This is a genomic window from Microbacterium croceum (assembly GCF_023091245.1).
In the GTDB taxonomy this organism is placed as follows: Bacteria; Actinomycetota; Actinomycetes; order Actinomycetales; family Microbacteriaceae; genus Microbacterium; species Microbacterium croceum.
Window position 1 is genome coordinate 56,796 of the sequence record NZ_JAHWXN010000001.1, and the last position, 57,671, is coordinate 114,466.

General features: G+C 69.5%; 40 protein-coding genes (2 of these 40 cut by a window edge). 10 read left to right on the forward strand and 30 right to left on the reverse strand.

Translation table 11 applies throughout. The features are described from left to right. Together KZC51_RS00260 and KZC51_RS00265 are read right to left on the reverse strand one after the other, a co-directional pair. Window positions 1–414, reverse strand: partial view of an electron transfer flavoprotein subunit alpha/FixB family protein gene (locus KZC51_RS00260; RefSeq protein WP_247628017.1) — the start only. The gene continues 558 nt to the left of window position 1, outside the view; 414 of the gene's 972 nt are visible here — the first part of the coding sequence; its start codon is at window positions 412–414; its stop codon lies off the left edge, out of view. A gap of 1 nt (window position 415) precedes the next feature. Continuing rightward, a complete protein-coding gene (locus KZC51_RS00265) occupies window positions 416–1,192 on the reverse strand; it encodes an electron transfer flavoprotein subunit beta/FixA family protein (protein WP_247628018.1) in 777 nt (258 codons plus the stop codon). 140 nt (window positions 1,193–1,332) lie between these two features. On the opposite strand from KZC51_RS00265, the gene KZC51_RS00270 reads away from it, so the two are divergent. From KZC51_RS00270 to KZC51_RS00280, 3 genes are read left to right on the forward strand one after another with little or no spacing between them, the layout of a single operon-like run. Next, entirely contained in the window at window positions 1,333–1,869 is a 537-nt protein-coding gene (locus KZC51_RS00270; protein WP_247628019.1) for a MarR family winged helix-turn-helix transcriptional regulator, read from the forward strand. 1 nt (window position 1,870) lies between these two features. After that, a complete protein-coding gene (locus tag KZC51_RS00275; protein ID WP_247628020.1) occupies window positions 1,871–2,341 on the forward strand; it encodes an SRPBCC family protein in 471 nt (156 codons plus the stop codon). Continuing rightward, a complete protein-coding gene (locus KZC51_RS00280; protein ID WP_247628021.1) occupies window positions 2,338–2,781 on the forward strand; it encodes a YdeI/OmpD-associated family protein in 444 nt (147 codons plus the stop codon). The genes KZC51_RS00275 and KZC51_RS00280 overlap by 4 nt, the downstream gene beginning before the upstream one ends. 94 nt (window positions 2,782–2,875) lie before the next feature. Here the strand turns inward: KZC51_RS00280 and KZC51_RS00285 are convergent, their stop codons facing one another. The 9 genes from KZC51_RS00285 to KZC51_RS00325 form a co-directional block, all read right to left on the reverse strand. Next, a complete protein-coding gene (locus tag KZC51_RS00285; RefSeq protein ID WP_247628022.1) occupies window positions 2,876–3,652 on the reverse strand; it encodes an enoyl-CoA hydratase-related protein in 777 nt (258 codons plus the stop codon). A 61-nt stretch (window positions 3,653–3,713) separates the two neighbouring features. After that, entirely contained in the window at window positions 3,714–4,601 is an 888-nt protein-coding gene (gene mmsB / locus KZC51_RS00290) for a 3-hydroxyisobutyrate dehydrogenase (protein ID WP_247628023.1), read from the reverse strand. Next, on the reverse strand, window positions 4,598–5,782 hold the full coding sequence (locus KZC51_RS00295; RefSeq protein WP_247628024.1) for an acyl-CoA dehydrogenase family protein: 1,185 nt from the start codon (window positions 5,780–5,782) through the stop codon (window positions 4,598–4,600). Before KZC51_RS00295 ends, mmsB begins: the two co-directional genes overlap by 4 nt. A 26-nt stretch (window positions 5,783–5,808) precedes the next feature. After that, on the reverse strand, window positions 5,809–7,308 hold the full coding sequence (locus KZC51_RS00300; protein ID WP_247628025.1) for a CoA-acylating methylmalonate-semialdehyde dehydrogenase: 1,500 nt from the start codon (window positions 7,306–7,308) through the stop codon (window positions 5,809–5,811). 303 nt (window positions 7,309–7,611) lie between these two features. Next, window positions 7,612–8,796 (reverse strand): thiolase family protein, encoded by a 1,185-nt coding sequence (locus KZC51_RS00305; RefSeq protein WP_247628026.1) that lies wholly within the window; start codon window positions 8,794–8,796, stop codon window positions 7,612–7,614. Between the two features lie 38 nt (window positions 8,797–8,834). Then, window positions 8,835–9,473 (reverse strand): LuxR C-terminal-related transcriptional regulator, encoded by a 639-nt coding sequence (locus KZC51_RS00310; RefSeq protein ID WP_247628027.1) that lies wholly within the window; start codon window positions 9,471–9,473, stop codon window positions 8,835–8,837. A 269-nt stretch (window positions 9,474–9,742) separates the two neighbouring features. After that, window positions 9,743–10,630 (reverse strand): class C sortase, encoded by an 888-nt coding sequence (locus KZC51_RS00315; protein WP_247628028.1) that lies wholly within the window; start codon window positions 10,628–10,630, stop codon window positions 9,743–9,745. A 243-nt stretch (window positions 10,631–10,873) separates the two neighbouring features. After that, entirely contained in the window at window positions 10,874–12,469 is a 1,596-nt protein-coding gene (locus KZC51_RS00320) for a SpaH/EbpB family LPXTG-anchored major pilin (protein ID WP_247628029.1), read from the reverse strand. 106 nt (window positions 12,470–12,575) lie between these two features. Next, a complete protein-coding gene (locus KZC51_RS00325; protein WP_247628030.1) occupies window positions 12,576–16,943 on the reverse strand; it encodes a DUF7927 domain-containing protein in 4,368 nt (1,455 codons plus the stop codon). A gap of 230 nt (window positions 16,944–17,173) precedes the next feature. Here KZC51_RS00325 and KZC51_RS00330 point away from each other — a divergent pair, with 230 nt between their 5' ends. Beyond that, window positions 17,174–17,758 (forward strand): antibiotic biosynthesis monooxygenase, encoded by a 585-nt coding sequence (locus KZC51_RS00330; RefSeq protein WP_247628031.1) that lies wholly within the window; start codon window positions 17,174–17,176, stop codon window positions 17,756–17,758. A 6-nt stretch (window positions 17,759–17,764) separates the two neighbouring features. Here KZC51_RS00330 and KZC51_RS00335 read toward each other — a convergent pair whose 3' ends face one another. Then, a complete protein-coding gene (locus tag KZC51_RS00335; RefSeq protein ID WP_247628032.1) occupies window positions 17,765–18,928 on the reverse strand; it encodes an ROK family protein in 1,164 nt (387 codons plus the stop codon). Between the two features lie 123 nt (window positions 18,929–19,051). Between KZC51_RS00335 and xylA the strand changes: the two genes are divergently transcribed. Together xylA and xylB are read left to right on the forward strand one after the other, a co-directional pair. Further along, complete coding sequence (gene xylA, locus KZC51_RS00340) at window positions 19,052–20,242, forward strand: xylose isomerase (protein ID WP_247628033.1); 1,191 nt, start codon at window positions 19,052–19,054, stop codon at window positions 20,240–20,242. A gap of 7 nt (window positions 20,243–20,249) precedes the next feature. After that, a complete protein-coding gene (gene xylB / locus KZC51_RS00345; protein WP_247628034.1) occupies window positions 20,250–21,557 on the forward strand; it encodes a xylulokinase in 1,308 nt (435 codons plus the stop codon). 162 nt (window positions 21,558–21,719) lie between these two features. Here xylB and KZC51_RS00350 read toward each other — a convergent pair whose 3' ends face one another. The 5 genes from KZC51_RS00350 to KZC51_RS00370 form a co-directional block, all read right to left on the reverse strand. Beyond that, window positions 21,720–22,634, reverse strand: coding sequence for an aldose 1-epimerase family protein (locus KZC51_RS00350; protein ID WP_247628035.1), 915 nt, complete (start codon window positions 22,632–22,634; stop codon window positions 21,720–21,722). 52 nt (window positions 22,635–22,686) lie between these two features. Beyond that, window positions 22,687–24,201, reverse strand: a complete 1,515-nt coding sequence (gene araA, locus KZC51_RS00355) for an L-arabinose isomerase (protein ID WP_247628036.1) — start codon at window positions 24,199–24,201, stop codon at window positions 22,687–22,689. Window positions 24,202–24,230: 29 nt separating this feature from the next. Beyond that, window positions 24,231–25,814 (reverse strand): xylulokinase, encoded by a 1,584-nt coding sequence (locus KZC51_RS00360; RefSeq protein ID WP_247628037.1) that lies wholly within the window; start codon window positions 25,812–25,814, stop codon window positions 24,231–24,233. Then, window positions 25,811–26,530 carry an L-ribulose-5-phosphate 4-epimerase gene (locus tag KZC51_RS00365; protein WP_247628038.1) on the reverse strand — a complete coding sequence of 240 codons (720 nt, stop codon included), beginning with the start codon at window positions 26,528–26,530 and terminating at the stop codon, window positions 25,811–25,813. Before KZC51_RS00365 ends, KZC51_RS00360 begins: the two co-directional genes overlap by 4 nt. A 228-nt stretch (window positions 26,531–26,758) precedes the next feature. Continuing rightward, window positions 26,759–27,763: a LacI family DNA-binding transcriptional regulator gene (locus KZC51_RS00370; RefSeq protein ID WP_247628039.1), complete on the reverse strand. Its 1,005-nt coding sequence runs from the start codon at window positions 27,761–27,763 to the stop codon at window positions 26,759–26,761. A 57-nt stretch (window positions 27,764–27,820) separates the two neighbouring features. On the opposite strand from KZC51_RS00370, the gene KZC51_RS00375 reads away from it, so the two are divergent. Beyond that, entirely contained in the window at window positions 27,821–28,666 is an 846-nt protein-coding gene (locus KZC51_RS00375; RefSeq protein WP_247628040.1) for an NAD-dependent epimerase/dehydratase family protein, read from the forward strand. A gap of 85 nt (window positions 28,667–28,751) precedes the next feature. After that, window positions 28,752–29,183: a hypothetical protein gene (locus KZC51_RS00380; RefSeq protein WP_247628041.1), complete on the forward strand. Its 432-nt coding sequence runs from the start codon at window positions 28,752–28,754 to the stop codon at window positions 29,181–29,183. A 96-nt stretch (window positions 29,184–29,279) separates the two neighbouring features. Here the strand turns inward: KZC51_RS00380 and KZC51_RS00385 are convergent, their stop codons facing one another. From KZC51_RS00385 to KZC51_RS00440, 12 genes are all read right to left on the reverse strand, one after another. After that, window positions 29,280–30,317, reverse strand: a complete 1,038-nt coding sequence (locus KZC51_RS00385) for an ABC transporter permease subunit (protein WP_247628042.1) — start codon at window positions 30,315–30,317, stop codon at window positions 29,280–29,282. Next, window positions 30,314–31,390, reverse strand: a complete 1,077-nt coding sequence (locus KZC51_RS00390; protein ID WP_247628043.1) for an ABC transporter permease — start codon at window positions 31,388–31,390, stop codon at window positions 30,314–30,316. The genes KZC51_RS00385 and KZC51_RS00390 overlap by 4 nt, the downstream gene beginning before the upstream one ends. Next, on the reverse strand, window positions 31,387–33,021 hold the full coding sequence (locus KZC51_RS00395) for a sugar ABC transporter ATP-binding protein (protein WP_247628044.1): 1,635 nt from the start codon (window positions 33,019–33,021) through the stop codon (window positions 31,387–31,389). Before KZC51_RS00395 ends, KZC51_RS00390 begins: the two co-directional genes overlap by 4 nt. Window positions 33,022–33,092: 71 nt before the next feature. Beyond that, window positions 33,093–34,094 (reverse strand): substrate-binding domain-containing protein, encoded by a 1,002-nt coding sequence (locus KZC51_RS00400; protein WP_247628045.1) that lies wholly within the window; start codon window positions 34,092–34,094, stop codon window positions 33,093–33,095. Between the two features lie 181 nt (window positions 34,095–34,275). Next, entirely contained in the window at window positions 34,276–35,817 is a 1,542-nt protein-coding gene (locus KZC51_RS00405; protein WP_247628046.1) for a sugar ABC transporter ATP-binding protein, read from the reverse strand. Continuing rightward, window positions 35,817–36,836: a LacI family DNA-binding transcriptional regulator gene (locus tag KZC51_RS00410; RefSeq protein ID WP_247628047.1), complete on the reverse strand. Its 1,020-nt coding sequence runs from the start codon at window positions 36,834–36,836 to the stop codon at window positions 35,817–35,819. Before KZC51_RS00410 ends, KZC51_RS00405 begins: the two co-directional genes overlap by 1 nt. A 127-nt stretch (window positions 36,837–36,963) precedes the next feature. Beyond that, window positions 36,964–41,328, reverse strand: coding sequence for a family 43 glycosylhydrolase (locus tag KZC51_RS00415; protein WP_247628048.1), 4,365 nt, complete (start codon window positions 41,326–41,328; stop codon window positions 36,964–36,966). A 152-nt stretch (window positions 41,329–41,480) separates the two neighbouring features. After that, window positions 41,481–45,053 (reverse strand): glycoside hydrolase, encoded by a 3,573-nt coding sequence (locus KZC51_RS00420; protein WP_247628049.1) that lies wholly within the window; start codon window positions 45,051–45,053, stop codon window positions 41,481–41,483. A gap of 147 nt (window positions 45,054–45,200) precedes the next feature. Next, window positions 45,201–46,226 carry a LacI family DNA-binding transcriptional regulator gene (locus tag KZC51_RS00425; protein ID WP_247628050.1) on the reverse strand — a complete coding sequence of 342 codons (1,026 nt, stop codon included), beginning with the start codon at window positions 46,224–46,226 and terminating at the stop codon, window positions 45,201–45,203. Between the two features lie 117 nt (window positions 46,227–46,343). Then, on the reverse strand, window positions 46,344–46,574 hold the full coding sequence (locus tag KZC51_RS00430; RefSeq protein ID WP_247628051.1) for an LAVTG motif-containing sortase-dependent surface protein: 231 nt from the start codon (window positions 46,572–46,574) through the stop codon (window positions 46,344–46,346). After that, window positions 46,571–47,647, reverse strand: a complete 1,077-nt coding sequence (locus tag KZC51_RS00435; RefSeq protein ID WP_247628052.1) for a COG1470 family protein — start codon at window positions 47,645–47,647, stop codon at window positions 46,571–46,573. Before KZC51_RS00435 ends, KZC51_RS00430 begins: the two co-directional genes overlap by 4 nt. A 23-nt stretch (window positions 47,648–47,670) precedes the next feature. Further along, entirely contained in the window at window positions 47,671–48,297 is a 627-nt protein-coding gene (locus KZC51_RS00440; RefSeq protein ID WP_247628053.1) for a hypothetical protein, read from the reverse strand. Between the two features lie 357 nt (window positions 48,298–48,654). On the opposite strand from KZC51_RS00440, the gene KZC51_RS00445 reads away from it, so the two are divergent. Together KZC51_RS00445 and KZC51_RS00450 are read left to right on the forward strand one after the other, a co-directional pair. Continuing rightward, a complete protein-coding gene (locus KZC51_RS00445; RefSeq protein WP_247628054.1) occupies window positions 48,655–51,618 on the forward strand; it encodes an immunoglobulin-like domain-containing protein in 2,964 nt (987 codons plus the stop codon). Window positions 51,619–51,626: 8 nt separating this feature from the next. Beyond that, the gene (locus tag KZC51_RS00450) at window positions 51,627–54,536 is read left to right on the forward strand and encodes an immunoglobulin-like domain-containing protein (protein ID WP_247628055.1); all 2,910 of its coding nucleotides are present in this window, start codon (window positions 51,627–51,629) and stop codon (window positions 54,534–54,536) included. A 474-nt stretch (window positions 54,537–55,010) separates the two neighbouring features. Here the strand turns inward: KZC51_RS00450 and KZC51_RS00455 are convergent, their stop codons facing one another. Further along, on the reverse strand, window positions 55,011–57,671 hold the 3' portion of the coding sequence (locus KZC51_RS00455; RefSeq protein WP_247628056.1) for a carbohydrate binding domain-containing protein. Its footprint extends 456 nt past the window's final position; 2,661 of the gene's 3,117 nt are visible here — the last part of the coding sequence; the start codon falls outside the window, past its right edge — the gene reads right to left on this strand; the stop codon is at window positions 55,011–55,013.

Consider the following 57,671-nt stretch of genomic DNA (forward strand, 5'->3'; position numbering starts at 1 on the left):
GTAGGCGCCGCCGTACACCGAGTGATGGGCGACGATGCCCTCGTCGTCGCGCGAGAGTCCGATCGCGTCGACCGAGAGCGCGCTCTTCGTGCGCACGGCGAAGCGGCCGGCGACATCGCGACCTGCGATCGAGTTCGAGATCAGCACGGCGTCCGGTCCGACGCGGTCGAACGCCGCCTGCAGGGCATCGACGATCGGCACGGTGAGCGCCGTCTCATCGCCCTCGGCGGTGAGCACGAGTGCAGCGCCTGCGGCCGCGGCCTGATCCACGGCGGACTGCGTGCCGCCGACGATGAGCGCGACCGGGGAGCCGACCGTGGAGGCGGCACCGATCAGCGCCGCCGTGCTGCTCGCGGCATTCCCGGCGGGGTCGACGTCGACCAGCACCAGGATCGGGTTCTCGGGAGTCGTCATCTCACACCAGCCTGTTCTGCACGAGGTACTCGACCAGCTTCGTGCCGGCGTCGCCCTCATCGGTGATCTTCACGCCCGCGGCGCGCGGGGGCTTTTCCGCCACCGCGGTCATGATCGTGCGGGGCGCCGCTGCCGGGTCGGCGGAGACACCGAGGTCGGCGAGCGACAGCACCTCCAGCGGCTTCTTCTTCGCCGCCATGATGCCCTTGAAGTTCGGGAAGCGCGCGTCGGGGAGCGCCTCGGTGATCGAGATCACTGCGGGCAGCGCCGCGGAGACCGGTTGGGCACCGGCATCGGCGGCACGACTGCCGGAGACGGCATCCGCGGTGATCTCGACGGACGAGAGCGCCGTGGCCTGCGCATAGCCCAGGTGCTCGGCGAGCATCGCCGGGAGCACCCCGCCGGAGCCGTCCGTCGACAGGTTGCCGGTGATCACGAGGTCGGGCTCGGCGCGGCGGATGGCGGCGGCCAGCACCTCGGCGGTCAGTCCGAGATCGGCGCCGGCGAGTTCGGGGTCGGAGATGTGCACGGCGGATGCCGCACCGATCGCGAGCGCGCGGCGGATCGACGCGGTCGATGTCTCGGGAGCCATCGAGAGGGCGACCACCTCGACGCCCTCGTTCTTGTCGGCGTGACTCAGCGCCACCTCGAGCGCCCGCTCCGTGATCTCGTCGAGCACCACGTCTCCGGCCGCACGCTCGGCCAATCCGGTCTCGAGATTCAGCGTGCGATCGCCATAGGTGTCCGGCACCTCTTTGACCAGGACGAAGATCTTCATCGATTGCTCCTCACGACTGTTCCGATTCTAGTCCTGCGACACTGAGTGCCACTTCTGTTGCGACGCAGACCCATGCGTCTGTTGATCTGCTCCCGTCGCGCCGCCACCGCGGCGACTGCGCCCACCGGTAGCGTGGAGACGTGGTCCGATCCCGCCCGCTGCCCGTTGATCCGCTCGCCGAGGCGAAGCGTCAGTGGATCGCGCACGGATGGTCGGATGCCGCGGACGGCATGGCGGTCGTCACCTCGGTCATGCGCGCGCAGCAGCTGCTGCTGGCCCGGGTGGATTCCGCGCTCAAGCCGTTCGCACTGAGCTTCGCCCGCTACGAGGTGCTGCGGCTGCTGGCGTTCAGCCGCGCCGGTCGCCTGCCGCTGTCGAGCGTCGTGGCCCGCCTCCAGGTGCACGCGACCACGGTCACCAGCACGGCCGACCGGCTGGTGCGCGACGGACTGATCGTGCGCGAGCCGCATCCACACGACGGCCGGGCGGCGCTGCTCGCTCTGACCGACGCTGGGCGCGATCTGGTCGAGCGGGCGACGGCAGCGCTCAACGCCGATGTGTTCGCCGACCCGGGCATCGGTTCTGCGGACGCCGCCGAGCTCGTGGCGATCGTGGCGCGGCTGCGCAAGGACGCCGGCGACTTCACCGACCCGCGCCCCCTCCCCGAACCGCTCTGACATGGCGCGGTTCGTGCTCGAGACGGTCGTCGCCGCACCACCAGACGCCGTGTTCGCGGCCTCCCTCGATCCGGCCGTGCACGTGCGGTCGATGGCCCGGTACCGCGAGACGATGATCGAGGCCCCGATGGGCGGGCGGTTCACCGAGGGCTCGACGGTGACGTGGCAGGCACGCCATTTCGGCATCCGCTTTCGGCTGCGCACGATCGTGTTCGACATCGATCCGCCGCGGGCCTTCCGCGACCGCCAGCTCGCCGGTCCGTTCGGCGCGTTCCTGCACGAGCACGTGTTCGACGAGCACCCGCGCGGCACGCTGATGCGCGACACCGTCACATTCCACTCGCCGCTCGGACCGCTGGGGCGCGCCGTCGACGCGCTCTTCCTGCGTGCGTATCTGCGCCGACTCATCGCCGAACGCAACACGGCCATCGTGTCCGAGATCGAAGGCGATGGGCGTACCCTGTCGCCATGAGTGAACTGCGCGTGCATACCGTCCTCACCGGCCGCGGTCCGGCTGCGGCGATCCTGCTCAGCGACGAGCAGGTCGCATCCCTCGGCGGAGGCAAGGCCTTTCCCGTGGTCGTCACGATCGGAGGACAGACCGCGCGACTGCGGCTGGCGCGCATGGGCGGCGAGAACATGATCGGATTCAACAAGGCCGTCCGCGCCGAGCTGGGACTCGAGATCGGCCAGGAGGTCGACGCCGTGATCCGGGTGGATACCGCCGAGCGTACGGTCGAGGTGCCCGCCGCGCTGGCCGAGACCCTCGACGCCGACCCCGCGCTGCGCACCGCCTTCGACGCACTGAGCTACTCGGCGCGCAAGGAGCACTCCCGCACGGTCGCCGAGGCCAAGCAGGACGAGACGCGCGACCGGCGCATCGCCAAGATCGTCGAGTCGCTGCGCGGCTGAGCGTTCACAACTCCTCACGACCGCGGCCAGTCCGGGGATATGCCCCACCGGACGCCCTGATCCGCGCGTTTCTTGAGGAGTTGTGAACATCACGTCAGCGGTTCTCGAACCGGGGCGCGCGCTTCTCGCGGAAGGCCGACATGCCCTCCTTCTGGTCGGCGGTGTCGAACAGTGCGGCGAAGGCGCGCTTCTCGTGCGCCAGCCCCTCGGCGAGGGTGGTCTCCATCGCGGCATCCAGGGCGGCCTTCGCCGCATACAGCGATGGCAGGGACTTCGAGGCGATGGTCTCGGCGAGCGTGGTCGCCTCGGCTTGCAGGTCGGCCGCAGGCACGACCCGCGAGACGAGCCCTGCTCGCTCCGCCTCCTCCGCGCCCATGAAGCGACCGGAGAGCACGAGTTCTGCCGCCTTGTAGTAGCCGACGGCCCGGATCAGTCGCTGCGTGCCGCCCATGCCGGGGATGACTCCGAGGTTGATCTCCGGCTGCCCGAACTTCGCGGTGTCGGCCGCGAGGATGATGTCGCACATCATCGCGAGCTCGCACCCGCCGCCGAGGGCGAACCCGGAGACGGCGGCGATGACCGGGGTGCGCACGGCGGCGAACGCATGCCAGACGCCGAAGTGGTCGGTCTCGAGCATCTCGGCCCCCGACATCCCCTCCATCTCCTTGATGTCGGCACCCGCCGCGAACGCCTTCTCGGATCCGGTGACGACGATCGCGCCCACCCCGTCATCGGCGTCGAATGCGAGCGCGGCGGCGGTGATCTCGTCGGCCAGCCGGCTGTTCAGCGCGTTCAGCGCCTCCGGTCGGTTCAGGGTGATCCACCCCACGCGTCCGCGCTGCTCGACCAGGATCGTCTCGTACTCGGTCATGTTGTTCCCGCCTCCACGTCGTCGTCTCCTCAGTATCGCCGCGAGCGGCGGGGCGACGCCATCACACCCGGTCCTCGCGGATGTCGGTGATGATGCCCGAGAAGTCCCGCCCCGCACCGTCACCGGCCGCGAACGCGGCGTAGATCCGCTGGGCGAGTCGGCCCATCTGCGCATCCGTCGCGGTCTGCTCGATCGCCTGCAGCGCGAGACCGAGGTCCTTGGCCATCAGCGCTCCCGCGAATCCGGGCTGGTAGTCGCGGTTGGCAGGACTCGTGGGCACAGGACCGGGAACCGGGCAGTTCGTCGTGATCGACCAGCACTGCCCCGATGCCTGCGACACCACATCGAACAGCGCCTGGTGCTCGAGTCCGAGCCGCTCTCCGAGTACGAAGGCCTCGGCGACCGCGATCTGCGAGACCGCGAGCACCATGTTGTTGCACACCTTCGCGGCCTGGCCGAGGCCCGGTCCTCCGCAGTGCACGATGCGCTTTCCCATGGCCTCGAGAAGCGGCAGCGCCGCAGCGAAGTCCTCGTCGTCCCCGCCGACCATGAAGGCCAGCGTGCCGTTCTCGGCGCCGACCACCCCGCCGGAGACCGGGGCATCGATGTTGCGATGACCGGCCGCGATCGCGAGCTCGTGCGCGGCCCTCGCCTCGTCGACCGCGATCGTCGAGGACTCGATGAAGAGCGTGCCGGGGCGTGCGGCGGCGAGCAGTTCGCCCCGGTACGCGTCGATCACGTGCTTCCCCGCGGGGAACATCGTGATGACCACCTCCGCGTCGGCGACGGCATCCGCCCCGCTCGCCGCGATCGGGATGCCCGCGTCTCCGGCTGCCGCGATCGCCGCGGGCACGAGGTCGAAGCCGTGCACCTCGTGTCCGGCGGCGACGAGGTTCCTCGCCATCGGCAGACCCATGTGGCCGAGCCCGAGGAACGCGATGCGGGTCATGATGCGCTCCGCGCCGAGGCCGACCCGGCGGGCCGCAGCATCTCGCGTCCGACGATCAGCCGCATGATCTCGTTCGTCCCCTCCAGGATCTGGTGCACCCGCAGGTCGCGCACCACCCGCTCGATGCCGTAGTCCTGCAGGTAGCCGTAACCGCCGTGGAGCTGCAGTGCCCGGTTCGCCACGTCGAAACCGGCGTCGGTCGCGAAGCGCTTGGCCATCGCGCAGCGCATCGTGGCATCCGGCGCGTGCGCGTCCACCGCTTCGGCGCCGTCGCGGACCATGAGCCGCGCGGCCTGCAGATCGGTGCGCATGTCGGCGATGGCGAACAGGATCGACTGCTTCTCGGCGAGAGGCTCCCCGAACGCGACGCGTTCGTGCACGTATTGCACAGCCCGGTCGAGCGCCCACTGCGCGCCGCCGAGCGAGCAGGCGGCGATGTTGAGGCGACCGCCGTTGAGCGCCGACATCGCGATCGCGAAGCCTCGGCCCTCTTCGCCGAGCAGAGCGGATGCCGGCACCCGCACCCCGTCGAGCACGACCTGCCGGGTGGGCTGCGCGTGCCACCCCATCTTCTTCTCCGGGGCGCCGAAGCTGAGCCCCTCGGCATCGCCCGCCACCAGGAAGGCGCTGATACCGCGGGCACCCGGCTCGCCGGTGCGGGCCATCACGACGTAGACCGCGGCTTCACCCGCGCCGGAGATGAACTGCTTGACCCCGGTGAGCACGTAGTCGTCGCCGTCGCGGACCGCGGTCGTCGCGATGTTCGCCGCATCGGAGCCGGCCCCGGGCTCGGTGAGGCAGTAGCCGCCGAACTCCGACATCACGGTCAGATCGGGCAGCCACCGCGCGATCTGCTCATCGCTGCCGTAGGTGTCGATCATCCAGACCACCATGTTGTGGATCGAGATATAGGCCGCGACGGCGGGGTCGCCCTTGGCGAGCTCCTCGAAGATCGCGACGGTGTCGACCCGGGCGAGACCGGTGCCGCCCGACTCCTCGCGCGCATAGATGCCACCGAGCCCCAGCTCTCCGGCCCTGCCGAGCGCTTCGCGCGGGAAGATGTGCTTCTCGTCGCGCTCGGCAGCGAACGGGGCGAGCTCGGTCTCCGCGAACTCGCGGACGGCTCCGAGGATCGCCTCGCGCTCCTCGGCGGTGGTGGTGGCGGTGCTGGTCATGGTCATGTCTCAGGTCCCTGGATTCGGTGGGGTCAGTGCATGGTGGGGATGACGAAGCTGGCGCCGTCTCTGATCCCTGACGGCCAGCGGCTCGTCACCGTCTTGGTCTTGGTGTAGAAGCGGAAGGCGTCGGCGCCGTGCTGGTTCAGATCGCCGAAGCCGCTGCGCTTCCACCCGCCGAACGTGTAATACGCGATGGGCACGGGGATCGGCACGTTCACGCCGACCATGCCGACCTCCACACGGGCGGCGAAGTCCCTGGCGGCATCGCCGTCGCGGGTGAAGATCGCCACGCCGTTGCCGTACTCGTGTTCGGAGGCCATCCGCAGTGCCTCTTCGTAATCGGCGGCGCGGGCGATCACCAGCACGGGGCCGAAGATCTCCTCCCGGTAGATCGCCATGTCGGTCGTGACGTGGTCGAACAGGGTCGGGCCGAGGTAGAAACCCTCCTCGTGCCCCGGCACGGAGAAGCCGCGGCCGTCGGCGAGCAGCGTCGCCCCCTCGTCGACTCCCTGCTGGATGTACCCTTCGACCCGCTCCACGGCCGCCCGCGTCACGAGCGGTCCGTAGTCGACGTCGGCGGCGAGGGAGGGACCGATGCGCAACTGCGCGACGCGTTCGGTGAGCTTCGCCGCCAGCGCATCCGCGGTCTGCGCGCCGACGGGGACCGCGACCGAGATCGCCATGCAGCGCTCCCCCGCCGAACCGTAGCCCGCGCCGATCAGGGCGTCCACGGCCTGGTCGAGGTCGGCATCCGGCATCACGATCATGTGGTTCTTGGCTCCACCGAAGCACTGCGCCCGCTTGCCGTGCGCCGCAGCGGTGGCGTAGATGTACTCCGCGATGGGGGTCGACCCCACGAAGCCCACTGCACGGATCCGGTCGTCCGTGAGAAGGGTGTCGACGGCCTCCTTGTCACCATGCACGACGTTGAGCACGCCCGCAGGCAGTCCCGCCTCGAGGAACAGCTCGGCCAGGCGCACCGGCACCGAGGGATCCCGCTCGCTGGGCTTGAGCACGACCGCGTTGCCCGCGGCGAGCGCAGGCCCGGCCTTCCACAGCGGGATCATGGCGGGGAAGTTGAACGGAGTGATCGCGGCGACGACCCCGAGCGGCTGCCGCATCGAGTAGACGTCGATCCCGGCACCCGCGCCGGTCGAGTACTCCCCTTTGAGCAGGTGCGGGGCTCCGGCGGAGAACTCGATGACTTCGAGCCCGCGCTGGATATCGCCCTTCGCGTCGTCGACGGTCTTGCCGTGCTCGCGGGCGAGCAGTTCAGCCAGCGGCGTCATCTCGCGCTGCACGAGATCGAGGAAGCGCAGCAGCACACGCGCGCGCTTCTGCGGGTTGGTCGCCGCCCAGGCCGGTTGTGCGGTTTCGGCGTTCGCGATCACAGCGCGGACCTCGTCGACCGAGGCGAGCGGCACCTGGGCCTGCACGGCGCCCGTGCTGGGGTCGAACACGTCGGCGAAGCGCCCGGTCTCCGGCATGAGATGCGATCCGCCCACGAAGTGCGGGATAGTTCGAGTCATTTTGTGACGTCCCTCCGTGCCCTCATTGGCACTATGTCGACTTTACTCTGACATCCGGAGATTTACTAGGACGTCCATGTAATTGCCATGACGAAGGTGTTCCCCGCGCGTTCACCCAGCGTCCACGTCGATCGATTACAACTGCAGATGCGCGAAGAGACTCAGACCGGATCGGGTAGTCATAGGTTTCCGCGCCGCGGTGAGCGGGTCACGCTCCCGCAGCGGTCCCACACCGCACAGACCCCCGCCGAATCGGGTCGGCGGGGGTCTTCTCTGCGTGCGGTCAGGCGCGGATGCCGGGACTCACAGCCTCTCGATGATCGTGGCGTTCGCCATCCCACCGCCCTCGCACATGGTCTGCAGACCGAATCGGCCTCCGGTCTCCTCGAGGTGGTCGATGAGCGTGCCGAGCAGCCGCGTGCCGGAAGAGCCCAGCGCATGCCCGAGCGCGATCGCCCCTCCGCGCGGGTTGAGCTTCGCCGGATCAGCTCCCAGCTCGGCCGCCCAGGCGAGCGGCACCGAGGCGAAGGCCTCGTTGACCTCATAGGCGTCGAGATCGTCGATGGCGAGGCCGGCGTGTTCGAGGATCCGCCGCGTTGCGGGGATGGGGCCGGTGAGCATCATGAGGGGATCGTCGCCGACGACGGAGAAGGCGTGGAACCGGGCGCGCGGCCTGAGGCCGAGAGCTTCGGCGCGCTCGGCGCTCATCAGCAGCGCCGCGGATGCCCCGTCGGTCAGCGGCGAGGAGTTGCCAGGAGTGATTCGCCATTCGAGGTCGGGGAAGCGCGCGGCAAGGGCATCGGTGCGGAATGCGGGCGAGAGTGCGGCGAGGCCGTCGCCGGTCGTTCCCGCGCGTACGGTCTCGTCGGACTTCGCCTGGGGAGCCTCGGTGACCGCGACCGTCGTCCTGTCGAAGAACCCGTCTGCCCAGGCTGCCGCGGCGCGGCGGTGCGACTCGGCGGCGTAGGCATCGAGCCGCTCCCGGTCGAGCCCCCAACGCTGGGCGATCAGTTCGGCGGACACACCCTGGTTCACGAGTCCCTCGGGGTAGCGCGCCCGCAGCCGCGGGGAGAGCGGCGATCCCCCCGCGGCGGACGAGCCCAACGGCACGCGGCTCATCGACTCGACCCCACCGGCGATCACGATGTCGTAGGCGCCGGCGATGATCCCCTGGGCAGCGATGTGCACGGCCTGCTGGCTCGATCCGCACTGCCGATCGATCGTGGAGGCGGGCACGCTCTCGTCGAAGCCCGCCGCGAGCACGGCCTGCCGCCCGATGTTCATCGACTGCTCGCCGACCTGGCTCACGCATCCCAGCAGCACGTCATCGATCTGCGAGGACTCCAGCCCGCTCCGCTCGAGGATCGCGGAGAGCACCCCGGCAGCGAGGTCGACCGGGTGCACCCCGGAGAGCGCGCCTCCTGCCTTCCCTCGCCCCACCGGTGTGCGGACGACGTCGACAAGGACCGCTTCGCTGCGTGTACTCATATCCCCATTCTGCGCCCGCGTGCCGCGGGCGCAGAACGTCAGGGATCCTGCTGCACGAAGCCGTCCTCCACAGCCCGGCGGAACAGGTCGACCTTGGTGAGGGCCGGCCGGCCGACCGCGGCGTACTTCACCCGGATGCGCCGGATGTGATCGAGCACGGTCTCCCGCGACACGAACAGTGCCTGCGCCACCCGCTCGGCCGTCTCGCCCGCGGCATAGAGCGCGAGCACCTCGCCTTCCCTCGTCGAGAGGTTCACGCGCGCGGCCTCGGACTCTCCTCTGCCGATCCGCGCCGCCCAGTCCGCGCTGGCTGCGAGCTGGCCGCGCGCCGCCGCCCGCACCGTGGCGACGAGCTGCGGCGCCTCGTCCGACTTCTTGACCATCCCGACGGCTCCCGCTCTGGCCGCTTCACGGATGAGACCGATCTGCTCGTCGCCGACATACGCCAGCACCCGGGCTCCGGTCCACGCCAGCGCCGCGATGTTCTGTGCCGGCGTCGATCCGTCCGACAGCGTCAGGCCGAGCAGGATGACATCCATCCGCTGCCGGAATGCGACGAGCTCGGCCACCGTCTTGCCCACGGCGACCACGTGCAGACCCGGATGACCGTTGACGATCGCGGTCGTGCCCAGCAGCATCGCCCGGTGGTCATCGATGATCCCGACGCACACGACCATACGACTTTCGTTCCCCAAATTGCTCCTACTTCCTCCGGCATTCTTCTGCGCATGCGCCCCACGATCTCCCCCGCACACACCTCCCCTCAACGACAGAGGGCTGCGAGGAGATGCCGTCCCCCGCAGCCCTGAGGCCCCCCGGGGAGGAAGGGTCCCTCATGGCGGTCGTGACCGCCACCATCGGGTCTACCCGCTGTCAGGACGACCTTGCAAGGAACGCGGAGGCAATCCCCTGCTAGTAGGGGTGACACGCAGACATGCGTCACGTATCACGTATCGTCAACGCCCGACTGATCGCGATCCCCACGCGCCCGCGCGCTGGATGCCGAGCTCCGCCACGCGTACACGCCGATCAGCAACAGGGCGCCGGCGTACGCGAGGAGCCACCACGGGAAGCCCGCCCCCTCCGCTCCCGCCTCCGCGGCGCGCGTGGACGCCGGGGGCGTCGGTGTGACGCGCTCTCCCGTGACCAGGATGCGGTGGGAATTGATCCCGAGCGGAGTGCAGGTCACGAGGGTGACCAGGTCGCGGCCGGCTTCCTGCCGCAGGGACAGCGTGTCGGACGGCGCGACGACGGCGATGTCCACCACCTCGTAGGTGAGCACCTCGCCGAAGGTGGTGACGGTGAACCGGTCGCCGTCGCGCAGCTGATCGAGGTCGGTGAACATCACAGCGTCGGCGAGCCCCCGGTGCGCCGTGATCACGGCGTGCGTGCTCGCGCCCCCGACCGGCAGCGAGGTTCCCTCCAGGTGCCCCGCTCCGCGGAGCAGCGTCACATCGTCCGTGCCGTGGTACACCGGGAGGTCGACGGCGATGGAGGGGATCTGGATGCGCGACATCACCCCGGTGCGGGTGCGCAGGAGCTGGTCGTAGTCGAAACCGGCTGCCGCCTCCGCGTCGCTCGTGGGGACGTTCTCCCCTGCCCCGACCAGCGCACCCGCAGACAGCGCCGCGTTGTAGCGGTGCGCTTGTGCGAGTTGCTCCGCGGCACCCGGATCGGCGTCGCGCACGTCGTCCTGATACTGATCGACGATCAGGCTCTGGTTGTAGTCCGAGAGCCACGTCGCGGCGGGCGAATACACCAACACCGTCGCACCGACCACGGCCGCCACCACGATCACCATCAGCAGCGGATCAGGGCGTCGCCGAGCGGACACCCTTCCTCCCGCGACATCGGGCGGTGACGCCGCGGCGCGACCGCGTGTACTGAGTCTCCGCATCCGTTCCTCATCTCCCCCGACTCCGCTCGGGTGCCGGAGACACAGCCTTGTGTTCCGGCACCCTGGCGCGCACCACGCCCCAGAAGCGGTGACCCGACACCGCTCCGCGGTGCGCGCCGGGACCGGAGCGGTGGTTCGACACCATCCGCTCCGGTGCTCGGGGACTCCTCTCGGTCCTGATCAGGATTCGATCGACCGCCGCCGGCGAACCATCAGCACCCCACCCAGGGCGACCGCGAGGAGCGCGATACCGCCGATCGTCAGCGCGAGCTGACCGTCGGCTCCTGTGAACGGCAGCGTGGGAACGCCCTGCTGCGTGTTGGTGATGTCCAGGAGCGCGGCCGTGCCGTTGTCTCCCGCGGCGACGATGACCTCGGTCAGCGCCGCAGCGCCCACGGGGAGCACGAAACCGGCGGGGGCGGTGATCTCCTTGAGCACGTAGCAGCGCTGCGTGACGTCGTGCCCCGGCTGGTTCACATCGGTGACCGTGCCGTCGGCCGCGACCTCGAGCTCGGTGTCGCCGACCCAGAGGCCGGGGAACACCACAGAGCCGTCCGCTCCGGAGGTGACGACGAGCGGAGTCGTGGTGCCGGGGACGGTGACGGCGGGAAGAGCGTCGATGTCGGCGATGCACCCGGCTTCGTCCGTCTCACCACGGTAGATCTCGAACTCGGCGCCGGCGAGGCCGTCGTTCGCATCGGAGGCGTTCACCTTGTCGACCACCAGGTTGCCCCAGCGGGTCGTCATCTGGTTCGTGGGCGAGCCGCCGGGTCCGTTCGGCGTGCCAGGCGTGAGGGTGAGCCCGTTGAGGTTGACGTAGGCGACGTTGCTGATCTCGCCGACGGTGTTCGCGGCGGCCTCGAACGACACGACGATGTTCTGCCCCGCCTGCAGCTTCGCCAGCCCGGCAGCGGTGAACGTGACGGTCAGGGTCTGGCCCGACCACACCGCGCTGTAGTCGGCGCCCTGCACGAAGGCCGCGCCGCCAGCGACGGCGACGCTCACGGTGTCGAGTGCCGTGTTCGGAGTCAGCGCCGCGTCGAGCGTGTCGGTGAGCGAGAAGGTCTCGTAGACCTCTCCGGCGCCGAGCGCCGGGATCTTCGTGGTCACCTGGTAGTCGATCGGCGCGCCGAGGGCTGCCCCGTTCTCCTCCTGACCGACGATGTTCTTGCGCGGGCCCTCGGCGACCGTGTTCTTGGGGTACACGTGCACGTCGTACACCCACTCGCCGTCGAGCGGAGCTCCGGCGACACCCTGGTTCACCGCGGGAGTCGGGATCGTGACGAGGAAGGGCGTGGCCGGGGCCACCACGTTGTCCGGCGCGTCGATCTCGCGCACGAAGTATGCTCCGGTGGCCAGGGCGGTCGTGGTCACGGTGCCGTCGGCGCCCGTGGTCACCGTCTGACATCCGGTCAGGTCGAAGCCGGCGAGGGTGGATCCGGTCTGCGCCGCGATCTTCTGCGCCGGTGTGATCGCGTTCAGCGCATCCCAGCCGGCGTTGCCGCCGTCGAGCAGATCGATGCCGTCGACCAGGCAGTACTCGAACACCACTCCGGCGATCGGATCCGTGTTCGGCTGTGTGCCGGTGCCGTCGGGGTTCGCCGCGCCGTTGCCGGGGTTGGCGTACTTGTGGATGGTGATCGAGCCGGTCTCATCCGGATCGATCGCGGCCGCGTTCGCCGCCGCGCCGGTAGCGAGGACGCTCAGCGCCCCGAGGGAGAGCGCGGCAGTCAGTGCGGCCGCGCGCCGGCCACGCGTGTGCGTGAGTGCGGTCATGGTTCTTTCCTTTCATGCATCGCTGGTGCGATGAGGGTGGTCGGGCGATGAGATCGCGCCGAGGTGGGTCCGAGGCGGGCGGGAGTGGGAGGCACCCGCCTCGGGGTCAGGAGGTGCGGCGGCGGATGCGCCGCCAACCGGCCAGGCCTGCGGTGAGGAGCAGGAGCGCCGCGCCGATGGCCAGCAGATGCTCGGTGCCGAGTCCACCGGTGAAGGGGAGCACGGGTGCCGGCTGCTGGCGGTTCACGATGTCGTCGAGCACGGTCACCTGGGTGTCCCCGTGCACGAGCACCGTGCGCGGGGTGTCATCGCGCACGAATCCGACCGGGGCCTTGGTCTCGATCAGCTGGTAGCCGCCGGGGACCAGCCCCGGCACCAGGAACTGTCCGCCCTCGGCATCCTTGTCCGGCCCTCCGCAGGGGGCCTGCGTGCAATCGACGATGGTCAGCGTGGCGCCCGCCGGCTGCCCGTTCTCGTCCAGGCCTTGCAGCGTCCACTCGGCCCCGGCGAGCAGGCGCGCATCGGCGGAGTCGTCGACCTTGTCCCAGCGCAGGGATCCGGAGATCGGATTGACGACCGTCTTGTCCACGAACGCGTTCCGCAGCTCGCCGAAGGCGTCGTCATCGACGGTGACGGTGTACGAGACCTGCACGCTCTGCCCCGCGGCGAGCGCTCCTGTCCAGGTGAGGCGCCGGGTTCCCGCGTCGTAGGCCGCCGTCCCGACCGCGGGGCTGATGCTGATCGAATCCGGATCGAACGTGGCGTTGTCGACCACATCGGACAGGTCGTCGAAGACCGAGAAGGAGCCGCTCGCGACCGCGCCGGTGTTGGCGATCGAAAGCGTGTAGGTCACGTCGTCACCGGGGTTGACGAGCGCACCGGCCCCCTTGTCGACGACCTTGTCGACCTGCAGGATCGGATGCTCGACGGCGATGTCGGGTTCGACCAGCAGGTTCCGCAGCGTTCCGGAGGCGTCGTCGCCCACGCGCACCGTGTAGGTGATGGTCGCGGACGTGTTCGCCGCCAGCGGCCGTGCGACGCTCGACGACCACGTGAAGGAGTCGTCTCCTGCGGTGTAGTCGACCTGCCCGCACGAGTTCGCGGTCGGAGCGCAGGTCACGGTCGGCGGTGCGACGAGCGTCGCCTTGTCGAGCACGTCCGACATGTCGTCGGTGACCTTTCCTGCGGTCGATGCGGTGGCGGTGGCATTGGTCACCTTGACCGTGTACGCCACCGTGTCGCCGGGCTTCACGATCGAACCGGCCGCCGGGACCGAGGTCTTCGCGAAGGTCAGCGCCACGGACGGGACCGTCGTCGTCGCACAGGATTCCTCGTCGTCGTTCGGCGCCGGGCACGGATGCAGCGGGGTCACCGGGGTCGGACCGTCCACCCCCCAGCGGTTCACCAGCGTGGTGCCCTCCTTCGCGACCTTCGCCGTGACGGTGTAGCTGAACAGCTGACCGAGTGGCATGGTCGCCAGATTCCAGGTCACGACGCCGTTCGCGTACGTCCCTCCCCCACTGGCGGAGACGAAGGTCGCCCCCTCCGGCAATGTGTCTCGCAGTGTGATGTCGGTGAGGTCGCGGCCCCCGTCGTTGACGGCCGTGACGGTGTAGGTCAGCGTGTCGCCGACGTTGGCCGTGGTCTTGTCCACGACCTTGTCGATCGTGATGTGGCTGAAGTCCTCGCGGGCGATGCCCACCTTCGCCGACTCGACCGGCTTGATCGGTTGTCCGTTCGACAGATTCGTCTGCGCCGTCGCGACCGTGTTCCACGCGACGTCACCGGCGCTGTTCAACGCGGGCGTCGTCATCGTCAGATCGATCGCGAGGCCCTGATCGAACGCGTAGGTCGCGGTGGATACGAAGCGCAGCGCGCGCACGGTCTGCAGGAGCGCAGCCGACGGCGACGCAGGCATGGCGACCCAGTCGTCGACGCAGTCCGGGTTCTGGGCGTTCGGCAGCACCTCGGGCCGACACGGGTTCGTCGACGTCGAGTAGAACGCCGTGACCCCTGCGGGGAGCGTCGAGAGCCCGGTGAGGATCGGCCGGAACGTGCTCCCGCGCTGCTGGTTCACGGTTCCCGCGACGGTGCCGGTGTCCCCGACCCGAGGAAGCAGGTCGTACATCACGACGTTGCCGACGTTCTGCTGGCTCTTGTTCGTCCAGTTCAGCCGGTAGGTCGCGTTTCCCCCCGCCGATGCGACATAGCCGATCGCCGGGAAGCTCTTGAACGCGGTGTCGAGGCTTCCTCGTACCGTCTTCGTCAGACGGACCGCGTCCGACGTCGGGTCGGGATTGACGGTGAAGGACGTCGAGGAGGCGCACTGGTGTCCAGCCCCCGTCGTGCCCGCCACCTTCGTGCCCTGTGTGCAGATCGAGTTGTTCACCTGCGGATCGGAGAGGTTGACGGTCGCCCTGTTCACGTAGTTGCCCGGGAACTGCACCTTCGACGGGAGGTGGACCTCGAAGCGGATGCGCTCACCCTTCGAGGCCGGCAACAGGCTGTTCACGGTCGCGGCTTTGACCACCACGGTGACGATGGTCTCTCCGGTCACTGGGTCGGCCGTCACGGTCGTCGTCGTCGGGATGTTGAAGCTCCAGGCTCCGGCGCCATAGCGATATGCGTCGAGAACAGCGGGACCGGTGAACGAGACGCCGGCGGGGAAGCGATCGACGAAGGTCAGATCGCCGGTCGTCGGCCCCTTCAGCATGACCTCGCTGTTCACTCGGAACTCCGACCCTGCGGCGTACCAGTATTTGGTCACGCCGATCTGCGGCCCGTCCAGGATGAAGATCCGGCCGACGGACGAGGTCCCCGTGGCGTAGGGCGTCGTCGCGCCCACCGCGTAGGAGCTGATCGCCGCCTGGTTGCGGAGGATGTCACCCGCGGCTCGACGCGAGTCGGCATAGCCGCCGATCACCACGTTCATGCGTGTGTTGGTCATGTCGGTCGTGCGGGGCAGGATGATCTCCGCCACGCGGCCGATCGCCGAGGCGGGCACGAAGTAGCTGCGGTGGCCGGGACCATTGGCAAGCATCGCCGCACTGGAGGGAATCGGGCCGGCTGTCAGGGTGACGATCGAGCCGTCGGTGAGGCGCGCCTGCGGGGCGAACGCGGACGGGATTCCGACGTTCTGCGGATTCTCGGTCGTCCGCGCCCAGATCGTGACCATGGTCGGATGGAAGGCGGGATCCGTGCACACGGTGCCCGGAGCATTGCTGGAGTACGACGTACCGCTCACGTTCGTCGTGCACGGCACCGGGTCGACGACCTCGGATTGCAGGCCGGGGCCGGGCATCAGCACGTCGAGCGCGTAGAGCGCCTCGATGCGGAACGAAGGTGCAGCGCTGTTGTAGATCGTGGAGGTGGAGACGTTCGCGTCGCCGCGCCCGAGCCACGGCCCGGGGTACGTGGCCGAGGTGTAGCCGTTCAGATTGAGATCGTAGGTGCCACTGTCGCCCACCGTGTTGAGGAGAGGGCCATAGCCGCGCTTGGTGACGGTCGCACCGGGGAGTGTCGACACGACGGTGACGGAGACCTCACCTGACCCCGTGAGGGTGGTGCCGCTGATCGACGTGCCCGTGCCGTTGACGACGTTGCGCAGCACGGTGTTGTCGGCGACGTTGGCGTTGACGCGCGCGTTGACGGTGACGGGGACGGGCGCGTCCGCGCTGGCCGAGCAGCTGGAGCCCAGCTGAGCCGCAGTGAGATCGAAGGTCAGCGTCTGTCCGGCCACGGTGGCGGACGGGGAGCTGGACAGGTAGGTCAGGCCAGCCGGCAGCGTGTCGACCAGTCGCAGGCTCGAGAGGTTCTCATCGCCGAGCACGCCGAGATTGCTGCGGGGGCAGGTCCACCACAGGGTGTACTTCACGGTGTCGCCGGGCTTGTAGAACGTCTGCTCGACGGACTTCTGCACCTGGATCGAGGGGATCGCCGTCGCGGTCGAGGTCACCCCGGGGGCCGACACGGTCGGGGTGCCGTCGGTGAACGTCATGGTCGGCGTGAGCGTCCAGCTCGTGCCGTTCGGCGTCGTGTGGTTCGGGGGCGTGATCGTGATGCCGATGGTGCCCGCGACGCCCTCGGTGAGGTCCGCCAGCCTGATGACCAGGTTGCCCCCGGTGACCGTCCACGACGTGATGAGGGGGTTCGCTCCGACCTTGACCGTCCACGCGGGGTTCGCCGCTGCTCCGAGCGGGATCGTCACGGTCGGGCTCTCGGCGCACGGAGACGCGTTGACGTTGCTGCAGGTGTACGACACGCGGTACCCGAACGCCGTGCCCGAGGGCTGGCTGGCCGGCGTGAGCGGTGTGATCGAGATCGACGGGACCGACGTGGCATCCGCGCTGGCCATGACGGGAGTCTGCAGTCCGAGTCCGAGCGCGACGATGGCCAGCATGGCGAGCAGCATTCTCCCGACGCGACCGCCTGGCCGCGCGGCTCGCTCGAGCATCCCCTGTGTCTGTGTTCGCATCTCGGTCTTTCTCCCCTATCCGTGGCTGGCGGATATATCGCCCCCTTGAAAGGAGATGACAGAACATCGCCGCCATCACCGAATAGCCGGGGATTCCCCCAGCGTTGGGGGACATCTGGCCGCGATTTCCCCCATATTTGGGGAACGTAGAATCGATCTCGCGCCGCACCCCTGGCGCAGCTCCGTTCGGCGCCGCGATCCGGCCCGCCTCACTCCTGCGAGGACCCGCCATGTCCAGCGAACCCATCACCGTCTCCATCCGCCGCGAGGTCGATCCCGAACGCATCGCCGAGGCGACCGCGTGGGTGCAGACCGGCGTGAACATGGCGCACAAGTACCCGGGGTTCCTCGGCTCCGGATGGGTGCGCGCGGGCGAGGACTCGCAGGTGTGGCACATGCTGTACCGCTTCGCGAACGAGGACACCCTGGTCGCCTGGGAGCGGTCGGGCGAGCGCGCCTGGTGGCTGTCGATGGGCGAGGGCTTCATCCGCAGCGAGCGATCGCGGCGGCGCAGCGGCATCGAAGGGTGGTTCGACGAGCCCTCGACCGGCTCGATCACGCTGCCCGCCGCGGAGGGGACGTCGACCGTCGCCGTCGTGAACACCCCGCCGCGCTGGAAGCAGGCCGTCACCATCTGGCTGGGGTTCTTCCCGGTGAACCTCGCCTTCACCTACGCGATGAGCCCGGTGCCGGGGTGGGACGCGCTGCCGATCTGGCTCCGCGTGCTGTGCACCACGCTGGTGCTCACCCCGATCATGACCTACTGGGTGCTGCCCTGGGTCACCCGCACCCTGCGCTCCTGGCTCGCCCGCTGACCGGGTTCAAATCACGCCCACCGAGGTGAACGCGAGCTCGGCCGCGCCCAGCAGCAGCCGATCGGCGGCCAGGGATGCCGAGAGGATGCGCAGACCTTCGACGTTCTCGGCCATCGCCCCGGTCGCGACGGCGGCGGCGAAACCCTCAGGGTCGCTCTCGACCAGCATCGCCAGGAAGCCGCCGAGCACCACCACGGAGGGGTTGAGGATGTTCACGGCATCCGCGATCGCCTGGGCGAGCACCGCGCGCTGGCGGCCGCATTCGTCCTGCGCTTGGCCCGGACTTCCGGTTGCCGCGGCCAGCGCCTCGGCGAGCGTGGGGTCATCCGCCGCGGGGAGCCCGAGCACCGCGAGCAGCCGCGCGCGGCTGACGGTGTCTTCCAGCACGACGGCAGCGCCGGCATCCGCTCCCGCGGCGCGCACGCGGTTCTGCCCGAACTCGCCGGCGTAGCCCCCGACTCCTCCGACCGGCAGCCCGTGCACGATGATCCCGCCGCCGATGCCCGAGGGCCCGCCGTTCAGGTAGATGACGTCGTCCGCGCCTTCTGCGGCTCCGAACAGATGCTCGGCGAGGGCACCGAGGCTCGCGTCGTTGCCCACCGCGACCGGCAGCCCGGTGTGTGTGGCGACCAGAGCGCGCAGCGGCGCGTCGACCCAGCCGAGGTGCGGGGCATTGCGCACCAGGCCGTCAGCGGCGCGCACCAGACCCGGCACCGCGATCCCGACGCCCACGAAGCGGAAGCCGCGCAGGGCTCCCCCGCGCCAGCGCGCGATCACCTCCGCGATGAGCTCGGCGGTCGCCGACGCGCTCAGCACCGTGGCGGACTCGATCCGCTCGCGCAGCGCGATCCCCCGCGCGAGATCCACCGCAGCGATCTCGACCGCATCGACCTCGGGGTTCACCGCGATCACGACGCTCTTGGGCGATGCCTCGACCACCGGCGATGGACGACCGACCCGGCCGACGGGGTCGGGGTCGCGCTCCACGACCCACCCGTCTCCGACCAGCTCGCCGACCAGATCAGCGACCGTCGACCTGTTCAGCCCGGTCGCGGTCGTCAGCTGGGCACGTGACTGCGGGCCGCCCAGGTGCACCAGTCGCAGGATGCGGGCGAGGTTGCGGGCGCGCACGCCGTCGCCGTTGTCCTTCGGCGCAGCATCCGTGGTCACATCGTCCTCCGTGGGGTTCGGCGTCTCAGTCTAGAAGGCTGGACATCGGCACCCTCAGGCTATATGTTGTTGCTCACAACAATTTACGGGAAGCCGCCGTGCGGCACCATGCGAAGGAGCATCATGAGCCTCACCCCCACCCGCGCCGACAAGTTCTCGTTCGGACTGTGGACCGTCGGCTACAACGGCACGGATCCGTTCGGCGGCCCCACCCGCCCCGCGCTCGACGTCGTCCACGCGGTCGAGAAGCTGTCGGAGCTGGGCGCCTACGGACTCACGTTCCACGACGACGACCTGTTCGCCTTCGGATCCGCCGACGCCGAGCGGCAGACGCAGATCGATCGCCTGAAGGGCGCACTCGCCGACACCGGCCTGATCGTGCCCATGGTGACGACGAACCTCTTCTCGGCTCCCGTCTTCAAGGACGGCGGCTTCACCTCCAACGACCGCCAGGTGCGCCGATTCGCGCTGCGCAAGGTGCTGCGCAACCTCGACCTCGCCGCCGAGCTCGGTGCCAAGACCTTCGTCATGTGGGGTGGCCGCGAAGGTGCCGAGTACGACTCCGCGAAGGATGTCCGCAGCGCGCTCGAGCGCTACCGCGAGGCCGTCAACCTGCTCGGCGACTACGTGACTGACAAGGGCTATGACATCCGCTTCGCCATCGAGCCGAAGCCGAACGAGCCGCGCGGCGATATCCTGCTGCCCACGCTGGGTCACGCGATCGCGTTCATCGACTCGCTCGAGCGCCCCGAACTCGTCGGCGTGAACCCCGAGGTCGGGCACGAGCAGATGGCCGGACTCAACTTCACCGCCGGCATCGCGCAGGCGCTGTTCCACGGCAAGCTGTTCCACATCGACCTCAACGGCCAGCGCGGCATCAAGTACGACCAGGACCTGGTGTTCGGTCACGGCGACCTGCACAACGCGTTCTCGCTCGTGGACCTGCTCGAGAACGGCGGCCCGAACGGTGTCCCCGCCTACGACGGCCCCCGCCACTTCGACTACAAGCCGAGCCGCACCGAGGACGAGACCGGGGTGTGGGACTCCGCCGCCGCCAACATGCGCACCTACCTGCTGCTGAAGGAGCGCGCAGCGGCGTTCCGTGCCGACCCCGAGGTGCAGGAGGCTCTGGCTGCGGCGAAGGTCGCCGAGCTCGCGACCTCGACCCTGAACGAGGGCGAGTCCTACGACGACCTGCTCGCGGATCGCAGCGCCTACGAGGACTTCGACGCCGACGCATACCTCGGCGGCAAGGGATTCGGCTTCGTCCGGCTGCAGCAGCTTGCCACCGAGCACCTGCTCGGCGCCCGCTGAGTCCGGCATGGCACTCGCGCTCGGGGTCGACTCCTCGACCCAGTCCTGCAAGGTCGTCGTGACGGATGCCGCGACCGGCGCCGTGGTGCGCACCGGTCGTGCGGCACATCCGGACGGCACCGCGGTCGACCCCGAGGCGTGGTGGACGGCGCTCTCGTCCGCGATCGCCGAAGCCGGAGGACTCGACGGCGTCGACGCCTGGGCCATCGGTGGACAGCAGCACGGAATGGTCGCACTCGATGCCGCCGGCGCCGTCATCCGCGACGCCCTGCTGTGGAACGACACGCGCTCCGCCGACGCCGCGACCGACCTCGTGGCCGAGTTCGGCGCGCAGGAGCTGGTCACGCGCACGGGTGTCGTGCCGGTGTCATCCTTCACGATCTCGAAGCTGCGCTGGCTGCGCGACAACGAGCCCGAGAACGCGGCGCGGGTGGCGGCCGTCGCCCTGCCGCACGACTGGCTCACCTGGCGCCTGCGCGGCTACGGACCCGCCGGTGCGGAGGCGGCGCCCCTCGGGCCGGTGCTGGAGGAGCTCGTCACCGACCGCTCCGACGCCTCGGGCACCGGGTACTGGAATCCGACCACCGGCGAGTACGACCGGGAGCTGCTGGTCGCCGCGCTGGGTCACGGCGCGGTGCTGCCGCGCGTGCTCGGCGCGGAGGAGCACGTGCAGGATGCGGACGGCCGGTGCGTCGGCCCCGGCGCCGGTGACAACGCCGCCGCCGCCTTCGGGCTCGGCGCCGGTCCCGGCGATGTGGTGGTGTCGATCGGCACCAGCGGCACGGTCTTCGCCGTGAGCGAGCATCCGTCCGCCGACCCTTCCGGGATCATCGCGGGCTTCGCCTCGGCCGACGGTCACTTCCTGCCGCTCGTGTGCACGCTCAACGCGGCCCGGGTGCTCGACGTCACCGCAGCGCTGCTCGGCGTGGATCACGACGAGCTGAGCCGACTCGCGCTGGCGGCCCCGGCGGGTGCGAACGGACTCACCCTGGTCCCCTACTTCGAGGGTGAGCGGACCCCGAATCTGCCGGATGCGACCGCGACACTCAGCGGCATGACCCTCGCCTCCACCACGCGCGAGAATCTGGCGCGCGCCGCGGTGGAGGGAATGCTGTCCGGACTCGGCGCCGGTCTCGACGCACTGCGAGAGGCCGGGGTGCCACTGCGGCGCGCGCTGCTGATCGGGGGCGGGGCACAGTCCGCCGCGGTGCGGGCCATCGCACCGGAGGTGTTCGGCATCCCGGTGGAGGTCCCGTCTGCCGGCGAGTACGTCGCACTCGGCGCCGCACGGCAGGCGGCCGGGCTGCTGCACTAGTCGGTTCGCGCCGTCGGGGGCACGGGCGCGCGAGTGGGCGCGGGCGCGGATGCAGGAGCATCCGCCGGTGATTCCTCCTGCAGATCGCGAGATCTCCTGCAGATGGCGCGGATGCCGAGGCCAGGGCCGGGGCCGGGGCCGGTATCCCGGGCCCGGACAGACCTAGACGGCGAAGATGCGCCAGGACGCGGCGTGCGTCGCGTCGGGCTCCAGGGTCACCAGGTCGACACCCGAGTTGAAGGCGTCGGGCGGGCAGGTCATCGGCTCGACCGCGAGCCCGATGCGGTGCGTCGCCGGAACCGCGGGGGTGTCGGCGGTGTGCACCTGCACCCACGGGCATCCCTCGTCCCACGCCAGTCCTACTCCGGTGCCGGCAGGCGTCACCAGGTGGACCTCGGCGATGCCATCCGTGCGCGCGAGCTCGGTGAAGGCGTGGTCGATGAACACGTCTCCGATCGGCCGCGCCTCGCGGAAGTCCCACTCCGGATGCTCCGTCACCGGTTCCACCGCCACCGGGCTCAGCCGATCGGGCGTCACGGTCAGCACCTCGGATGCCGGGAGCGCGAGCGTCCAGTCGTCGACGCGTCCGGGACCGGCGACCAGGTAGGGATGCGGTCCGGTGCCCCAGGGCGCGGCATCCGCACCGATGTTGCGTGCGGTCACGGTCTGTCGCAGTCCGTCGGCCTCCAGACGGTACTCGACCTCGACTTCGACGCGGAACGGGTACCCGATCTGCGGCTCGATCACGGCGGCGAGCGCGACGCGGTCGTCGAGCACGAGGCGGTCCTCGAACTCGACCCACGCGAGGAGTCCGTGCAGCGCCTGAGCGCGCGCGGGCTCGGTGAGGGCCAGCTGGTGCTCGACCCCGGCGAAGCGATAGCGGCCGTCGACGATGCGATTGGGCCACGGCGCGAGTGTCACGCCGCGGTAGGCCGGTCGCACCTCGTCGGCGTCGAACGGCACGACCAGGTCGCGTCCGTGGAACGTGAGCGCCCGCAGTGTTGCTCCGACGCTCGCGATATCCGCCGTGTAGCCGTGACCGGTGATGCGCAGCTGGCGTCCGGAGCGCGGAGCCATCAGCGGCCCTTCGACAGGCTCAGGGACCGAGCGCTCAGTCGGGACGTTGCCATCAGAGTCCCTGCGCCAGGCGGTAGTACGCCTGGTTCCAGCGGACCTGCTTCTGGAACTCCGGCAGCGTGGTGCTGTCGTCGATCACCAGCAGCTCGACCTCGGCCATCTCGGCGAAGTCGCGGAACGCCTCGATGCCGACAGCGGTCGACATGACGGTGTGGTGCGCAGCACCGGCGGTGAGCCAGGCGGCGGCGCTGGTGGTGAAGTCCGGCTGCGGCTTCCACACCGCGCGGCCGACGGGGAGCTTGGGCAGCGATGCCCGCGGCGGGACGTTCTCGACCACATTCGCGGTGAGGCGGAACCGGTCGCGCATGTCGCTGAGCGCGACCACGACCGCGGGGCCGGGGTCGGCCGTGAAGACCAGGCGCACCGGGTCATCCTTGCCGCCGATGCCGAGCGGGTGGATCTCGAGCGTCGGCTTCGCTGTGGTCAGCGACGGCGAGACCTCGAGCATGTGCGCACCCAGGATCAGCTCGTCACCCGGGGTCATGTCGTAGGTGTAGTCCTCCATGAGGCTCGCACCGCCGGGGAGCCCTGCGCCCATGACGTTCGCGATGCGCACGAGCACGGCGGTCTTCCAGTCGCCCTCGGCGCCGAAGCCGTAGCCCTCGGCCATGAGCCGCTGCACCGCCAGACCGGGCAGCTGCTTCAGCGCGCCCAGGTCCTCGAACGAGGTCGTGAAGGCGCCGAAGCCGCCCTCCTCCAGGAACGACCGCAGCCCGACCTCGATCGCGGCGCCGTCGCGCAGCGCGGAGTGCCGGTCGCCGCCGCGGCGCAGTTCGGGCGCGACCTCGTACAGCTCCTCGTACTCGGCGACCAGGGCGTCGATCGCCGAGTCGGATGCCGCGGCCACGGCCTCCGCCAGCTCGTTCACGCCCCAGGTGTTGACCTGCACGCCGAACCGCAGCTCGGCCTCGGTCTTGTCGCCCTCGGTGACCGCGACGAAGCGCATGTTGTCGCCGAAGCGGGCGAGCTTGAGGTCGCGCGATGCCGCGAGGCCGGCCGCCGCACGCTGCCAGGTGCCGAGCTCGCGGCGCAGACGCGGGTCGGACGCGTGGCCGACGATGGTCTTGCGCGGCACACCGAGCCGGGTCTGGATGTACCCGAACTCGCGGTCGCCGTGCGCGGCCTGGTTCAGGTTCATGAAGTCGAAGTCGATGTCGGCCCAGGGCAGCTCGACGTTCGCCTGCGTGTGCAGGTGCGCGAGCGGCTTCTGCAGGGCGTCGAGCCCGGCGATCCACATCTTCGCGGGGCTGAAAGTGTGCATCCACGCCACGAGCCCGATCACACGGTCGTCGGCGTTGCCCTCCAGCGCGGTGCGCTTGATGGCGGCGGCATCCGTCAGCACGGGCTTCCAGACGATCTTCACCGGCACCTCGGCCGACTCGTCGAGCAGGCGGGCGATCTGCTGGGACTGCTCCGCCACCTGGGCGAGCGTCTCGGGGCCGTAGAGGTGCTGGCTGCCGGTCAGGAACCAGACCTCGTAGCCGTCGAGGGAGGTGGTCAGTGCCATGGTGATGCCTTTCAGGTGGTGCGGAAGCGTCAGAGCGATGCGACGGCGGCGGCCTCGACGGCCAGCCCCGCCCGGTAGCGATCGAGGTAGGAGGCGAAGCCGGCGACGTCGGCCGGATCAGGGTCGGCGACCGAGACGGATGCCGCGGCGAAGACCTGCTCGTCGAGGTACGCCCCCAGGTCGAGGTCGTCGGAGTGCGAGAGGTAGGAAGCGAGCACGGCGATGCCCCATGCCCCACCCTCCGAGGCGAGTTCGCCGACCGCGACGGGGGCGGCGAGCGCACCGGCGAGGAAGCGCTGGGCGACGCCGGCGGTACGGAACATGCCTCCGTGCGCGAACATCCGGTCCAGCGCGACCCCCTCGTCGGTCAGGGTCTGCATGCCGAGCGCGAGCGTGCCGAACACGCCGTACAGCTGCGCGCGCACGAAGTTGGCCAGGCTGAAGTCGCTGTCCGGCGTGCGCACGAACAGCGGTCGCCCTGCCGTGAGCCCGGCGATGGGTTCGCCCGCCAGATGGTTGTAGGCGAGCAGTCCGCCCGCGTCCGTCTCGCCCGCGAGGGCTTCGCGGAACAGCACGTCGAACACCGCGTCGTCGTCGAGCGGCTGCCCGGCAGCCGCGGAGAAGCGCGTGAAGAGCCCCGCCCACGCCGCGAGCTCGCTGGCCCCGTTGTTGCAGTGCACCATGGCCACGGCATCGCCCGCCGGCGTCGTGACGAGGTCGAGCTCCTCATGCGCCTCGGACAGCGGCCGCTCCAGCACCACCATCGCGAAGATGCTCGTCCCCGCGCTCACGTTGCCGGTGCGCGGTGCGACGGCGTTCGTGGCCACCATCCCGGTACCGGCATCGCCCTCGGGCGGGCAGAGCGGGATGCCGCTGCGCAGTGCACCGGTGGGATCGAGCAGTGCGGCGCCGGCGGCCGTGAGGGCACCGGCATCCGCTCCCGCGGGCTTCACGGTCGGGAACAGCGCCGTCAGCGGCGCGGGCAGCCGGTCGCCCACGAGTGCGGCGTAGGCCTCGAGCATCCGGGCGTCGTAATCGGTGGTCGCCGAGTCGATCGGGAACATGCCGGACGCATCGCCGACACCGAGCACCCGTTCGCCGGTGAGCTGCGTGTGCACGTAGCCGGCGAGGGTGGTGACGAAGTCGAGCTGGGACACGTGCGGCTCGGCATCGAGCACGGCCTGGTGCAGGTGCGCGATCGACCAGCGCAGCGGGATGTTCACGCCGAGGGTCTCGCTGAGCTCCGCCGCCGCGACGCCGGTGTTCGTGTTGCGCCACGTGCGGAAGGGCACGAGCAGTTCGCCCTCCGCGTCGAACGCGAGGTAGCCGTGCATCATCGCCGAGATGCCGATGGCCCCGAACGTGTCGGGACGGATGCCGTGCTGCGCCTCCGCGTCGGCGACGAGGGCGGCGTAGGCCGCCTGCAGTCCCGCCCACACCTCGTCGAGGGAGTAGGTCCACAGGCCGTCCTCGAGCCGGTTCTCCCAGGCGGAGGAGCCGGTCGCGAGCACCTCGGTCGCATCGGGGCCGATCAGGCAGGCCTTGATGCGGGTGGAGCCCAGCTCGATGCCGAGGCTCGTGCGACCGGCGGCGATGTCGTCGCGGGCGCTCATCGGCGGGCGTCCGCGCTCTGGCCGTACACGTTCTGGTATCGGTCGTACAGGCGGTCGATCGCCTCCTGCGGAATCGGGATCAGCGGACCGGCCTCACGGGCGATGTGCACGGTGCGGGCGACGTCCTCGACCATGACCGCGGCCTTGACGGCATCCTTGGCATCCGCACCGATCGTGAACGGGCCGTGGTTCTGCATCAGGACGGCACGCGATCGGTGACCACGGAGCGTCTCGACGATGCCGCGTCCGATCGAGTCGTCGCCGATGATCGCGAAGGGGCCGACCGGCACCGGGCCGCCGAACTCGTCGGCCATGGCCGTGATCACGCAGGGGATCTCCTCGCCGCGCGCCGCCCAGGCCACCGCGTAGGTCGAGTGCGTGTGCACGACCCCTCCGACCTCCGGCATGTTCCGATACACGTAGGCATGCGCCGCGGTGTCGCTGGAGGGCGAGCGGTCGCTGCCGGCAGTGCCGGGGATCACGGCGCCGTCGAGGTCGCACAGGATCATGTTGTCGGGCGTGAGGTCGTCATAGGAGACGCCGGACGGCTTGATCACGAAGAGGTCGGCGCCGGGCACCCGACCCGAGACGTTGCCGCCGGTCCAGACGATGAGGTCGTAGCGCACGAGCTCGCTGTGCAGCCGGGCCACATCGGCGCGGACGGTGGCGATCGCGCTCTCGACGGCGGGATCGAAAGTGGGGGCGGCGTTGCTCACAGGTACCTCTGGGGGTTCACGGCCGGTCACTGTGACCGGTCACAGAAGTGTGTCACGGGGGCCTCGGGTGCGTCAAGCACGCGCTCGGGCAGAGGCGGCGTGTTCACAACTCCGCAGATTCGCAACACACAACCCGCCTCGCTTGCGTCGTTGCGGGCCGCCGCGCGGCCGCAGTGTGGTCCTCCGCGATTAATTGAGGAGTTATGGACGAAAGCCGGGCAGCCGCCGCTAGCGGGGCGGAGCCACCGAGGCGCGCGTGATCAGCTCAGGGGCCACCGGGGCCAGAGTCTCGGTCGCGGCACCGCCGATCGCGGCGGCCACGGCCCGGCGTGCGAGCTCGTCGAAGTCCTGCCGCACTGTGGTGAGCTGAGGCCAGTAGTACGCGGCATCCGGGATGTCGTCGAACCCGACCACACTGATGTCTCCGGGCACCGAGAGCCCCGCCTCATGCAGGCCCCCGAGCAGGCCGAGCGCCATCTGGTCGTTCGCCGCGAACACCGCCGTGGCGCCGGACTCCCGCACCGCGGCGACGGCCGCGTATCCCGACCCCGCCGACCAGTCGCCCGCGATCACGGGCCCGGCGTCCAGCCCCCGGGCCGTGAGCTCGGCCGCGAAGCCCTCCGCTCGCGACTCGGCCTCGAGCCAGTCCGCAGGGCCGGCGAGGTGCGCGATGCGCGTGTGACCGGCATCGGCGAGGGCGGCGACGGCCAGGCGCGCGCCGGCGGCCTGATCGACCGAGAGCCCTGGCGCCCCCCTGCCCGCGGAGTGCAGCGTGATCACCGGCACATCGATGCGCAGATCGTCGAGCGCGGCCAGAGTCCGTGCGTGCGGTGCCACGACCACGATCCCCTCGACGCCCTGTGCGACCAGGTGGTCGACGGCAGCGACCACGGCCGCGGCATCACCGGCATCCGCGAACGCCGCGCTGACCCAGTACCCCGCATCGCGCGCCGAGGCTTCGAGCGCGGCGATGCTGCGCGACGGCCCGTACTGCAGCGCGTCCGACGCGAGCACACCGAGCGTGCGGGAGCGCCGGGTGCCCAGAGCGCGGGCCGCGTTGTTCATCCGGTAGCCGAGTTCCGCCATGGCCGCGCGGACGCGCTCCAGCGTCTCGGGGGCGACATCGGGGTGGTCGTTCAGCACCCGCGACACGGTCTGGCGCGAGACTCCGGCACGGGCGGCGACGTCACGCACGCCGACGGTTCGGCGGGGCTCGCTGCTCGTGTCACTCACGCCGACGAGTGTACGACGTGCGACGCCGCTGCCCCGCCGCCGTGCCACTCTGGTGACATGCGCATCGCTCTCACTGGTTCATCGGGCAAGCTCGGCAACGTCGTCGCACGGGAGCTCCGTGCGAACGGGTACGAGGTCATCGGCATGGATGTCACCGGCACCCGCGGCCCTGACTTCGTGCAGGTCGACCTCACTGACTACGGTCAGGTCATCGACGCTTTCACGGCCGTGGGTGACCGGCACGACGGCATCGACGCCGTCGTGCATCTGGGCGCGATCCCGGCGCCAGGCATCCGCAGCGACGTCGCGACCTTCCACAACAACATGCCCGCCACGTTCAACGTGTTCTGGGCCGCGGTACGGCTCGGCATCCGCCGCATCGTCTACGCCTCCAGCGAGACGGTGCTCGGTCTGCCGTTCGACGTGCCGCCGCCCTACGCGCCTGTCGACGAGGACTACCCCGCCCGTCCGGAGTCGGTGTACTCGCTCGTGAAGACGCTCGAGGAGCAGCTGGCGAGCGAGCTGGTGCGCTGGCATCCCGATGTGTCGATCACTGCCCTGCGGTTCTCGAACGTCATGAACCCCGAGGACTACGCCGAGTTCCCCGACTTCGATGCCGACGCCCTGCGCCGCAAGTGGAACCTCTGGGGCTACATCGACGCCCGCGACGGCGCGCAGGCCGTGCAGCGCGCGCTCGAGGTCGCCGCCCCGGGCTTCGACCGGTTCATCATCGCGGCCGCCGACACCGTGATGTCGCGTCCGAACGCGGAGCTGCTCGCCGAGGTCTTCCCCGACGTGCCGCTGACGCGCGAGGTCGGTCCGAACGAGACCCTGTTGTCCATCGACAAGGCACGCCGCGTGCTGGGCTTCGACCCGCAGCACTCCTGGCGCGACCACGTCTGACCACGCACCTTTCCCGAGCGGGACCGGGGACTTCTCACGGTCCGCCGGCCCACCGCCACGCGAACCGCAGCGCTACCGTGGTGCCATGCGCTCGACGCCGCGCCCGCCGCGCACCATCCGATTCGGCCTGATCGGCATCGCGTGGTTCAGCCTGCTCTCCGCGCTGGCCGGGATGGTGGGCCTGACGGTCGGCGGCGGGATGGGACTCCCGCCCGAGTGGATCGAGGGGAGCGTCTTCCGCTCGTACTTCTGGCCCGGGGTGATCCTCGGGGTCGTGGTCGGCGGGGTGCAAGCGCTCGCGCTCATCGCCCAGTCCCGCGGCTACCGCGTCGCCTGGGGTGTGCACGCCGCCGCGGGTCTGACGATGATGATCTGGATCTTCGTGGAGATCGCGATCATGCTCGTGTGGTCGCCTCTGCACGGCATCTACTTCGTCACCGGGCTGGTCCAGACGATCATCGCGGTGCTCGCCCTCGGCGCCTGGCCCCGACCGTTTCTGGCGCGGACCCCGCGCTAGCCCCTCCGGGTCGCAGAGAGGCACCCCTGTTCGTCGACAGGGGCACCACTCTGCCGCCGGAGTGACCGGGCGACCGGAGCACCGACCGGGCGGCGGCTACTCCTTCTTGCGCGTCACCACGCGCTGCAGCAGCACGAAGACAAGCAGGATGCCGCCGGTGATGATGGTCGTCATCTCGGGCGGGATGCCACCGTCACGCGTGATCAGCACGGTCATGAGGCCGAGCACGAGGGCTCCGATGACCGAGCCGAGCACGTAGCCGTACGCACCGGTGAGCACGGTGCCGCCGATGACCGCGGCCGCGATCGCGTCGAGCTCCCAGCCGATGCCGGTGATGTTCTGGGCGGTCCCGAGCCGCGCGGTGTAGAGCACGGCGGCGAGGCCGGCGAGCGAGCCGCTGATCACGTAGACCAGCACCTTGGTACGCGGCACGGGGAGCCCCATCAGCAGCGCGGAGTTCTCCGATCCGCCGATCGCGTAGACGGTGCGCCCCGTACGGGTGCGGTGCAGCACGAAGAAGGCGACGAGCACGACGACGATCGCGATGATCACCGCCGGGGTGATGACGAGGTCGTTCACCTTCGGCCCGTCGATGATCTTGATCTTCTCGGCGATCAGACGGATCGGGGAGTCGGCGGGAAGCTGCTCCGGCTTGGTGCTCAGCAGCGACGCGAGGCCGCGTCCGAGGAACATCATGGCGAGAGTCGCGATGAACGGCTGCACATTGAAGTACCTGATCAGCACGCCGGAGACGAGTCCGAAGAGCCCGCCGATGACGATCATGAGCACGATCACGACGAGCGGATCCCACCCGGCGTTCGAGAGCATGACGCCGGCGACGGACGAGACCGCGATGACCGAGCCGACCGACAGGTCGATACCGCCGGTGAGGATGACGAAGGTCAGCGCGACCGCGAGCACGATGAGGTGCGCGTTGTTGATGAGCAGGTTCGACAGGGTGCTCGCCTGCACGATCTTGCCGTAGGCGATCTCGCCGTACACGATCATGGCGACGAAGATGACCACCGAGGCGATGGTCGGAACCACCGACGGGTTCGCCCTCAGCTGCCGACGCATCCGGTCGACGAAGTTCGTTCCGGCACTCTGGACTGGTGCTGCTGCGATGACGCTCATGCTGCAGCCTCCTTCACGATCTCGACTCGCGGTGAGGGCGTCTGCGCCTTCTTGCGACGTTGGAACCAGCTGCGCACCCGCTCGGACTGCAGCAGGCAGATGGCGACGATCACGATCGCCTTGAAGGCCGGGGTGGCCGACGACGAGACGCCGAGGAACAGCACGGTCTTGTCGAGGGTCGCGATCAGGAGAGCACCGACGAAGGCGCCGCTGAGCGAGAACTTGCCACCCGCGAGCGAGGCGCCGCCGATGACCACGGCGAGGATCGCGTCGAGCTCGAGCTGGTAGCCGGTGCGGGAGATGTCGACGGTCATGACGCTGCCGACCGACATCACCCCGGCGATGCCCGCGAGGATGCCGCTGAGCACGTAGGTCGTCAGCAGGAGCCCCTTCGGCTTGATGCCGGCCATCCGGCTCGCCTTCGGGTTGATGCCGATGGCTTCGATCATGAGGCCGAGGGCGCTGCGCCGCACCACCCACGCGACCAGCAGCACGATGACGACCGCGAGGATGAACACCACGGGGATGCCGATCACGAAGCCGTTCGCGATCCAACGGAACGGATCGCTCGACGCCGCCGTGTTCTGCCCACCGGTGATGACCTTGGCGATGCCGCGCCCCGCGAGCATCAGCACGAGCGTCGCGATGAAGGGTTGCAGCCCGACATAGGCGACCAGGATGCCGTTCACCGCGCCGAGGATGGCGGTGACCAGCAGCGCGAGGCCCACGGCCGCGAGCGCGACGCCGACCGAGCCGGAGTCGTTCGCCGCGGCGAGGAACTCCATCGACACGGCTCCGGCGACGGCCATCAGCGAGCCGACCGAGAGATCGATGCCGCCAGTCGCGATCACGAGCGACATGCCGATCGCGATCATCATGATGGGTGCCGCCTGGCGGAGGATGTCGACCAGGTTGCCGACGAGGTTGCCGTTGTTCGGGTTGATCGAGATCGCGAGATACGTCGGATCCTTGAGAACGTTCAGCGCGAGCAGCGCGACGATCGCGACGATGCCCCAGAAGAACGGCTTGCGGATCAGATCGCGCCACACGGACGCACGAGCGGAAGCGCTCATCGGGTCTCCCCCTCGAGGGTCTCGGGCTGCACATCGGAAGCGGCGGCGGGTGCGACGTGGACGACCTCGATCGGGTCGAGCTCCTCCTCGAGGGTGGTGGCCGCGGCCTCCACGCCGTGAGCGGCGATCACATCGACGATCTCCTGCGCCGTGACGTCGGGACCGTTCTGGATCTCGCCGATCTTGCTGTGGTCCTTGAGCACGACGATCCGCTCGGACAGACGCACGACCTCTTCGAGCTCCGACGAGACGAAGACGACGGCGACGCCCTGGTCGGCGAGCTCTGCGACGGCCTCCTGGATCTCGGCCTTCGCGCCGACGTCGATGCCGCGAGTGGGCTCGTCCAGGATCAGCAGCTCCGGCTCGGTGGCGAGCCAGCGCCCGAGGAGCACCTTCTGCTGGTTGCCGCCCGAGAGGTTCTTGATCATCCGCTCCGGATCGGCCGGACGCACGTTGAGCGCGGCGATGTACTTGTCGACGATCGCGTCCTGCTCCTTGCGCGGCATCGGCCGCGCCCATCCGCGCTTGGCCTGGACGGCGAGGATCATGTTCTCGCGGATCGTGAGGTCGCCGATGATGCCCTCGTCGCGACGATTCTCGGTCGAGAACGCGATGCGCTGCGAGAGCGCGGCCGACGGCGAGGAGAGGTCGACCTTGCGCCCCTTGATGGCGATCTGGCCGGACTCGCTGCGGTCTGCGCCGTAGAGCAGACGGGCGAGCTCGGTGCGTCCTGAGCCGAGGAGCCCGGCGAAGCCGACGACCTCCCCCGGACGGATGTCGAGATCGGTGGCGTGCACGGACCCGGCGCGGGAGATGCCGGATGCCGAGAGGAACGCCTCTTCGTCGGCCTCGCGTGGAGTGGTGCGGCGGTTGCCGCCGAGAGACTTGAGCGCGTCGAGGTCCTTGCCGATCATCCGGGAGATGAGGGCGTGCCTGTCGAGGTCGCGGGTGAGGTACTCGCCCTCGTACTGTCCGTTGCGCAGGACCGTGAGTCGGTCGCTGATCGCATAGATCTGGTCGAGGAAGTGCGAGACGAAGAGGATCGCGACGCCTTGGTCGCGCAGCGTGCGCATCACGGTGAAGAGGCCCTCGACCTCCGCGGCGTCGAGGCTGGAGGTCGGCTCGTCGAGGATGAGGACCTTGGCCTTGATCGCCATGGCCCGGCTGATCGCGACGAGCTGCTGCATCGCGATCGAGAGCGTGGAGAGCGGCTGGTGGGTGTCGAGGTGGTCGAGTCCGAGCCGGGCGAGCGCCTCGGTGGCGGCGCGATGGGTAGCGCGCCAGTTGACGCCGAAGAGTCCGCGCACCTCGTGTCCGAGCATGACGTTCTCGCCGATGGTGAGGTTGGGGGCGAGGTTCACCTCTTGATAGACGGTCGAGATCCCGGCGGCCTGCGCGTCGCCGGTGCCACCGAAGCTGCGCTCCTGACCTGCGACGACGATCGATCCGGCGTCGATGCGGTAGACACCGGTGAGGGCTTTGATCAGCGTCGACTTGCCGGCGCCGTTCTCACCCATGAGCGCGTGCACCTCACCCTGGAAGAGGCGGAAGTCGACTCCGTCGAGCGCCTTCACTCCGGGGAATTCGATGGTGATCCCGCGCATCTCGACGATGGGCAGTTCTTCGTTCATCGTTGTCTCTCCGTCTGTGCGGTCTCGGGGGCGGCGCGCTCGGCGCCGCCCCCGAGATCACGGGATGATGCTCAGTACTTGCGGTCCGCGAGGACGGCCTTGGCCGCCTCCGCCGAGTCGAAGGCCTGGCTCGGAACGATGATGTAGGACTCGACCGAGTCGCCGGCGAGAGCCTTCTCGACGACCTCGAGTGCGGTCTCACCGAACAGCGGGTTGTACTCGTGCACGTAGCTGAGCTGACCGTCGGCGAGCGCCTGCATGGCGTTCTTGGTGCCGTCGATCGTGGCGATCTTCACATCGGTGCCGATGACGAGACCGGCTTCCTCTGCGGCCTGGGCGGCGCCGAGACCCATCTCGTCGTTCTGGGCGAAGACGAACTGGATGTCGTTGTTGTTGGCCTTGAGCATGGTCTCGAAGACGCTCTTGCCCTCTTCCGCCGACCAGTTCGCGGTCTGCGCGTCGACCTTGTTCAGCGACGAGTCGCCGAGGCCCTCGTCGAAGCCCTGGTTGCGCTCGTTCACGACGCCGACACCGGCAGGGCCCTCGAGGACCACGTAGTTGCCTCCGTCGGGGAACTCGGCCGCGGCCCAGGCTCCGACCTCCTTGGCGACCTCGACGTTGTCGGGGGCGATGCGGGTGACGTACAGGCTCGTGTCGTCGGGCTCGATGCCGCGGTCGAGCAGGATCACCGGGATCTCGGCCTCCTGGGCGAGCTTGAGGGAGTCTTCCCAGCCGCTGGCCTCGGTGGCGGACAGGAGGATCACGTCGACATCCTCGTCGACGAACGACGTGAACGCGTCGATCTGCGACTTCTGGTCGAGGTTCGTGGCGGGCGCGTACTTCAGGTTGTAGCCGGCCTCTTCCGTGAACGTGTCCTGGATGTTGCTCTCGTTCGCCTGGCGCCATGCACCCTCGGGACCGACGGCGACGAAGCCGACCGTGGTGAGCTCGCCCGAGTCGCCCGAATCGCCGGCGTCACCGGTGTCTCCGGTCGAGCATGCCGCCAGACCGAGCGCGAGCGCGCCGACGGCGGCAAGTCCCAGAACTGTACGAGTGCGCTTCATTGCAGACATTTGATCTCCTCCTCGAGATTCCGGGTCGTTTCCCGGGGGTGGACCGTGCCGGTCCGGATGTGATGACAGGACGCCGGGAGGGCGTCGCGTGGTTCATGTTACCGGGAACAATTTTCGGAACACAAGCGCTTCCGAAGATTCGCGGGTGGTTCGTGATGAATTCGTTGTTACCGGACACACATCAGTCGTCCAGCGGATCCAGTTCCGCGGCGATCAGCTCCACGACACTGTCGACGGTTACCGCAGGGCCGTTGCTGAGCTCGCCGATCTTGTCGCGGTCCTTGAGCACGACGATCCGGTCGCTGAGGCGCACGACCTCCTCGAGCTCCGACGAGATGAACACCACACCGACCCCGTCTCCGGCCAGCTGACTGACCCGTCGCTGGATGTCGAGCTTCGCCGCGATGTCGATGCCACGGGTGGGTTCATCGAGGATCAGCACGTGGGGTCTGGTCGCCAGTGCGCGCGCCAACAGCAGCTTCTGCTGCGTGCCTCCGGAGAGATGACCGGCCGGTCGCCCGAGATCAGCGGGGTCCAGGTGGAGCGTCTCGACATAGGTCTCGGCGAGCGCCGCGATCTCCGACGGCGACAACGGCCTCGTCCATCCGCGCAGCGCCTGCAGCGAGAGCACGATGTTCTCGCGCGCGCTGAGGTCGGCGATGATGCCGTCGGTTCTCCTGTTCTCCACCGACATGGCGATGCGGCTCTTCAGCGCGGCCGAGGGACTGCGCAGCTGTACGCGTTCGCCGTCCACTCTGAGCTGACCGCTGTCCGCACGGACCGACCCGCCCAGCAGCGACGCCAGTTCCGTGCGCCCGGAACCGCGCAGCCCTGCCAGTCCGACGATCTCTCCCCGATACACGTCGATATCGGTGGGATCCAGCTCCCCGCGGCGGCCGACGCCCGTCGCCCGCAGCGCGGGTTCTCCATCGGCCGCATAGTGATGGGCCTTGCGTTCGGAACCGAGCGCGCGCAGCGCCTCGAGGTCCTTGCCGAGCATCTGCGAGATGAGATCTGCGCGCTCGAGTTCGCGGGTGGGGGTCTCGGCGATCCGGCGCCCGCCGCGCAGCACCGTCATCCGATCGCTGATCGCGAAGGCCTGTTCGAGGAAATGCGAGACGAACAGGATCGCGACCCCGCGATCGCGGAGTCCCCTGATCACCCGCATCAGCAGATCGACCTCGGCCCGGTCCAGGCTCGACGTCGGCTCGTCGAGCACGAGGATGCGCGGGTCGTCGACCATCGATCGGGCGAGCGCGACCAGCTGCTTCTGGGCGGGCGACAGCATCGCCATCGGCGTCCGCGGATCCATGTCGTCCAGTCCGAGCCGGGCCAGCGCGTCCGCGGCGTCCGCCCTCGTGCGCTTCCAGTCGATGCCGAAGCGTCCGCGGCGCTCTCGTCCGAGCATGACGTTCTCGGCCACGCTCAGCGTCGGTCCGAGCTGGGTCTCCTGGAACACCGTCGCGATGCCGGCGGCCCTCGCGTCGGCGACGCCGGAGAACCGCCGCTCCTCCCCCGCCACCACGACCGTGCCGGCGACCGGGGTGTGGGTCCCGGTGAGCACGCCGATCAGCGTCGACTTGCCGGCGCCGTTCTCGCCCATCAGCGCGTGCACCTCACCGGGGAAGAGGCGGAAGTCGATGTCGTCGAGCGCGACGACATCGGGGAACTCGACGCGGATGCCGGTGAGTTCGACGATCGGGGTGCGAGTGCGCGGTGACATCATCGCACCGGCCGGGGAGCGGCGCTGGAGCCTCGGGCGACGAGCTCGGTCGGGATGCGGGTCAGCTTCGGCAGCTCGCGCTCATCGAGAGCCGCACGGAGCATCTCGACGACCGCCGCACCGAGGGCGGCGAAGTCCTGTCTCACGGTGGTCAGCGGCGGCAGGAAGTGGCGGGCGAGCGGCACGTCGTCGAAGCCGACGACGCTGAGGTCCTTCGGCACCTCGAATCCTCGGTCGTGGAGTCCGTGGATGAGGCCGATCGCCATGTCGTCGTTCGCGACGAAGACGGCGGTGTAGTCGGGCAGCCGGGTGAGCCCCTTCGCGAAGTCGTAGGCGAAGTCGGCGGTCCAGTCGCCCACCACGATCGGGCGTTCGCGGATGCCCCACGACTTGGCCCTGGTGTGGAACGCGCGTTCGCGAGCCCTGGCGTCGAGCCAGTCCAGCGGACCCGCGATGTGGAGGATGTCGCGATGGCCGAGCGCGACGAGATGATCGACCACGAGCGAGGTGCCGGCGTGCTGGTCGATCGAGACCGTGAGGAAGGTGGGGTCGGCATCCGCTTTGACCACGAGCATGGGCACGTTCAGCGAGATCCGCCGGAGTGCGGCGACGGATGACGAGCGGGGAGCGATCACGCACAGCGCGTCCACGCCCTGGGTGGTGAGGTTGTCGACCGCATCCTGCGGCGTCAGGGTGTCGCCCTCATGCAGGGCGACCGCGCTGACCGAGTACCCCGAGGTGCGCGCGGCCATCTCGACGGCGCGGAGGATGCTGGTCGGCCCGAACGACACGGCGCTCTCGATGATGACGCCGATGCGGTGTGTGCGCTGGGTGGCGAGCGCCCTGGCCACCATGTTCGGGCGGTAGTCGAGCTCCTCGATCGCCTCGAGCACGCGCCGACGCGTGTCGGGCTTGATGTTCGGATGACCGTTGAGCACGCGCGACACGGTCATGTGCGAGACGCCGGCGAGATCTGCCACGTGGCGGATGCCGGGCTTGTCGGAGCCGAGGCTGGCCATGAGCACCTCCGTCGGTCCCGCCTGCAGAGATGTTACCGAGAACAGCCTCGACCGTGCAATCGGAGCTCCCGACGCGCCCGGGCCCCGCCGCGCAGGTCGGCGGAGCCCGGTCGTCGGGTGCGGTCGCTCAGCGGCAGGACGCGGCGGCGACCGTCGCCGTCACGGACGCATCCACGGCTCCCTCCGCGGTTGCGGCGACCGTCACCGTGCCCGCCGGAATCGCCGCGAGCCGCGTGGCGAACGTCGCCGACGTCGACTTGCCGGCCGCGATCGTGACGTCCTTGCTCCCGTAGGCGCCGTCGATCGACGCCGTCACCGCCCGATCCGAACCGTTCGCGACCGTGACCACGAGCGTGAGCTTGCCCGCCACACAGCGGGTGGCCGCCGTGGCGGTGACGTCGAGCCGCGCACCCACGGTCTGTGCCGCGACACCGGTGAGGGTGGGCTGCACGGTCTGGAAGAGGCCGTCGGCACCGATCGTCACCCGGTCGATGGTCGTCTCGCGGTGCTGCCCGTCTCCGCCCGGCATCGCGAAGCGGTGATAGGCGATGTACCAGTCATCGGTGCCCGGCACGTTGATGATCGAGCTGTGCCCCGTGGCCAGGATCCCCAGAGAGGGGTCCTTCTGCAGGATCACACCGCGGTACGTCCACGGCCCGTTGATGCTCGTGGCCGTCGCGTAGCCGACGCGATAGTTCTCCGATCCGGTGTCGTCGATCGAGTAGGTCAGGTGGTACAGACCCTTGCGGTAGTTGAGGAAGACGCCCTCGCGGAAGTCGGTCAGCCCACTGATCCGCTGGTAGCTGCCCGCCTTGATCGAGACCATGTCGTCGTTCAGCTCGGCGATGACCGGACTGCCGTTGCCCCACGAGAGGTAGTACTTGCCGGTGACCGGATCGTGGAATGCCGCCGGGTCGATCGCCTGACCCGACGTGACGGACTCGTTGTTGACGATCATCGCCGTCGGCTGGGCGACGAAGGGACCGACCGGGCTGTCGGCGACCGCCACCCCGATGGTCTTGCGGTCATAGGTGGGGTTGTGGCCGGAGAAGTAGAAGTAGTACTTGCCGCCCCGTTCGATGATGGTCGGCGCCCAGGCGTTCCCCGTCGCCCAGGGGACGTTGCCGTTCGCTCCGTCGAGGGTCAGGAAGGGCTGCTCCGAACGGGTCCAGTCCACGAGGTCCTGGGACGACCAGACGTAGAAGTCCTTGCCACCCCACCCCGCATGTCCGTCGGTGGTCGCGTAGATGTAGTAGGTGTCGCCGAAGACGGCGATGTTCGGATCGGCGTACAGCCCGTCGAGCACCGGCGAATTCACGATCTGGGCGGTGAGCGTCCAGATCGCCTCCGATCCGTCCGGCGCGGTGAGCGTGTACTCGACCGGCGACGACAGGTCGACGACGGTCCCGGACGCCGGGGAGACCGTGACCCCCGCGGCAGCGGTGAATGTCGGGGCGAGAGCCGAGACGTCCGTGCCCTTCACCAGCGGCAGCAGCGCGGTGCGGTCAGCGCCGTCGGCGATCGGGTCGAGCTTCAGCGCCGATGCATCCGCGAGTGAGATGCCGGTGAGCTGGTCGAACGCCCCGGCCTGAGTGAGGATCTCGGATGCGGTGAGCGCCCGGTTGTAGATCTTCACGTCGTCGAAGGAGCCCTGGAAATAGCCGTCGGCACCGTACATCGACTTGCCGAGGTAGCCGAGGAGGTTCCTCCCGAGACCGTCGACGGTGGTGTTCAGCGCGGCGTTCTCGCCGAGCCGCACGCCGTCGACGTACACCGTCATCCGCGTTCCGTCGAAGACGAGGTCGTAGTGGTGCCATTGCCCGGAGGAGACCGAACCGGTCACCGCCGACTCGTTCTGGTACGACGCCTTCGTGATGGCGCTGCGCACGTCGGCGCCCCGCACCCGGAGGAAGTAGTACGCGTTCGAGTCCTTGCCGAACGCGAACGTGAAGAAGTTGCCGCTCGACTTCTCACTCTTCACGTCCATCGACACCGTCATGGTGCTGCGGCCATCGAAGAAGCCCTGCGGGAACGACGCGAAGCCGTTGGTCGATCCGTCGAGACGGAGCACCTTGCCACGCTCCGCATCCGTGACCACGGCCGCGGTGCCGGATGCGGTCAGATCCGCCGCCCCCACCGAGTCCTGGAGCGTGCCGTCGTCGAACGTGTACTCGGCGATCGCCTCCTCCGACGGCTGCTCCGGCTCGACCGGGTCATCGCCGTAGGCGGCCAGCACCCGCTCCTGCTCCTGCGCCGAGAGCCGGAGCACCGATCCGTGCCGGAACGCCTTGTCGAAGGAGTACTGGTCGGCGCCCGTACCGACGGCGAGCTGGGTGAAGTCGAGGCTCGCGAGCGAGTCGGCGACGTGGGCGTAGTAACCGTTCTGGTCGCCCATCACCGCCCAGCGCCCGTCGGGCAACCGGTACACCGTCAGTCCCTCCATCGAGGCCTTGAGCCCGTGCGCCGCGGCCTCGCCGCGATCGATCACGCGGGTCCACGGGCCATCCAGGCTCGTGGCCGTGTCGACCACGGTCTGCCAGTCGGAGGTCGAGAACCGATAGAAGATGCCATCCTCCTCGGCGATGGTGGTGTCGATGATGTTCGTGCCGCCGGCACCGTCGCCCTGCTCGTTGAGCGAGAGCCAGACCTCGGGTTCCGAGAACGTGACGAAGTCGCGCGTCTTGGTCAGGTAGACGCGCAGCGCCCAGTCATCGGTGCCGTTCTCGCTGCGATCGCGCGCCGACCAGTACACGTAGTACTCGCCGGTCGCCTCGTTGTAGGTCGCCTCCGGCGCCCACACGCATCCCGCCTGGTCGAACCCGGCGAAGACGATGCGCTGGTCGCTCCAGTTCACGAGGTCGGTCGACTCCCAGACCACGATGTTCTGGCTGGCGTTGAGCTGGTCCCAGCCGGAACCGCCGGCGCCGCCGCCCTCCGCGTGCAGGTCGGTGCCGATGATCCAGTACTTGTCGCCCTCGGGGGCGCGGACCAGGTGCGGGTCGCGCACGCCCAGGTCACCGGCCAGATTCGCGAGAACAGCGGCGTCGTCGTTGAGCTTCGACCACTGGAGGCCGTCCTGGCTGTACCCGAGGAAGATCTTCTCGTATCCCCCCTCGGTCGCGAAGTGCGTCCAGAGGTACCCGGCGGTGTAGTCGGTGTCGAGTCCCTCCGGCGCGGCGGTCACCGTCACCGGGATGCTGCGGGTCGCGGTGGTTCCCGCGACGGTCGCGGTCAGCACGACCTGCTGGTCGGCGGCACCGCGGGCGACCACGCCAGGGGCCTTGCCGTCCTGCACCTCCGTCGTGATGATGCCTGCGGGCGAGGCGCTCCAGGTGACAGCCGAGCCGTTCACCGAGCCGTCGGCCGGCAGGGTGATGTTGCCGCGGATGTCGGCGGCGCCGGGGATCACGATCGCATCGAGGTCGGCCTGCGCCCTGGCATCCGCTCCCGGCTGCGCCCGCACCGTGACGACGAACTCCTTCATGGTCGAGGATCCGCCGCGGCTCAGGGTCGCCGTGAGTGTCACCGCCGCATCGTCCTGCCCGGCAGCGGGGCGCGTGACGATACCCGCATCCGAGACGATCTCGGGATCGCTCGACGACCAGGTCACGGCCGCGCCGTTCACGCCGGCAGCGGGCAGCACGAGGTCGGCGGTCACTGCACCGGTGTCGCCGATGCTCAGTGCGGCGCGGTCTCGCTGCACCCGCACGGCGTCGTCGGCGACCAGGGCGGCGACCTCGCCGGCCGAGAGCGCGACGTCGTAGATCCGGAAGTCGCGCACGTTGCCGAGCAGGTACTTGTCGGCGGAGTAGACCGAGCGCCCGATGTAGTTGGCCGCGGTGACGCCGGAGCCGATCTGGGCGGGTGTGGTCGTGACGCCGGTGTTCTGGGCGACCTGCACCCCGTCGAGGTAGAGCCGGCTCGTGTCGGTGGCGTCATCGAGCGTGTAGGTGAGCGTCTTCCACACACCGCGGGCGAGGTTCGCCGCGCTGTTCACGCCCTGCTCGGTCGACCAGTTCCCTGCGGCGATCGCGGCCCGGTAGGCATCGCCCGTCGCGAAGAGATAGCCGTTGCCGACACCCGCGGCATCGGTGTTGCCCATCGCCCAGATCATGTACGCCGTCTTCTGGGCCGGGGCGACCAGCACCTCGGTGCTGACCGTGATCGAGGTGAGCCCGGCGAGCGCGTTCGCCGGCAGTGCCACGTGGTCGTCGACGCCGTCCAGGGAGATGCCCTCGCCGCCGGTGAGTGCCGCCCCACCCGCGATGACACCGTCGCGGCCGTTTCCGGAGCTGTCGTGCGCCGTCGTGCCGGACGTCTCGTCGAAGGCGTACCGGAGCTGCAGATGCTCGTCTTCCGCTGCGGATGCCGGGGCCACGGCAGCGAGCGAGGAGGCGACGACGGCGCTCAGCGCGAGCCCGGCGACGGCGGAACGGCGCCCACGGGTACGGCGTGTGCGCGGGGAGACGAAGGGAGCGGGAGGCAGCGTCATCGATGAGTCCTCGGTGTGTGCGAGTCGCCTCAGCGCGACTTCACGAGAATGTTAGCGGAAACATTTCTCGGCGTCGATGGTTATCTCCGCCGACCTCCGAGACGCGGGAAGGCCCCACGGACAGCGTCCGCAGGGCCTTCTTGTTCCGACGATCAGCCGCAGGAGCCGGGCAGGTACGCCACCTGCACGCGCTCGGTGAGACGGGTGCCGGCGACATCCGCGGCCAGGTCCACCTGCACGCTGCCCGCAGGGAACGACGCGAGCCGGGTGGCCTGCGCGATCGCCGCCGAGCGCGCACCCGGCTCGACCCCGACGAGCGACTTCGTGCCGTACGGCGTCGTCACGGTGATATCGGTGGCGACGTCACCCGTGTTGGTGACCGAGAGGACCAGCTGCGCCTTGCCGGCGACGCAGCGCACGGTGCTCGCGACGGTGGCGCTGAGCGAGGGCTCCGCCGCCTCCACGAAGGTGAGCGTGTAGCTGCGCGTCGCCCCCGACGGCGCCGTGACCACGATCGCCGCCTCACCGTCGGCATCCGGCTGCGCGACCTGCACCGACGCCGCACGATCCACGGCGACGGCGCGCACGACGGGACGTTCGCCCGCTGCCCACGGCACCTCGTACTCGGTGGTCGCGGATGAGAAGCCGGCCAACGGCATGCCGTCGAGCGACACCGCGGCGAGCACGGCGACCGTCGAGACGCCTGGCGCCGAGGCAGAGAGCTCGACCTCGGACACGACCAGGTGCGTCGCGGAGCGTGCGTTCATCACGACGCGCACCGCATCCGCCTGCACGCCCTTCATCGGCACCTCGACCACCGGGGCCGAGCCGTCGGCGGGCACGGGCACCTCGACCGACCCGAGCGACGTCCACGACCCGGTCCCCAGGCGGTACTCGACCGACAGGGACTGCGGCCACGTGTTCGACGAGCCGTCCTTGTAGAAGTAGACCTTCGCGTTCTGCATGGTCGAGCTCGCGGCCAGCGTGTAGGTCAGGGTGTCCTGCGCGTTCTTGGTGCCGGAGCGCCAGTTCGACCAGCCCTTGTCGGTCGTCACGCCGTTCTTGGTGCGGTCGACACTGTAGCTGGAACTCTCGGTGAACGTCGCCGATGCCGTGCTCGCCGGTGCCACGTTCGCCGCGGTCGGCTCGGTGACGATCACCGACAGCGTCGCCGTCAGCGCGGCGCCGCCGGGCGCTTGCGCGGTTCCTGGCACCGTGACCACCCCGGAGCTCGCGAACGACGCGGTCGATATGCCGTCCCAGTTCCAGGTGACCGCCCGGTCGATCCGCTGATCGGTGGCGCCGACCATGGCGGGCACGGTACCGGGAGCGGACGCCTGCACGGTGGCCAGCGGCGCGCCGGCGTAGGTCGTGACGGACACAGGCTCGGTGAAGCCGACGCTGCCGACCTCGATCTTGGCGGTCGCCTGGAAAGAGGCGCCGAACAGGTCGGTACCGGAGCCGACGACGGTGCGGGTGCCCGGCGAGGACCAGTCGACCCCCGCGGTCGCCCACGAGACCGCAGCCGTGCGCTCGACGCCGCCGCGGTACACCAGCGTGACGGCGGCGGGCAGTGTGGGGGCGATGCCGGTCGCGGTGCCCGTCGCGACATCCTTCACCGAGAGCATCTCGGTGTCGGCCAGGGTCCACCGCTGATTCGACCCGTCGTTCGACGTCCACAGTCCCACGCTCGCGCCGTCGGCGCTGCTCTGGCCGTTGACGTCGAGCACCCGCTCATTCGAGACGCTGAGGATCGAGAAGGTCTTGCCGTCGGTGGTCGACGAGATCCACTGCAGGGCCGGATCGGATGCCGCCTCCTCAGCGCTCGCGGTGACGACGGTCACCGCACCACCGGACTCGGCGAGATAGCGGCCGTCGCCCGCGCGCAGGGCGAACCGATGACGATCGGTGCCTTCGCCCGCGAGGCTCTGCACGGTCCAGGTCTGCGCGGTCGCGGCGGACGCCGTGGTGGCGGAGGTGCGGATGACCGCCGCCGCGCCGTTCGCAGCCAGAGCCTTGCCGCTCTGCACACCGAACAGCTGGTAGCTGTGCCCGTCACGCAGTGCGGTGGCGGAGTCCGCGGCACCCGAGACGTCCGTGACCAGGAGCGTGGTGACCGACTTCGCGGGCACCGTGATCGTCGCCGTGCGGTTCGCGGCATCGACAGCCACCGCGTCGCCCTGCACGAGTGCGTTGCTCTCGGGATCCTCGGTCGTGGACTGAGTCGTCACGATCGGGGTCACCGTCGCACCGGCGCCGATCGTGCCGAAGCGCGAGAGGTCGATCGTGATCCGACGCTCGGCGGGCTCGGAGTTCACATGCACGAGCGTGAGACCGTCGCCGTCGGCATCCACCGCGGCGGTGGTCTGCGTGTTGTCGGTCGGGATCAGCGCGTCACCGGGCCGGATGTAGTGCGTGAAGTTGCGCACGGTGTTGTACTTCGCGTTGGTCTGCACCTGGCAGCTCGGGTCGGCCTCGCCGTCGGCGATGCGTCGCTCGGAGTCACCATCCGCGTTGCAGTCGAAGTCGACGAACACAGAACCCCAGTTCTTGTTCTCGACCTTCTCCATGTTGTAGGTGTCCTCGACCGGCTGCCAGAAGACCCAGGCGCTCGGCTCGAGCTCGCGCAGGTCGTCGACGATCCGGCCGGCCATGCCGAGACCGTTCTCGATGTTGGTGAGGTTGTACCCGGTGCCGTCCCAGTCGCCCTCGACCTCGCTCATCCAGAGCGGCTTGTCTGCGCTCTTCGCGATGTCACGCACCACGAGTCGGCCAGAGGTGCCGTAGGTGTGCACGTTGAGCTGCGCGACCTCATCCTTGGCCTCGTCGCTCCACGCGTTCCAGTTGGTCGCGAAGATGCCCGGGTTGGTCTCGTCCATCGCGGAGATCGGGACGTCAGTGGTGGTGCCCTCCTCCGCCAGCCGCGCGGCGAGGACCTTGATCATCTGGTCCTGTGCGGCCGGCCCGATGTGGGCGCCCTCCTGACGGCTCGCCGATGTGGGCCAGCCGTTGCCGCCCAGCGTCGTGGACCAGTAGTTCGTGTTCGGCTCGTTGAACGGGTCGAGGCTCTCGAAGTCGATCCCATGCTCCTGCTCGAGGCGTTCGACCACCGTGACGAGATAGTCCGCGAACGCCTCCATATCGGCCGGCGCCAGCTGCTCGCTGTTCCCGTTGCCGATGCCCCCCGACACATACCCGCTCTGGGTGAGGAAATAGGGCGGGGAGTTGCTGAACGCCTCCCAGTGGGTGATCTTGTCCTTGAGTGCGTCGATCCACCAGCGCTGCGTGGCATCTGCATCGAAGTCGTAGCTCGCCGGGTCGTCGCCATCCCAGGCCGCCCGGTAGTCGGCCCGGTCGGCGTAGGTCGAGCTGGCCAGGTCAGGGTTCCACCAGCCGTCGACCGCTCCGCCGGGGCGCAGGTAGCCGGGCACGTCGGTGGCATTGCCTCCGCCGATGTTGTATCGGGCGATGTTGAGGTTGAGTCCGTCCTCGCCGAACACCTTGTCGAGGAGGTCCTGGCGGACGTCATCCGGATAGCCGCCGGTGGCGTTGGCGAACCAGACGAGGCTGGTCCCCCATCCCTCGAACGGCTCGGAGGCGTATGCCGGGTTGGGCGTGATCGTCAGCGGGACGGCGGCGGCGACGGCCGCGGGGCTCCCTGTGACGAGCATGCCGGCGGCGATGACGCCGATCCCGAGCGCGGAAATGGTTCTCTTCGACTTCATCGTCTGTCCTCAGAGTGTGTTGACGTCAACAGTGAGCGGTAACAATGAGCATAGGGATGGCGTGTGTCGACGTCAACAGTCTCGTCCGACCGCGCGCCGAGCGTCCCTTCCTGCCTCGCGTTCGCGACGCGGCGGGCGGTGGAGAGCTCAGGCCCGAGGGGCGGCGGTCGAGGCGCGCACGCGGAGCTCGGGCTGGATCAGTTCGCGCTCCTCGGTCTGCTCGCCCTCGATCGCGGCGAGCAGTTCGCCGATCACGACCTCGCCCAGCAGCGCGAAGTGCTGGCGCACCGTGGTGAGCGGGGGCTGATAGTGCCGCGCATCCGGCACGTCGTCGAACCCGACGACGCTCACGTCCTCCGGCACACGGATGCCCCGCTCCGCCAGCCCGTGCATGAGCCCGAGCGCCATCTGGTCGTTGGCGACGAAGACCGCCGTCGCATCGCCGAGCTCGAGCTCGCGGCCGAACTCGTATCCGGAGTCGGAGGACCAGTCGCCGATGAGCGGCGGCACGACCGGGAGCCCCTCCGCCTCGAGCGCCGCCTGCCAGGCCTCGGTGCGCGCCTTCGCATCGAACCAGTCGGGAGGACCCGCGATGTGCAGGATCGTGCGATGCCCGAGGTCGATCAGATGACGCACCGCTGCCGTCGCCCCCGCCCTCTGGTCGACGGATGCCGTGTGCATCTGCTCGTCCGGCTCCTCCTTGACCACCAGCGTGGGCAGCGCGATCGCCTGTTGACGCAGCAGGTCGAGCGATGAGGCGCGCGGTGCGATCACGCACAGGGCGTCGACACCCTGGGTGACGAGCTCGACGACGCCGGCGTCGACCCGGCGACCATCGGCATCGCCCACCGAGAAGCTGCTCACGGCGTAGCCGTTCTGCCTGGCGGCGACCTCGATCGCCCGCAGCACGCTGCTCGGGCCGTAGAACCCCGGGTTGTCGACGATCACGCCGATGCGCATCGCCCGGTTGGTCGCGAGGGCGCGGGCGATCGAGCTGCGCGTGAAGTGCATCTCGTCTATCGCCCTCATCACTCTGTCCCTGGTGGACGCGCGGATGTTCGGGTGGCCGTTGAGCACGCGCGACACGGTCATATGCGAGACGCCCGCACGGTCGGCGACGTCGTAGATGCTCGGCTTGCGCGACGCGCCGCCGGATGCGGAATCGGTGGTCATGGAAGCCCCCCTTCGCACGATGACCGCGAACGGTACAACGATAGTGCGCGAGGGGCGCGTTCGCCGGATGCCATCCGGGACGGCATTCGGTCGGCCCCGCAGGCCGAGAAGAAGAGGTCAGCCGGCGGATCGCCTCCGAACCCGTCGCGCGAGGAGGATCGCCCCGACGATGAGCAGTGCGACACCGGCGGCGATCAGCAGCATCGGCAGATCCGCACCGGTACCGGCGAGGCCGTCGATGGGCGGCGGAGTGCTGAGCGGCGCGATCTCGACGTGGATCTGCACGCCGCCGACGCCGCCTCCGACATCGGCATCCGCGTCGTCGATCAGGGCGAGGGGGAACGTCATCCGGCGACCTTCTCTCGTTCGTCGGCCGGGAGGGCCAGGGCTTCTTCGCGACCGCGCTCGACGGCCTGCGAGATCAGTGTCTCGACCCGGCGACGGGAGCGGATGCGGTTCCAGAGCAGCGCGAGCACGAGCAGCACGGCGCCGCCCACCACGAGCAGCTGCGGCCACGGCATCGCCCACACCGTGACCGACGTCGTCGAGGATTCCACGGCGAGCGCTTCTCCGTCGAGCGATGCGGCGACCGGCGCGACCGTCAGATCGCCCGAGACGAGGAAGAGCGGCCAGACGCCCGTGAGCGTGAGCGTGAACGAGCGCCTCTCGCCGGGGAGCAGCACCTGCGGGCGCTGACCGTCGGCCGGGAAGGCGACCTGCTGGCCGGCGATGTCGAGGCTGCCTGCGGCATCCATCCGTGCATTCCCCGTGTTCTCCACCTCGAACGTGACGGTGAGCTCTCCCGCCTCGAACGGGTTCGGGTCGACCCGGAAGTCGGTCTGCACGTTGCCGACGGCGAAGGCCGGCGCGATCTCACCGGCTACGCGCGTGATGACCTTGACCCCGACCCGACTCTCGACGCCGACACCGGTCGCCCCCGAGGCGTCGGTCTTGACCGAGATCACGGACGCCGCGACCCCCGCTGCGTGATCGCCGGGCTCCGCGTTCTCGGGCACGGTGATCGTGAACGGGATCACGGCCGAGCCGCCGGCCGGGATCTCGACCTCGTCCGGGATGGCGATCCAGCTGCCGGCATCCGTCGATTCCTGGTCGGAGGCGAGCATGTCGAACCTGCCGGCCTCCGTGTAGAAGCCGTCCGCAGCGGAGAGCGCGAAGACGACATCCCCGGCGCCGAGGTTGCGTACCACGACGTGCTCGTCGACGCTCTCGCCGGGGTCCAGCTCGTGCTCGATCGCGACACGACCGTCTTCGCCCGTGGTGTCCGCCGGAGACACCGACCACGAGACCGCGTCGCCCGGCGCCTCAGCGGCGATCGCCGCCGTGGGGAGCACCAGGCTGCCGAGCACTGCGAGCAGAGCTGCAGCGCCGAGCGCGGTCCGAGTGCGGGGGTGGGTGATCATCGTGTCTCCGGCGGAGGAGGTGCTCAGTACGAGTCCTCGAACAGCGAGAGCGTGAGCGTCGAGGTGTACGACCCAGGTGCGACGGTGACCGGGGTCTTCAGCACGAGGTTCGCGGTCGCGGTCCACTGCCCGGAAGTCGCCTGCGCATCAGCCGAATCGAGGGCGAGGGCGAGCAGCTCCTGCCCGACCAGCCCGACGCCGTTCGCGCCGCCGTCGATCGAGGTGCCGACCGTGTCGCCCTCTGCGACCTCGCCGTCGTTCGCGGTCACGATGCTCGGGGTCCAGCCGAGGTGGTCGGGGGTGATGCTCGGCTGGCCTGCGGCCCCGACGAAGTCGCTCGCCTGCCCGGTCACGTACCAGAACACCCCGGGATCGACATCCTCACGGGTGTCCGTCACGGTGACGTTCGGCAGGGCGCCGGTGAACTGACGGAACGAGGCGGTCGACCCGGTCTCGGTGAGCGAGGTCTCGGTTCCTGCGACGGTGAGGCTCAACGCGCCGGTCTCGGTGGAGGCGATGTCGACCGTGACATCGACGTCGCCGGTTCCGTTCTCGCTCGGGTCGGCGAAGGCGGCGACGCCCACACCGGCGAGCATCAGGCCGCCGACGACTCCGACGGCGCAGCGCGCGGCCAGGCTCTTCTTGCTCATGGTGGTCTCTCCAGTTCCTCGGCCGGCGGGTACCGTGCCGAATCGATGATCAGCCTGTGGCTGTCGGGTTCGCTTCAGGCATCGGGCAGGAACTGCGTGGGCGCCCTTGCCCGGCGCACTCCCCCAGTGGAGTGCAGCCGTCCCCAGATTGTTAGCGGGAACATCGATACCCTACGGTTCCGCCCGCGGCGCGTCAAGTATGGACAGGCGACCGAGAGGCTCCCGCTCCCGGTTTTTTGCGGACCCCTGTATTTCCGGGGATGTGTCCGCTAACATTCCGAGGAGCCCACCCGAAGGGCGCCCCCCGGATGACCGCATTCAGCGGAGCATCAGTCAACGACGACAGGAGATCCCGCCATGAGCGCGTCCCGCCCCTCCCCACCCACGCGCAGGCGGCTGATGGCCGCAGGAATCGTCGGGACTCTCGCCGCATCGCTGTGCGCCTTCGCCCCCTCAGCGGCGTTCGCCGCCGACGTGCCGACGCCCACCGCGCACTACGACATGTCGCACACGGGCACCAGGCTGCTCGACGTGTCGGGGAACGGACGCGACGCGACCCTCACCGGCTTCACGGACGCGTCCTTCGTCGACGCCGGCGGTGACGATGTGCTGCGCTTCAGGAAGGACGGCTACGCAGCACTCCCCCAGGGCCTCGTCACCGGCGCCGACAACGATTTCACGGTCGAGTACACCGTGGCGACCCAGACCGCGGCGAATCAGTTCGGCTGGGTGATCGGCGACGGCGTCGGCGCGTGGAACACCACCGCGCTCGGCAACCACGTCTTCGTGAACCCGCGCTCCGGCGAGGGGGGCTACAGCAACCAGGTGCTCTCCGGCATCCGGGTCAAGACCCCCACCGGCAACGGCGAGACCCGGCTGCCCGCGGGAGGCGGGCTCAATCCCGGCTTCACGACCCTCACGATGGTCGGCAGCGGAAACACCCTCACGCTGTACCGCAACGGCCAGGTCATCTCGACGACCACCCACTCCTCCACCCTCAGCTCCATCGTCCCCGCGACCGGCACCCTCGGCTACCTGGGCCGCTCGCTCTACACGGGAGACGCGCTGCTCGCCGCCGACGTCACCGACGTGCGGTTCTGGGACACCTCGCTGACCGCCGACCAGGTGACGGCGAGCATGCCGACCTCGTCGGAGAAGTCGGCGACCACGCAGGCACTGCTCCGCGGTGATCTGCTCCCCGTCATCACGGGAGCCAACGCCACCCTCGACGCGGTGCGCAGCAACCTCACCTTCCCTGCATCCTCGAACGGCGTGGCCCTCACCTGGTCGTCGTCCGACACCGCGGTGATCTCGAACACCGGCGTGGTCTCGCGCGCGATCTCGACCGACACCACGGTCACGATCACGGCCACCCCCGCGTCCGGATCGCCGATCACCTTCACGGTGACCGTGGCCGCGGCATCCGCTTCGGCCGACCTCGACGCGATCGACCTGTCAGAGCGCACCACCGAGAACCTCGCGCTGGTGACGAAGGGCGCTGTCGACGGCTCGACCATCACCTGGTCCTCGTCGGATGAAGATCTGGTCACCGCGACGGATGCCACCTACGTCGCCCCCTCCGTCGGCGCGGCCGACCCCTACCGCGGCGGCGGCATCGTGGAGCGCCCGGCGTACGGCACGGGTGACCGCGACGTCACCCTCACCGCCCGCGCCACACTGAACGGCACGACCCAGTCACGCGCGTTCACCGTGACGATCGCCGAGCACGCCCGCACCGCCCCGGATGCCGGGTACGCCAGCGCGTACTTCAAGTCGGACGGCGACGAGAAGATCTACCAGGCCGCGACCAGCGGCAACGACTTCTTCACCTTCTCCCCCGTGAACGACGGCAAGGCGGTGATCACGTCGACCGCCGACACCACCGGTCTGCGCGACCCGTACATCCTGCGCTCGCACGACGGCGACAAGTACTACATGATCGCGACCGACCTCTGCATCAGCTGCGGCACCGGCTGGGGCCCCGCCCAGTCGCAGGGCAGCCTCAAGGTCGAGGTCTGGGAGTCGACCGACATGGTCTCCTGGACGCGCACCAACGGCGAGAACACGGGCATCACGATCAACAAGCCCGAGGCGGGCATGACCTGGGCGCCCGAGGCGTACTGGGACGATGACCTGGAGTCGTACGTGGTGTTCTTCGCCTCGCGGATGTACTCCGACGCGAGTCACACGAACAGCGACAACCTATACGCGCGCATGTTCTACGTGACGACCCGCGATTTCAAGACGTTCACCTACCCGCCCACCAGCTGGCAGGACACCGGCTACGCGCGCATCGACTCCACCGTCACCAAGATCGGCGACTACTACTACCGCTTCACCAAGAACGAGGAGTCCGGCGCCGCCGGCACGCTCGAAGCCGGCAAGGACATCTTCCTCGAGCGCTCGACCGTGCTGACCGCACCGACGACATCGTCGAACTGGAACGCCGACCCGACGACGACCTGGCAGCTCACCGACACCCGGATGACGACGCTCGAGACCGGTCAGGCGGGCGAGGGCCCCGAGATCATCAAGCTCAACGAGGGCGACCCGAACAACACCTCGGGCGACGGCTACGTCTTCCTCGTCGACAACTACAGCGCGGGCGGCTACCGGGCCTTCCTCACCACGGGCGCGGAGATCGCGTCGAGCCGCCAGTCCGACCGCCTCTCGCAGCGCTCGTCCTGGAACGTCCGCCCCGCGGGCGGTCTCCCGGCCAGCCCGCGTCACGGCGCCTTCGTCAGCGTCCCCCAGACCGTGCTCACCGCCATGCACGACTGGACCTCGATCGAGGCCGTCTCCTCGACCACCGCGCTCGAGATCGACGGCGACCGCGCCACGGCGACCGTCACCGCGGCCGACCGCGGCGACGTGGCCGGTACCGTCACCTTCACCGGCGGCGACTGGAGCGCGACGGTCGCCCTGACAGACGGCACGGCCGCGGTCGACATCCCCACCGAGGTCACCGCCGTCACCGCGACCTACGATGGATACCGTGACGGCCTGGTCACCACCTCGGCCTCCGCAGAGGTTCCCGTCAGCACGCTGACCGTCACCACGACCTCGAGCCTGCGCTGCGTGCTCGGCAAGGCCCAGCTCGTTGTCACCGTGCACAACACGGCGGCGGTCGCGGCATCCGTGACGGTCACGACCCCCTACGGCGCGAAGACGCTGTCCCTCGCCGCAGGGGCGTCCACCTCGACGTCGTTCACCACCCGTCTCGCGGCCGTCCCGGCCGGGACGATCACGGTGAAGGCGAGCGGCCCCGAGGGGCTGACCTTCACGGGCTCCGCCCCGATCGCCGCCGGCACCTGCAACTGATCGGAGACATGACCATGACGAGTCTGTTCACCCGGAGCATCCGGAAGGCGACGGCCGTGGCCGCCGCCGCCGCGACCGTGGTGGCGATCGGAGCCGTGTCGACGCACACGGCCTCGGTCGCCGCCGAGGGGCCGACGCCTCTCATCCACTACACGTTCGATGCCGCCTCCGGCACGACGGTCGGTGACGCCACCGGCAACGGCTACAACGCCACGATCAGGCAGAACGGCGCCAAGATCGAGAACGGGCAGCTGTCGCTGCCCGGGGGGAGCGCGTCGAGCGCGGGCTATCTCGAGATCCCGACCGCGGGGCTCGTCGGCAAGAAGACGCTGACGGTGTCGACCTGGCTGAGCGGACGCACAGGCCCCGCCAACACGGCAGCGGCGTTCATCGGCGCTCCGGTCGCATCGGGTGCGAGCTATTCGAGCGGCTACTGGCTGCTCAACCCGGCCAACCCGAGCGGCTACGTGAAGTCGGTGGTGACGAACGGCACCAATGCGGGCGCCCCGTGGGGCACCGAGGTGGGTGCGGGTGCGACGAATGCCGCGACGACGGGGGCGCGCACTCCCTCCGGGATGTCGCTGTACACGAGCGTGATCGACGGCACCGCGGGCACCCTGACGACGTACGTCAACGGCGCGCAGATCTCGTCGGTCACGATCGGACGCGACGTGTCGTCGTTCGGCTCGACCCTGGTCGGCTATCTCGGACGCTCGACCTACAACGACGCCGGCTGGGCGGGCGACGTCGACGACTTCGCCGTCTACGAGAGCGCACTCAGCTCCACGCAGGTGCAGCAGCTCTTCACGGATCAGGCGCTCGATCGGGCCGTGGCCTCGGTCACCGTCCCGTCGACCGCGACGACGGCGTTCACCCTGCCGACCACCACCAGCGGCGTCGCGATCTCGTGGGCCTCCGACAGCCCTGCCGTGCAGATCACCGGCGGTGCGGCCGCCGTGCAGCGCCCCGCTCCGGGCTCGGCGGATGCCGTGGCCACCCTCACCGCGACGTTCACGGTCGGCGGCGCGCTGACCACCCGGACGTTCACGGTCACGGTACCCGCAGAGCTCTCCGACCAGGCGAAGGTCGACGCCGATCTGGCTGCCGTCACGGTGGCCGATACCGACGACATCCGGGCGTCGTTCTCGGTGCCGACGACCGGCGCGAACGGATCGGCTCTGAGCTGGAGCGTCACGACAGGATCCGCGTCCGCTGCTCTTCGCACCGGCGTGCGCGACGGATCCGCAACCGTGTCGATCACTCGCCCAGCCGCCGGCGCGGCGTCGGCATCCGCGACGCTCTCGGTCGAGGCATCCGTCGGCGACGCCACGGCGACGCGCACCTTCGCGCTGACCGTGCGCCCGCAACCGGCGGACGAGGCCGACCCCGAGGCCTACGTCTGGGCCTTCTTCACCGGCGAAGGTGCAGGAGCCGAGCGGGTGAGCCTGGCCGCCTCGAAGGGCGACGACGCGCTGCGGTGGAACACGCTGAACGGCGGCGAGCCGATCTTCACCTCGACGCAGGGCACCCAGGGTCTGCGCGATCCGTTCATCATCCGCTCGCACGAGGGCGACAAGTTCTACATGCTCGCGACCGACCTGAAGATCGACGGCCTGGCCGGCGGCTTCTCGACCGCGCAGATCTCGGGATCGCAGTACATCGAGGTGTGGGAGTCCACCGACCTCGTGAACTGGTCCGCGCAGCGCCACGTGCAGGTGTCGTCGGCGTATGCGGGCAACACCTGGGCGCCGGAGGCGTACTGGGACGACGAGATCCAGCGCTACGTCGTCTTCTGGGCGTCGAACCTCTACCCGACGACGGATGCCTCCACCCGCACCGCCGTCACCTACAACCGCATGATGTACGCCACGACCGATGACTTCGTGACGTTCTCGGAGCCGCAGATCTGGTCGGACGTGCGGCGGGGGACGGGCCTCGGCCTGATCGACTCGACCGTCGCCGAGGAAGACGGCGTGTACTACCGCTTCACCAAGGACGAGGCGTCGATGACGATCCGTGAGGAGAAGTCGACCGATCTGCTCGCCACGATCAGCGGTTCGCTCCCCGGCACCAGCGGCAGCGCCGACGAGTGGACCCTCGTGAAGGAGAAGATCGCGACCGGACTGCCCAACGGCGAACCCGGCGGCACGTACTCCAGCGGCGAGGGACCGAACATCTTCGCCGCGAACCCCGGCGACGTGAACGGCCACTCGTGGTATCTGTTCATCGATCAGCCGTCGTACCACGGCGGACCGAACCACTACATCCCGTTCGGCTCCGACGACATCACGGACGGCTCATCGTGGCAGGCGCTCGGTTCGACCCTGCGCGCGAACCTGCCGCAGAACAGCGACGGCGGCAAGCCCCGACACGGCACGGTACTCCCGGTGACGCGCGCCGAGTATCAGACGGTGCTGGAGGGCTTCGCGCCAGAGATCGCGGTGACCGACGTCGCCCCGATCGCCGCGTCCACCCGCGCGGGCACCGCCCCCGTGCTGCCGAAGGCGAGGCTGACGACGGCCAACGGTGACACCACGACGGTCGAGGTCGCGTGGGAGGGCGTCGACCCCGCCGACTACGCGACCGCCGGCACGTTCACGGTGCGCGGTGTCGCCCAGGACGCCTCGCGCATGCCGGTCACGGCGACGGTCACCGTCACCCCGGGCATCGGACTCGACCTGTCGACGCGCTGCGTGGCGGGCAAGGTCGTGCTCACGGTGAAGGTGTCCAATGCCGGCACGGATGCCGTGCGCGTCACGGTGTCGTCCGCCTACGGCACGCAGGTGGTCGACCTCGCCGGGGGCCAGACCAAGACAGTGACCTTCAGCACCCGTGCCGCCGCGGTGGCCGCGGGCGAGGTGCAGGCGACGGTCTCGGGCTCGACGGTCACGGAGGCGTTCGCCGCCAAGACCTGCTGATCCCTTCCCCACCCCGCGACGACTCCCGTCGCGATGCGTCAGTCGAGACCTCGTCTCCACTCTCGTATCGCGGCGGGAGTCGTCGCATGTTGACGCATCCGCGCAGGACAGCGACCATCTCGCCCTCTTCCCGGGCCGAGCGGTCGTGAATGGTCGCTACACGCGCCGCGAGGAGACCAGATGCGACCATTCGGAGGCGAGGGGCGGCCGATCCAGCGCCACGCTGGGGTGCCCACGCTGAGGTGCCCATGCTGGGGTGCCACGCTGAGGTGGCCATGCTGGGGTGCCTACGCTGGGGTGCCCACGCTGAGGCGCCCACGCTGGGGTGCCCACTCACCCCGCGCGGAGCCTGCGATCGTCTGCCGTCGCCGACCGGGGTGCACGCGAAAGCCCGCCCCTTCCTGCTGTGGGGGCAGCAGGAAGGGGCGGGCTGTGGGAGAGGTCGGTCACCGCAGGGAGGGCGGTGACCTCACCTCACTCCGTCTCGGCCTCCACGACCGAGCGGCCTCGGCGACGCAGGAGCCAGAACCCGGATCCGAGCGCCAGCAGGAGCGCACCGATCCACGCTGCCGTCAGCGACGCACTCGCGTCGCCTCCGGTGTTCGCGAGGGACCCGTCGGTACCGCCGGTTTCACCGCCGGTGGAGGGACCACCGTCGGTGCCGCCATCGGTGCCGCCGTCGGTGCCGCCGCCCGTGCTCGCCCTGGTGACCGTGAGCGGCAGCCGCGCGAGCTCCGTCTCACCGTCACGCAGCACGATGTGATGCGCACCGGCCGTCGTGTCGGCGGGGATCGTGACGGTCGTCTCGATCCGACCGTCTGCGGTGGTCGCGGTCGCGAGCGCACGGTAGGTGCTCTCGATGCCGATCTCGACCTCGTCGGCCGTCACGCCGGTGGCGGTCACGGTGACCTTACCTCCTGCGGCGACCGTCGAGACGGAGAGCTGCGCACTGAGCTGCTCTCCGGGACCCTCGTCATCGATCGCGGTGAACGCCCAGTTGTCGACCTCGAACAGGTCGGTCTCGGCATCCGTGCCCTCGGCACCGGCGAAGACGAAGAACACGTCGTGCTCTCCGGTGGCGCCGGTGACCTCGGCCTCGACCGTGGTCCACTCTCCGACCGTGCCGTCGACGGGGATCTCCGCCACGACGGGGCCGTCGACGTCATCCAGACGCACCTGGATGCTGCTTCCTTCGACCAGCGGCTTCACCTTCGCCGACACCTTCTGCGCGCCGGAACCGAAGTCGACACCGGAGATGCCGGAGAAGTCCCCGTCATCGATGCCAGAGAGCACCATGTTGCCCGAACCGTTGTGCTCGGGGAACTCGACCGAGGCGGCATCCGTCTTGGTCGTGGTGATGCCGAGCTGCCAGGCCAGGGTCTCCGCCTCGAAGGTGCGGTACGGGTCGAAGCTCTCGACCTGCGCGACGCCGGCCTTGGTTCCGACGATCGGCTTGATGGTGCCGTCCTCGTTGAACTCGAGCTTGTCGATGTGCACCGAGCGGTAGCCCTGCGTCGAGCCCGGGGTTCCGAGCGCCGCCGCCCACGCCGCCCCGCGCGTCTGCGCGTGGTACGTGAAGTAGGTCTCACCCTTGTACGTGAACATGTCGGAGTGGTTGTTGCCGCCGTTGCCCGCTCCGAAGAACGTGCCCTGGTTCTGGAACGCCACACCCGCGTACTCCGAGGAGCCGAGCTTCATCGGGTCATCGGTCATCATGTACGCGATCGCACCGCGCGACGGGTACAGCCCCGGCGCCTCGTTCACCTGGAAGTTCGACGAGTACGAGTAGTAGTACTTGCCGTCGCGCTTGAACATGCTCGAGGCCTCGAACATGCCGGGGGCGTCGATCTCGACCGGGTCGCCGTCGAGGGTGACCATGTCGTCCTTGAGCTTCACGACGCGCGTCGACTTCGGGTTCTGCGGTCCCTGCACGTTCGGCGAGGTGCCGATCTGCGAGTTGCCGCCGAAGTACAGGTAGCCCTGGCCGTCGTCGTCGATGAAGACCTCGGGGTCGAAGAGCCACATGCCGGCGGGGAAGCCGCCTTCGGCGATGTAGTCGCGCGACACCGTGTCGGGGATGATCTTCTTGCCCAGCGGGTCCTCCCACGGGCCCAGCGGCGAGCCGCCGACGACGACCGCCGTGCCGGTTCCGCTGTCGCAGAAGTAGAGGTAGACCTTGCCGTTCTTCTCGATCGCGGCCGGAGCCCAGGAGTTGCGCGCCCAGGGGGCGGCGCCGCCTTCGCGAGCGACAGGCACCGAGCCGTGGTCGACCCAGTTGACCATGTCGGTCGTGGACATCACGTTGAGGCGGGTGATGCCGCCGTAGCCGTTGGACTGCGTCGGCAGACCGTTCTCGTCCTTGCTGTTCAGGTCGTACTGCTGCGTGTCATCGGTCGAGTAGATGTAGAGGCGACCGTTGTAGACGAGGTGGTGCGGGTCGGCGCCGAACTTGTGGCCGACGAGCGGGTTGTGATCGCCGACCGGCTTGGTCTGCACCTTCTCGAGGCTGGTGAACTCCGGCCCCTCGGGAGCGTCCGCGATCTTCACGAGCGACAGCTCGTCGACCGAGAAGTCCTGCAGGGCGTTCGAACCCCACGGGGTCTCCACGAACAGCCACCCTGCGGCGACGTGCTTGGCCTCGGCGGTGAACTCCTGCGAGAACGTGCCCCACTCGCCCTTCGTGAACGTGTGCCCGTAGTCGGCGCAGCCGTTGAAGTTGGTGGGGCAGAAGGTGAAGTTGAACTGCTGCGTGGCGTTGCCCTCGTCGTACTTGAGCTTGCCGGTGAGGCGGTATGAGGCGCCCAGCTCGATCTTGTCCGCGACGTTCGCGAACGGACCGGACTGCGTGTTCTCGCGGCCCGTGACCTTCAGCGAGTGGGCGCCGCTCGCCGCATCATCGCTGAGAGCCAGCGTGCCGCCGCGGGTGTTGGTCCATCCCGTGAAGCCGGAGACGAAACGGCCGTCCGGCAGGAGGTTGCCCGGCACCGCCGGGGGCTCGGTCACGGCGGGGGCGCCGTCGTCGGTGGTCAGCGAGACGTCGTCGATCACGAAGGACTGGATGTCGGTGTTCCAGGGCGTCTCGACGAACATGATGTCGTAGTCGGCCGACAGCGGCGTGAACGTCTTCTCGATCGT

Excerpts from the sequence above, each read along its gene's own strand:
- KZC51_RS00360 (WP_247628037.1), bottom strand. The coding sequence starts at position 25,814 with ATGAGCGCCCGCGACGACATCGCCGCCGGTCGCACGAGCCTCGGCATC.
- KZC51_RS00425 (WP_247628050.1), bottom strand. The coding sequence starts at position 46,226 with ATGACCACCGATTCCGCATCCGGCGGCGCGTCGCGCAAGCCGAGCATC.
- KZC51_RS00405 (WP_247628046.1), bottom strand. The coding sequence starts at position 35,817 with ATGTCACCGCGCACTCGCACCCCGATCGTCGAACTCACCGGCATCCGC.
- KZC51_RS00310 (WP_247628027.1), bottom strand. The coding sequence starts at position 9,473 with ATGGTCGTGTGCGTCGGGATCATCGATGACCACCGGGCGATGCTGCTG.
- KZC51_RS00420 (WP_247628049.1), bottom strand. The coding sequence starts at position 45,053 with ATGAAGTCGAAGAGAACCATTTCCGCGCTCGGGATCGGCGTCATCGCC.
- KZC51_RS00325 (WP_247628030.1), bottom strand. The coding sequence starts at position 16,943 with ATGCGAACACAGACACAGGGGATGCTCGAGCGAGCCGCGCGGCCAGGC.
- KZC51_RS00395 (WP_247628044.1), bottom strand. The coding sequence starts at position 33,021 with ATGAACGAAGAACTGCCCATCGTCGAGATGCGCGGGATCACCATCGAA.
- KZC51_RS00275 (WP_247628020.1), top strand. The coding sequence starts at position 1,871 with ATGGCGCGGTTCGTGCTCGAGACGGTCGTCGCCGCACCACCAGACGCC.
- KZC51_RS00330 (WP_247628031.1), top strand. The coding sequence starts at position 17,174 with ATGTCCAGCGAACCCATCACCGTCTCCATCCGCCGCGAGGTCGATCCC.
- KZC51_RS00385 (WP_247628042.1), bottom strand. The coding sequence starts at position 30,317 with ATGAGCGTCATCGCAGCAGCACCAGTCCAGAGTGCCGGAACGAACTTC.
- KZC51_RS00415 (WP_247628048.1), bottom strand. The coding sequence starts at position 41,328 with ATGACGCTGCCTCCCGCTCCCTTCGTCTCCCCGCGCACACGCCGTACC.
- KZC51_RS00265 (WP_247628018.1), bottom strand. The coding sequence starts at position 1,192 with ATGAAGATCTTCGTCCTGGTCAAAGAGGTGCCGGACACCTATGGCGAT.
- KZC51_RS00320 (WP_247628029.1), bottom strand. The coding sequence starts at position 12,469 with ATGACCGCACTCACGCACACGCGTGGCCGGCGCGCGGCCGCACTGACT.
- xylB (WP_247628034.1), top strand. The coding sequence starts at position 20,250 with ATGGCACTCGCGCTCGGGGTCGACTCCTCGACCCAGTCCTGCAAGGTC.
- KZC51_RS00450 (WP_247628055.1), top strand. The coding sequence starts at position 51,627 with ATGACCATGACGAGTCTGTTCACCCGGAGCATCCGGAAGGCGACGGCC.
- KZC51_RS00380 (WP_247628041.1), top strand. The coding sequence starts at position 28,752 with ATGCGCTCGACGCCGCGCCCGCCGCGCACCATCCGATTCGGCCTGATC.
- KZC51_RS00390 (WP_247628043.1), bottom strand. The coding sequence starts at position 31,390 with ATGAGCGCTTCCGCTCGTGCGTCCGTGTGGCGCGATCTGATCCGCAAG.
- KZC51_RS00410 (WP_247628047.1), bottom strand. The coding sequence starts at position 36,836 with ATGGCCAGCCTCGGCTCCGACAAGCCCGGCATCCGCCACGTGGCAGAT.
- KZC51_RS00430 (WP_247628051.1), bottom strand. The coding sequence starts at position 46,574 with ATGACGTTCCCCCTCGCCCTGATCGACGACGCGGATGCCGATGTCGGA.
- KZC51_RS00400 (WP_247628045.1), bottom strand. The coding sequence starts at position 34,094 with ATGTCTGCAATGAAGCGCACTCGTACAGTTCTGGGACTTGCCGCCGTC.
- araA (WP_247628036.1), bottom strand. The coding sequence starts at position 24,201 with ATGGCACTGACCACCTCCCTCGACGGCTACGAGGTCTGGTTCCTGACC.
- KZC51_RS00285 (WP_247628022.1), bottom strand. The coding sequence starts at position 3,652 with ATGACCGAGTACGAGACGATCCTGGTCGAGCAGCGCGGACGCGTGGGG.
- KZC51_RS00440 (WP_247628053.1), bottom strand. The coding sequence starts at position 48,297 with ATGAGCAAGAAGAGCCTGGCCGCGCGCTGCGCCGTCGGAGTCGTCGGC.
- KZC51_RS00305 (WP_247628026.1), bottom strand. The coding sequence starts at position 8,796 with ATGAGTACACGCAGCGAAGCGGTCCTTGTCGACGTCGTCCGCACACCG.
- KZC51_RS00445 (WP_247628054.1), top strand. The coding sequence starts at position 48,655 with ATGAGCGCGTCCCGCCCCTCCCCACCCACGCGCAGGCGGCTGATGGCC.
- xylA (WP_247628033.1), top strand. The coding sequence starts at position 19,052 with ATGAGCCTCACCCCCACCCGCGCCGACAAGTTCTCGTTCGGACTGTGG.
- KZC51_RS00375 (WP_247628040.1), top strand. The coding sequence starts at position 27,821 with ATGCGCATCGCTCTCACTGGTTCATCGGGCAAGCTCGGCAACGTCGTC.
- KZC51_RS00300 (WP_247628025.1), bottom strand. The coding sequence starts at position 7,308 with ATGACTCGAACTATCCCGCACTTCGTGGGCGGATCGCATCTCATGCCG.
- KZC51_RS00350 (WP_247628035.1), bottom strand. The coding sequence starts at position 22,634 with ATGGCTCCGCGCTCCGGACGCCAGCTGCGCATCACCGGTCACGGCTAC.
- KZC51_RS00280 (WP_247628021.1), top strand. The coding sequence starts at position 2,338 with ATGAGTGAACTGCGCGTGCATACCGTCCTCACCGGCCGCGGTCCGGCT.
- KZC51_RS00295 (WP_247628024.1), bottom strand. The coding sequence starts at position 5,782 with ATGACCATGACCAGCACCGCCACCACCACCGCCGAGGAGCGCGAGGCG.
- mmsB (WP_247628023.1), bottom strand. The coding sequence starts at position 4,601 with ATGACCCGCATCGCGTTCCTCGGGCTCGGCCACATGGGTCTGCCGATG.
- KZC51_RS00435 (WP_247628052.1), bottom strand. The coding sequence starts at position 47,647 with ATGATCACCCACCCCCGCACTCGGACCGCGCTCGGCGCTGCAGCTCTG.